We start from the raw sequence: 52,418 nt of genomic DNA, 5'->3' as shown, positions 1-52,418 counted from the left end.
GTGCGAAATATTGCTCTATTCGTCAACAGCTTTTTTAAAACACTCGTTTTGGTCATGATGTTAACTATATGTTTTAAATGAGTTTGTTTGATTAGCGCAAAAACTCTATGCAGATGGTTATGCTCTTGTTTTCCACCCCTTCGCGGTGGCCCCATATCAGGGGGAGAGCAGTCGATGGGATGTAACTTATTACGTAATAAAATTACAAATGCAAAAACAAATCCCGACCTCACTCCAAGCTTTTAAAAAACGCCCGTATGAAATGCGTTTGAGCAACCCAGCAATCGCTTGGTGCCCTCTGGCATTGGATGAAGAACGGTTGTTTAAAACTTAAATTGCCCAATGGGGCCAAATGGGGTCCGGTGGCAGCCGAGTGAGAAAGTGATGGGCAATAACGTAGGTTTGTATCACCTCAGGGGATGGCGTGTGCAGGCGAGGGGAGGGATGCTGGTAGCAGATATGACTGCCGCTATTTCGTTACGCAGGATATTGTTGTTATTTGTATCAGCGGGCCATCCTGGCCCTCGAAGGAGGTATCAAGGAGAGATGATCCCGAGTGTCGCGACCCTGATCTCCCGTGACAGAAACGGGTTGACGCCAGGGCTGACGGTTCAGTAGTCATCGTCCGGCGCCGCCAGATCGACGATGTCGAGCCGTACGACGGGGCCATGTTCGGCCACATACTGGTTGACATCGGTTTCGGTGGCCGGCTGGGGCAGGGGAGAGTGTTCGGGTTGTGCTTCAACTGCTTGCGTCATGGGTGCTTGCCTCACTGGATTGCAAGCCGGTTGGTGACTCCATCACCCGGGTTTCCACCTCCCTGTACGAAATGCCGGCGGAAAAGTCGCGTATCCTAGCGATACTCGTGAAAGGTTTCAAGCGGTTCTGAATAAAATCCGTACCGCAACTGACTGGTGACTCTTTGCCGGAGAGGACGTGACACGAGAGGCTAACGGCGAGCGGCGGGTTGAAGGTCGATATGACGGGCAAAAAAATAGCCCAGTCGCTGGACTGGGCTATTTTCGGGGAATGATGGTCGGCGTGAGAGGATTTGAACCTCCGACCCCTGACACCCCATGACAGTGCGCTACCTGGCTGCGCTACACGCCGACAATGTCAGTCTGTGCTGACGGGGAGGAAGTCTAATGTTCCGCACCTTTGGACGCAACTCCTTTTTTATCATAGAGATGCTGACTGCTTCTTTATTGCTCAGCGCAGATGGAACTTGGGGGCGCCAGGGGGATTTGGCATAATCGCCGCCCCGCCGCGGGCATGGATGGCGGGATCCCTGCCACAGAGATCGGCGGCACGGGGCCGTAATACCGTCTTTCGCCGACAGCATGATCTGTCGTCATCAACCAGTCAGAGAGGAGCAGGGCGTGAAACCATCGGACGTTGCAGCACAGGCGAGCCAGCACGAGCAGGACGAACGCTGGATGCGCCATGCCATGGCGCTGGCCGCCAGGGCCGAGGGGATCGGCGAGATCCCGGTGGGCGCCGTGCTGGTGCTGGGGGAGGAGATCGTCGCAGAGGGTTGGAACCGCTCCATCAGCGAACACGACGCCTGCGCCCATGCCGAGGTGATGGCGCTCCGGGCGGCCGGCGAGCGGCTGCAAAACTACCGTCTGCTCGACACCACCCTCTATGTGACCCTGGAGCCCTGTTGCATGTGTGCCGGTGCCCTGATCCACAGCCGGGTCAAGCGGGTGGTCTATGGCGCGCGGGACTTGAAGACCGGCGCGGCCGGCTCAGTGTTCGAGATCCTGCAGGACCCGCGTCACAATCACAGGGTCGAGCTGACCGGTGGCGTGCTGGCAGAGGCCTGCTCGGCCCAGCTGTCGGATTTCTTCAGGCGTCGCCGCGCCGAGAAAAAGGCCGCCAGATTGGCACTGCAACAAACCCCGGCCGCCGACGATTGAGGTGCATTGGTGCAAACGGTGCGCTCTAGCGGCGTTTTCACTACATTTTTAACCTTATAAAACAGTTGCTTGTCATCTTCTTCATGGCATCTTTGATGCCGCTTTCTTGTCTGCAAATAAGCCCGGTTCACGGGACCTTCATGTAACAAAACTGTCATGCAACCGCCATATAATGCCGCCAAGCCTAGCTCACATTGAGGTTTTGCATGTCATCGGAATCGTTGCACCTGGTTATGGCGGGGAGCAGAAAGCGCCGTATCAAGGATAAGTTGGCCAAGTACGGGGTGACCACGGGCGGAGCCCTGGTACTGGTCGCCCTGTTGCTTATTTTCTTCTATCTGCTTTATGTGGTGAAACCCATCTTCAATGGCGCCTCCATGGAGCCGACCGCATCGTTTACCCTGCCCATTCAGGGCAAGACCGCCTGGCTCGGGGTGGAGGAGCAGAACGAGATCGGCTATCGCTTCAGCGACCAGGGCCAGGTCAACTTCTTTGCCGTCCAGAATGATGGCAAGGTCAAGGTGGGCCAGTCGCTCGGTCAGGCACAGGTAAAGGGTGACATCACCGCCGTCGCGCCGCCGTCGCCGGGCCAGAAGCTGATGGCCTACGGTTTTGCCGACGGCAAGGCCCAGGTGGTGCAGCCCGCTTTCAAGGTCTCCTATCCCAATGACGTGCGGGTCATCGAACCCAGTCTGCAGTACCCCTTCGGCGAAGAGCCTGTCGTGGTGGACCCTGCGGGCAAGGCGCTGTCGCTGATGGTATTTGAAGCCACCAAGGACAAGATGGCCACCGCGGCCGTGACCGCCGATGGTCGCGGCGTCATGATGGTGATGAGCGGCGAGGAGAACTTCCTCTCCGGCGAAGTCGAGTGGAGCGCCCAGAACTACACGATCCCATCCCTGCCGCGTCATGTGGATCAGATGTTGCTGACCCCCAACCTGCGCATCCTGTTCGTGCGTGAGGGCAATCGCCTCTCGGTCTACGACATTCACAACCTCAATGACATCTCCCTGCGCAACGTGCTGGAGATCAATGCCCCCAACGCCAACGTGACCCGGGTCGAGCTGCTCTCCGGCGCCTCTTCCCTGTTGGTGGGCAACGACAATGGCGTCATCTCCCAGTGGTTCGAAGTGGCCCGGGACGGCAAGCGCCAGTTCACCCAGATCCGCGATTTCAAGGGTGATGGCGCCGTGGCGCTGCTGACCCCGGAACATTTTCGCAAGGGTTTCATCAGTGCCGACAAGAGTGGCACCATCAGCTTCTTCCACGCCACCGGCGAAACCAAGCTGCTGAGCGAGAAGGTGGAGGGCGGTCCGCTGGCGGCGCTGGCCATCTCCCCCCGTCACAACGTGCTGCTGATGCAGCAGGGGGATGCCTTCAAGCTGTTTGCGGTGGAGAACGAGCACCCCGAGGTAACCTGGTCGGCGCTCTGGCAACAGGTGTGGTATGAAGGCTATCCCGAGCCCCAGTACGTGTGGCAGTCCACCTCCGCCAGCAACGACTTCGAAGCCAAGCTGAGCCTAGTGCCGCTGGTGTTCGGCACCCTCAAGGCCTCCTTCTATGCCATGGTGTTTGCGGTGCCGCTCGGCGTCGCCGGCGCCATCTACACCGCCTACTTCATGTCGGCGGGGCTGCGCAAATACGTCAAGCCGACGGTGGAGATCATGGCGGCCCTGCCGACCGTTATCCTCGGTTTCCTGGCCGGTCTGTGGCTCGCACCCATCATCGAGGGGGCGCTGCCCGGCGTGGTGCTGCTGCTGATCCTGCTGCCGATGGGGATGCTGCTGACCGCCTTGATCTGGAACTACCTGCCGGAGCGTGGCAAATCCTGGCTGCCAGAAGGGTGGCACGCCATCCTGCTGATCCCGGTACTGCTGCTGATTGGCTGGGGCGCCTTCGCGGTGAGCCCGCTCATCGAGAACGCCTTCATGCACGGTGACTCGCGCATCTGGCTGACCCACGACATGGGCATCAAGTTCGACCAGCGCAACTCCCTGGTGGTCGGCATCGCCATGGGCTTTGCGGTCATTCCCACCATCTTCTCCATCGCCGAGGACGCCGTCTTCTCGGTGCCCAAGCACCTCACCCAGGGCTCCCTGGCCCTCGGTGCCACGCCATGGCAGACCCTGAGCCGGGTGGTGATCCTAACCGCCAGCCCGGGCATCTTCTCTGCGGTGATGATGGGCCTTGGCCGCGCCGTGGGCGAGACCATGATAGTGCTGATGGCCACCGGCAATACCCCCATCATGGACTTCTCCATGTTTCAGGGGCTGCGCACCCTGGCCGCCAACATCGCGGTGGAGATGCCGGAATCGGAAGTGGGCAGCTCTCACTATCGGGTACTGTTCCTCGCCGCCTTCGTGCTGTTCGTGTTCACCTTCTTGTTCAATACCCTGGCCGAGTTCATCCGTCAGCGGTTGCGTGAAAAATACAGCTCCCTGTGATGGGCTGCTCTGTAAGGATCGAGGAATCGACAATGGGTAAGTGGTTTAAATCGGGGGCCCCCTGGATCTGGATGACCGGCGGCGCCGTCAGCCTGAGTCTGGTAGCGGTACTGGGTCTGCTGCTGCTGATCGGCTGGCGTGGTCTGGTCTACTTCTGGCCCCACCCCATCTATGAGTGGCAACTGGAAGACGCCCAGGGCAACAAGAGCGTGCTGATCGGCGAAATCAACGACCGTGAGCTGGTGCCGGTCGAGCGGCTGCGGGCCGCCGGCCTGCCGCTGGCAGGCGAAGAGCGCGAGCTGCTGACCCGCTATCTGGTCAAGACCGGCAACCGCGAGTTCGTCGACCTGGACTTCCGCTGGGTGCTGGAGACCGACATCAAGTCCCAGAGCCTGCCGGCGGAGCTGGCCATGGTGGAACGCGCTACCAACGGCAACTTCTACGGCTATATCGTCGCGGTGAAAGAGGATGGCCGCGAGCTCACCTCGGATCTGCATCCTGCCCTGCAGCGGATGTTGGCGCGGGCCAACGGCCTCTCAAGCCAAGCCGACGATCTGCAAAAAGGGGACATCGGCAGCATCAACTATCAGCTGGAGCGGCTGCGCCTCAAAGAGCGCAAGGCCGAGCTGGACGACAAGCTGACCGATCAGCTTAAAGCCGAGCTGGCGAGCGAGCGTCAGGCCCTCAACGATCGTTATCAGGTGCTGGAAAAAGAGCTCTTCTCCCTGCGTGCCCAGGCAGACAGAGACAGCATCACGGTCAAGGACATGCGTGGCGAGCTGGTGACCATGCCCATGTCCAAGGTGCTGGACGTGGTGTGGCCCAACGACATGAGCCTGCCGGCCAAGGTGGGTTACTGGTTCCACCAGATCGGCAAGTTCGTCTCCGACGATCCGCGCGAGGCCAACACCGAGGGCGGGGTGTTCCCGGCCATCTTCGGCACCGTCTTCATGGTGTTCCTGATGGCGATCATAGTGACTCCGCTGGGGGTCATCGCAGCGGTCTACCTGCACGAGTACGCGGGCAAGAACAGCCTGACCAAGATCATCCGCATCGCGGTGATCAACCTGGCGGGCGTGCCCTCCATCGTGTACGGCGTGTTTGGTCTGGGCTTCTTCGTCTATACCCTGGGTGGCAGCATAGACCGCCTCTTCTATCCGGAAGCGCTGCCGAGCCCGACTTTTGGCTCCCCTGGCGTCATCTGGTCGGCGCTGACCCTGGCCATCCTGACCCTGCCGGTGGTGATCGTCTCCACCGAAGAGGGGCTGGCCCGGATCCCGAGCACCATCCGTCAGGGGTCCCTCGCACTGGGGGCCACCCAGGCCGAGACCCTGTGGCGCATCGTGCTGCCCATGGCGAGCCCGGCCATCATGACCGGCCTCATTCTGGCGATAGCGCGTGCGGCCGGTGAGGTGGCGCCGCTGATGCTGGTAGGGGTGGTGAAACTGGCGCCGACCCTGCCGATGGACGGCAACTTCCCGTATCTGCACGTGGAGCGCAAGTTCATGCACCTGGGCTTCCACATCTATGACGTCGGCTTCCAGAGCCCCAACGTCGAGGCGGCGCGTCCCCTGGTCTACGCCACCTCTTTCCTGCTGGTGACGGTGATCGTCGGCCTCAACCTGACGGCCATCGGTATCCGCAACCACCTGCGTGAGAAGTTCCGTTCTTTGGAACATTGATGACGATGAGCCTGATGGGCATCCGCAACCATTTGCGGGAGAAATTCCGGTCGCTGGAGCATTGATAGGCCAGCCACTACAGAGACGGGCAGGGAACAGGGTTTCCTGCCAGCCAAGCGTTCCGGCCGCGGGCAATGAGAATGCCCGCCGCCACCGACAGATTTTGAGGTAACAGATGATCAACGTAACGACCGCAGCGACCCAGCACACCGCGACCGACCTGCTCAACCTGAGCCCGGAGCAGACCGCGCTGGAGGTGAAGGATCTCAACCTGTACTACGGCAGCAAGCAGGCGCTGTTCAACGTCAACATGAAGATCCCCAAGGGCCAGGTCACCGCCTTTATCGGCCCCTCCGGCTGCGGCAAGTCCACCCTGCTGCGCTGCATCAACCGGATGAACGACCTGGTGGAGATCTGCCGCATCGAGGGCGAGATCCAGCTGCACGGCCACAACATCTACGACAAGAGCGTCGATGTCTCCGCCCTGCGCCGTCAGGTGGGCATGGTGTTCCAGCGCCCGAACCCCTTCCCCAAGTCCATCTACGAGAACGTGGTCTACGGCCTGCGCCTGCAGGGCATCAACGACAGACGCACTCTGGACGAGGCGGCCGAGCGCTCCCTGCGCGGCGCGGCCCTGTGGGACGAGGTGAAGGATCGCCTGCACGACAACGCCTTCGGCCTCTCCGGTGGTCAGCAGCAGCGTCTGGTGATTGCCCGCGCTATCGCCATCGAGCCGGAAGTGTTGCTGCTCGATGAACCGACCTCGGCGCTCGACCCCATCTCCACCCTCACCATCGAGGAGCTGATCAACGAGCTCAAGAGCCAGTTCACCGTGGTGATCGTCACCCACAACATGCAGCAGGCGGCGCGGGTCTCGGATCAGACCGCCTTCATGTACATGGGCGAGCTCATCGAGTACTCGGACACCAACACCATCTTCACCACCCCGGCCAAGAAGAAGACCGAAGACTACATCACCGGTCGTTACGGCTAAGGGATGCTGGCGATGGAGATGAGCAAGATGAGCATCAACAAACAGATTACCGGTCAGTTCAACGACTAGGGCGTGTTGGTGCAACAAGGGTTATGGGGATGAGCAAGATGAGCATCAACAAACAGATTACCCGTCAGTTCAACGACTAAGGCATACTCGGAGCATCAAGGATTATTGGTATGGACAATATGAACCTCAACAAACACATCTCCGGTCAGTTCAATGCCGAGCTCGAGAGCGTGCGCAACCAGGTGCTGGTGATGGGCGGGCTGGTGGAGCAGCAGCTGACCGACGCCATCGCGGCGATCCACGATCAGGATCTGGAGGCGGCGCGCAAGATCGTGGCCAACGACCATAACGTCAACGCCATGGAAGTGGCGATCGACGAGGAGTGCACCCGTATCATCGCCAAGCGCCAGCCTACTGCCTCCGACCTGCGGCTGGTGATGGCCATCATCAAGACCATCACCGACCTTGAGCGCATCGGCGATGTGGCGGACAAGATCGCCCGCATGCTGACCGACAACGCCAACAAACCGCAGCCGCCGCTGGTGTCGCTGGAGAACATGGGCCGCCGCACCATCAAGATGCTGCACGACGTGCTGGACGCCTTCGCCCGCATGGATCTCGATGCTGCGCTGGCGGTCTACAAGGAAGATGACAAGGTGGACCGGGAGTACGAATCCATCATCCGCGAGCTGATGACCTACATGATGGAAGATCCGCGCACCATACCGCAGGTGCTCAACGTGCTGTGGGCGGCGCGGGCCATCGAGCGGGTCGGCGATCGTTGCCAGCACATCTGCGAATACATCGTCTACTACGTGAAAGGCAAGGACGTGCGCCACACCAAGGCAGACGACCTGGGCACCCTGCTGGGGAAAGGGTGAGTCTGAAATGAATAAAAAGGCGCTTTGAGCGCCTTTTTTGTTGCCTTTTCAGTCAGTGCAAGATATCGCCACCCGACTGGCGCTTTTCTGCTAGAATATGCCCCCTGTGTGAGTCCCGGATCGACTCACGGTCCGGTCTCCCGGACCCAGTTTGCCGTCTTGTGCTAAGACGGGTGTAGCAATAGGTTAATCATGAGTTTTGCCGATAGTTTATTTTTCCTGATGCTGCTGGTTGCCGGCAGCGTGTTCTTCTCCCTCTCCGAGATATCCCTCGCCGCCTCCCGCAAGATCAAGTTGCAGGTGATGGCCGATGAGGGCAACCGCCATGCCGAAAAGGTACTGGCACTGCAGGCCCAGCCGGGCAACTTCTTTACCGTGGTGCAGATCGGGCTCAATACCGTCGCCATCCTGGGCGGTATCCTGGGCGAATCCGCCCTGAACCCGGCCATCAAGGAGCTGGTCTCCGAGTTCTATCAGGGGCCCTGGCTGAGTGAAATCAGCTCGGCGACCTCTTTCGTGTTCGTCACCGGTATGTTCATTCTCATCGCCGATCTGATGCCCAAGCGCCTCGCCATGACCATGCCGGAGCGGATCGCCGTGGTGGTGGTGCGCCCCATGCTGCTGTGCGTCACCCTGCTGATGCCGCTGGTGTGGCTGTTCAACGGCATGGCCAACGGCCTGTTCCGCCTGCTGCGCATCTCCATGGTGCGCAACGACGAGATCACCTCCGACGACATCTATGCGGTGATGGATGCGGGCGCCGAAGCGGGCGTCATCCAGCGCGAGGAGCACCAGCTCATCGAGAACGTGTTCGAGCTGCAGTCCCTCGGCGTCACGTCCGCCATGACCGCGCGCGAGAGCCTCATCTACTTCACCCTGCAAGAGGGGGAGGAGAGCATCAAGGCCAAGATCGCCGAGCACCCCCACAACAAGTTCCTGGTGTGCGACCACAACCTCGACAGCATCAAGGGCTTCGTCGACTCCAAGGAGCTGCTGATCCGGGTCATCAGCGGCCAGAGCATCGATCTCAACAGCGGCTCCTTGGTACAGAACGTCATCATCATCCCCGACACCCTGAACCTCTACGAGGCGATGGAGTACTTCAAGAACCATCGCGGCGACTTCGCGGTGGTGATGAACGAGTACGCCCTGGTGGTGGGGATCGTCACCATGAACGACCTGATGAGCACCGTCATGGGCGAGTGGGCCACCCACGTGGTGGAAGAGCAGATAGTGCAGCGGGACGAGAACTCCTGGCTGGTGGACGGGGTTACCCCCATCTCCGACGTGATGCGTGCCTTCGACATCGAGGAGTTCCCGGAAAACCAGAATTATGAAACCATCGCCGGCTTCATCATGTACATGCTGCGCAAGATCCCCAAGCGAACCGACTCGGTCAAATACGCCGGTTACAAGTTTGAAGTGGTGGACATCGACAGCTACAAGATTGACCAGCTGCTGGTCACCCGGGTAGAGGCCACGGCGGCCGACAAGCCCGCTCAGGAATCGTAAAAGGAGCTCGTTAGCAATCATGAAGATGCAGTCTCATTCCCGTGCGCTGGGCTGTGTGGCGCTCGCCTTGGCACTCGGTGCCTGCAGCCAGAGCGCACCGCGCAAGGCGACCACGGTAGCCAAACCGGCCGCTCCCAAGGCAGCCGTGGTCATGCCGCAGCCGGATCCCGATGCGGTGGTGCAAAGCGCCGTGGCGGAGCCGAGTCCGGTGTTCGACGAGGAGTATCACGGCCCGGATCAGGGGTCGCTCGAGTCGGTGACCGCCCTGTTTGCCCGCGGCTACATCGAGTCGGCCATGCGCGAGACCATGCTGGCGGCGGTGCACAGCGACTATCCGCTGCTTGGCATGCGGGACGTGCGCCTGACCGACCCGGTGGCCAAGTTCCTCACCTCTGCCCAGGCCCGTACCACGGCCCACGACTACCTCTATGCCGGGGTGCAGCGCCGGTTGGGTCGCCCGCTCAGCCCCGCCCAGTGGGAGCAGATCTGGCAGGGGTATCCCCAGCAGGGTCGGGTCTCCGATTGGGTCAAACAGACCAAGCGGGTACTGGCCGGGCGTTGAGCCGCCAGTTCATCTGTTGTCACAAGAGGCCACCTTAGGGTGGCCTCTTGTTTTTCTGCCTTTTGTGGTTTTGCGGTGATGCCGGTTGCCGTCGGGCGGGCTTTGCTTTATCTTGTTTTGGCCATCTAAACATCCATATGTTTTTATGGCTAATTTGTTCGGGGTGACGATGGCGACGGGTTGCCGCGCCGCCGGGGCAGGCGCAACGGATAAAGCGCACAGACCCGCACAACAAGACAACAACACAACAAGAGACGTGACAGATGGATACGCAGGCATTGTGGATACTGGATGGCGGCATGGGGCGGGAGCTGGCACGGCGGGGCGCGCCGTTTCGCCAGCCGGAGTGGTCGGCGCTGGCCCTGATGGAGGCCCCCGAGACGGTGCGCGAGGTGCACCGGGCCTATGTGGCGAGCGGGGCCCGGGTCATCACCACCAACAGCTATGCGCTGGTGCCGTTTCATATCGGTGAGGCGCGCTTTGCGGCAGAGGGGGAGCGGCTGGCGGCGCTGGCCGGTCAGCTGGCCCGCGAGGTGGCTGACGAACAGGCAGGCAGCGTGCAGGTGGCCGGCTCCTTGCCGCCGCTGTTTGGTTCCTACCGCGCCGACCTGTTCGACGCGGGCCGGGTGAGCGAGCTGGCGACCCCGCTTGTCCGGGCGCTCTCCCCCCGAGTGGATCTCTGGCTGGCGGAGACCATGAGCCTCATCGCCGAGCCGCTGGCCATCCGGGCCCTGCTGCCCGAGGATGGCAAGCCGTTCTGGGTCTCCTTCACCCTGGAAGACGAGGCGCCGGGCAGTGAGCCGACCCTGCGCTCCGGCGAGCGGGTGGCGGATGCCGTCGCCGCCTTGGCCGAGGCCGGGGTGGATGCCATCCTGTTCAATTGCTGCCAGCCCGAGGTGATCGACGCCGCGCTCAAGGTGGCCAGGGTCGGCTTGCAGGCGCAGGATCGCACCGACATTCGTCTCGGCGCCTATGCTAACGCCTTCCCGCCCCAGCCCAAGGAGGCGACCGCCAACGACGGGCTGGACGAGATCCGCACCGATCTGGGGCCGCTGGATTATCTGGGCTGGGCGGAGCGCTGGCGCGCGGCCGGGGCAAACCTCATCGGCGGCTGCTGCGGCATCGGTCCGGAACACATTGAGGCGCTGGCCAGCCGGCTGCGCTAAGGAGCGCCCATGAAAGAGAGCAAGATCGGGCTCTGGTCCCTCACCGCACTGGTGTTCAGCTCCATGGTGGGGGCGGGGATCTTCAGTCTGCCGCAGAACATGGCCGAGGTGGCCGGCGCGCGCGCCGTGCTGATCGGCTGGGCCGTCACCGGGGTCGGCATCCTGGCGCTCGCCATGAGTTTTCTCTATCTGTCGCGCTTAAGGCCGGAGCTCGATGGCGGCATCTACAGCTATGCCCGCGCCGGTTTCGGCGATCTGGTGGGCTTCTTCTCCGCCTGGGGCTATTGGCTCTGTGCCACCATCGGCGTGGTGGGCTATCTGGTGATCGCCTTCGCGGCGCTGGGCAGCTTCGTCGACACGCCGGAGCGGGTCTGGTTTGGCGAGGGCAACACCTTGGCGGCTTTTGTCGGCGAGTCCTGCATCCTCTGGGCAGTGCACCTGCTGGTGGCCCGCGGCGTGCAGCAGGCGGCCCTGTTCAACCTGGTGGCGACCCTGGCCAAGAGCCTGCCGCTGCTGCTGTTCATCCTGTTCGCCTGCTACTGGTTTGATCCGGTCACCTTCGCGGCGGATCAGCAGGGTAGCTCCCTGGCGACGCCGGTCTCCGAGCAGGTGCGCAACACCATGCTGATCACCCTCTGGGTCTTCACCGGCATCGAGGGGGCGGCGGTGCTGTCGGCCCGGGCCAGAAACCGGCGGGACGTGGGCACGGCCACCGTGCTCGGGGTGGTGCTGGCGCTGCTGCTCTATGTGCTCATCTCGGTGCTGGCGCTCGGGATATTGAGCCGCCCCGAGCTCGCGGCCCTGCCCAACCCCTCCATGGCGGGACTGATGGCCCAGATGACCGGCTCCTGGGGCAAGCTGCTCATCAGCGCCGGCCTTATCGTGTCGGTGCTGGCCTCCTACGTGAGCTGGACCCTCTTCTCGGCCGAGGTGCCGTTCAGCGCGGCGGGCCATGGCGCCTTCCCGGCCATCTTCCGGCGCCAGAATCGCAACGGCACCCCCATCGCCTCGCTCTGGCTCACCAGCCTGACGGTGCAGGGCTGCCTGCTGCTGGTGTGGCTGCTCGGCAAGGGCTACACCAACCTGCTGCTCGTCTCCACCTCCATGATCCTGGTGCCCTATCTGCTGATCGGCCTGTTCCTGCTCAAGCTCTCCTTGCGTAGGGAGGGCAATGGTCTGATGCGAGCGGTGGCGCTGGTGTCGAGCGGTTACGGCCTCTGGCTGCTCTACGCCGCCGGGGTGGAGTATCTGCTGCTCTCCTTGCTGCTCTATGGGCCGGGTCTGCTGCTGTTCCTCTACAGCCGGCGCCAGCTGGGGGCCGAACTGCGACTCAGCGGACGCGAGCGGTTGCTGGCCGGGGTGACGCTGCTGAGCCTCATTCCCGCCGTCTGGTCCTTTGCCCACGTCTGACCGGGTTGTGACCGGCAATGCAAGAGAGCGCCTTTGGGCGCTCTCTTTTTGTCTGTGCGGGTTACTTGCAGTGAGTGCGTGCTCAGTGGCTGGCGGGGCCGACCGGCTTGCCGAACAGCACCGCGAGCTTCTGGCGCCAGGGGAGGCCCTGGGCGTCCCGCAGCATGTCGCGCCACTCATGGAAGGTGAGGGTGAGCGGGTTGAAGCTGTGAATGGGCTTGGTGATGCCGAAGCGGCACGGCTCGGTCGGGTCTTCTTCCACGAAGGTGCCAAACAGCCTGTCCCAGATGATGAGCACCCCGGCGAAGTTGCGATCGATGTATTTGGCGTTGCTGGCGTGGTGCACCCTGTGGTGGGAGGGGGTGTTGAAGATCCACTCCAGCCAGCCAAGCTTGCCCACCACCTGGGTGTGGACGAAGAACTGGAAGCCCAGGCTCAAGAGCACGGTGGCCACCACCGCCTCGGGCGGGAAGCCGATGAGGATCATGGGGATCCAGAACAGCCACATGCCGGAGACCGGGTACATCAGGCTCTGGCGAAAGGCGGTGGAGAGGTTGAGCCGCTCCGAGCTGTGGTGCACCACGTGGGAGGCCCAGAGCCAGCGCACATGGTGGCTCGCGAAGTGGAACAGCCAGTAGCAGAGATCCTGCAGCAGGAAGAGCAGCAACAGGCTCCAGACGTTCAGCTCTATGTTGAGCAGCCGCCAGCCCCAGAGGGCGTCGTAGAGGTAGGCGATGGCGATGGCCGCCAGCGCGTCGCCCCCCTGATGCATCAGCGCCAGGGTGGCGTTGGCGAAGAGATCCCTCCACTGATATCCGGCGCTGGGAAAGGCGGCGCCATGCTTGCGCAGGTAGAGCATCTCCCAGCCGATAAAGGCCACAAAGATCGGCGAGAGGTAGAGCAGGAGCAGTTGCACATCCATGTCGGGCATCCAGTCAGAGCAATTGCTCTCCAGCATAAAGGATGAATGCAAACTTTCATTAACATTTTGCTGCAGTGGGTGTGTTCATCTGGAGCTGGATGTGGCATGTGGCCAGCGGCGGCCCATCAATTGGTATGACGACCCCCTGAGCGGCGGGTGCAGTGACTATGCTTGATGAAGCTTTCTACCTCTGGAGTGGCAGATGATGTGGCTGTGGTGTTGCTTGTTGATGGGGGTCTGCCTGCTGGCGCAGGCCAAGACCCGGGTCGAGATCCTGGCCGATGCCAACTATCCCCCCTACTCCTGGCAGGAGGGAGAGGAGGTCAAGGGGATCTATGCCGACATAGTGCGCAGCGTGGCGGCCTCCATGGATGGCTACGAGGTGGTGATCAAGGCCATGCCCTGGCGACGGGGTCTGAGCATGGTGGAGCAGGGCAGTGCCTTCGCCATCTTCCCGCCCTACTACCAGCCCGATGGTCGTCCCTGGATGTGGCCCTACTCCCAGCCCCTGCTCGACGAGGAGCTGGTGGTGATGTGCGGCGCCGGGGTGGCCGTCAATACCCCGCAGGCGCAGTTCCCGACCGACTACTATGGCCTGCGCTTTGGCATGAATGCCGGTTTTACCATCGGCGGCGCCCCCTTCTGGCAGGCCATCAAAGAGCAGAAGATCGGGTTGGAAGAGGTGAAGAGCAACCGGGAGAACCTGCTCAAGATCGTGCGCGGCCGGGTGGACTGCACCGTCAACGACCGGCTCTCGCTGCTCTATGAGCTGCTCAGCATGATCAAGGGCAACCAGCTGGCGGTGGCCGACATGTCCCAGCTCAAGCAGGGGCCCGTGCTCAGCCGGGAGCAGGGGTTTCTCGGCTACAGCCGCAAGGGGGAGTTCGACTTCAAGGAGGACTTTGTCGAGCAGTTCGACAAGCATCTCTACGAACTCAAGAAGCGGGACGGGATCCGGACCATAGTGGAGCAATACCTGGGAAAGTCCCCGCGCTGAACTGATGGTGGAGCCGGTCAGATTCAGCCTTCCTGTCGTGTCGGCCAAGCAACAGAGGGACTATGAGTCCCTCTGTTGCTTTTATGGCCAGCTTGATCTTGCCCATATGACAACCGCATTCCCTCATGCCTCACCACCATCTGGCGACTGGTCTGTTTGAAAATTCAATGTAACCTGTTGTTTTCAAATGGCTGATGAGGCAGTTATGCAGTGGGTGAAAAGAGGGGCTGTGATCGCCCTGTTGTGGAGTGGCGGAGTGTGGGCCGATCCCGCTCAGGAGCTGGTCAGTCTGCTCAACAGCGAGCAGCAGGCGGAGCAGCTGCAGGCCCAGATGCAGGCACAGATGATCCCGCTGATCATTCGGGGCGCCGGTGAACATGCACAGGAGCTGGCCCAGCACCGTGATGTACTGGAGGCCTGGTTTGCCCGTTATCTCTCCTGGCCGGCCATGAGTGCCGAGGTGGCCGCCATCTATCGCAAGCATTTCACCGAGGCCGAGCTCAAGGAGCTGATCGCCTTCTATCAGAGCCCGGTCGGAAAAAAATCCCTGGATACCATGCCGGCCATCTTTCAGGAGAGCTCGCTGGTGGGTAAATCCCTGGCCGAGCGCAACATGCCGGCACTGCAAACCATGCTGGATGAAGCAAAACGCAACGCGACAAAATAGATGCTGTCGCCAGGGTATCAACGCAAAGAGGGAGCCATGGGCTCCCTCTTTCTTTTTGAGCGTTATCCCTTAGAGCACCTGGCTCAGGAACTGGCGCAGGCGCGGGGAGGGGGGATTGTCGAAGAAATCCGCCGGCTTCTCGTCCACCAGCAGCTCGCCGCTCTCCATGAACAGCACCCGATCCGCCACTTCCCGGGCAAAGCCCATCTCGTGGGTGACCACCACCATGGTCATCCCCTCGCGGGCCAGCCCCTTCATCACGTCCAGCACCTCGCCCACCATCTCGGGGTCGAGTGCGCTGGTGGGCTCGTCAAACAGCATGATGCGCGGCTGCATGGCGAGTGCCCGGGCGATGGCCACCCGCTGCTGCTGGCCGCCGGAGAGCTGGGAGGGGTAGCTCTGGGCCTTGTTGGAGAGCCCCACCTTGAGCAGCAGGGCCTTGGCTCTGTCCTCGGCATCCTTGCGCGACAGCCCGCGCACCTTTTGCGGCGCGAGGCAGATGTTGTCCAGCACGCTCAGATGGGGGAAGAGGTTGAAGGACTGGAACACCATGCCCACCTCTTCTCGCAGCTTGTTGACGTCGCCAGGCTCGGTCAGGCTGATGCCATCCACCACGATCTGGCCGTCGTTGATAGTCTCCAGCTGGTTGAGGGTGCGCAGGAAGGTGGATTTGCCCGAGCCACTGGGGCCCACGATCACCACCACTTCCCCTTCGGCCACCTGGGTGCTGACGTTCTTGAGGGCGTGCACCTCGCTGCCGTAGAACTTCTCCACTGAGCTTGCCTTGATAATCGGATCAGTTGCTGCGCGCATATTTCACCTCCAGACGGCGTACAAGGAAGGAGAGAGTGCCGGTCAGCACCAGATAGAGCAGGGCCACGGTGAACCACACCTCGAACGGGCTGAAGGTGGAGCTCACCACCTCGCGCCCCGCCTTGGTGAGATCGGTGATGGAGATGACCGAGACCAGGGAGGAGTCCTTGATAAGGTTGATGAACTGGCCCGCCAGCGGCGGCAATACCCGCTTGAAGGCCTGCGGCAGGATGACGTAGCGCATGGTCTGGGCCGAGGTCATGCCAAGGCTGCGACCCGCCTCCATCTGCCCCTTGTGGATGGAGCTGATGCCGGCCCGGACGATTTCCGCTACGTAGGCGCCGGTGAAGACCGCCAGTGCCGCCACCCCGGCGGTAAATCGGTCGAGGTTCAGCACTGTGCCGATGAAGAAGTAGACGATGAAGATCTGCACCAGCAGCGGGGTGCCGCGGATCAGCTCCACATAGGTGACCGCTAGGTTGCGCAAGGCCGGATTGGGGGAGAGCCGGGCCAGCCCCGCCAGGGTGCCGAGCAGGATGGCAAAGATGCCCGCCACCAGCGAGAGCTTGATGGTCATCCAGACGCCCCAGGCGATGGGGCCGGCGGTCCAGCTCAGCTGGGTGTCAAGGGTGTCGCCGCGAAAGACGGTATCCCCTTGCGCCACCTGACCACCGCTGGCGGCGATGGGTTGGCGCTGGTTGGGATCGAGATCGTTTTGCAGGAACAGCTTGCCCTTGTCGGCCGCGGTGGTGCCGGCAACCACGGTGCCGTCGAACTCGGCGTAATTTTTCTGCTCCGCCTGATAGGCGATGTATTGGGGGATCCGTTCCCAGCGCCAGGTGTAATCCACCGATTGCACGGCCTTGTAGATGCCGAACAGGGCGGCCAGCACGATCAGCAGGAAGACGCCGTGCCAGAGCAGTTGATTGGGTTGTTTTTCCATCTGTCTTGTTGGGTTGTGCACTGTCGCAACCTCGTTGTAGTTATTGTGTGGGGATCTGCGTGAAGGGGCGGCGGGCCGCCCCTTGCGAGGTTACTTGAGCTGATCAAGCCAGGCGGTGGATTCGAACCACTTCTTGTAGAGGCGGTCGTAGCTGCCGTCGCCCTTGATCTGGCGCAGGTAGTTGTTGAACCAGTTGAGGGTGTCCTGATCCCCCTTGCGGATGGCCCAGGCCAGCGGCTCGAAGGTGAACGGCTTGTCCAGATGCACCACGGCGCCCTTGTTCTGGGAGGCGAAGATGGCGTTGTAGGGCAGGTCGTAGACGAAGGCGTCTACCTTGCCGTTGATCACTTCCAGCTTGGCGTCATCCTGGGTTTCAAACTGCAGCAGGGTGGCTTTCGGGATCAGGCGTTTGACCGCCTGCTCGCCGGTGGTGCCGAGCTTGACCGCGATCTTGTACTTGGGGTCATTGAGGTCGGTGAAGGATTTGATCTCGCCGGCCTTGTCCTTGCGCACGACTATGGTCTGCCCGACCACGATGTAGGGGTCGGCAAAGTTGACGCGCAGGTTGCGCTGGGGGGTGACGGTCATGCCGCCCATGATGACGTCGAACTTGTCGGTCAAGAGCGCCGGGATGATGCCATCCCAGGCGGTGTTGACGAACTCCACCTTGACGCCCATCTCCTTGGCGACCAGCTTGGCCAGATCCACGTCAAAGCCGATGTACTGGCCCTGCTTGTTGGTCATCTCGAAGGGTTGATAGCCGGCGTCGAAACCGACCCGCAGCACGCCGCGCTCCAGCACGGCATCCAGGGTGGAACTGGGGGCCGCGTTGGCCAGCCCGCACAGCAGCAGGGTAGAGAGAATGAGTTTTTTGATCATAAGTGACGTCTCTGTCAAAAGTGTGTTCAGCCTTGAACCTGATCCCGTGCGACTCCGTGGCACAAGAGACTGCTGCATCCGGCAACAGGGCAAGACAGGATTATTGTCTTGATCGAGGCGAAAGCCCCATATGGGATTCTATTCGCCGCCAGCTGAGTGAAAAATGTACCAAATGCCGATTGTGCCAGATGACTCAATAGGTTAGTGGCGCATTTTCCCCGTGGCGACACTCATAAAATCACACGAAAACAACATATCTATCTAATGGGGCGGGTTCAAGCCCAAAATGTATTCAGCACATTTTGTTACAAGGAGACCCGCCGTCAGCGGTGCCAATTGCTGCTCAGCCGGCTGGCGAGCGCCAACAATCAGCTTCATATGAGTGGTAAAGGAGATAGGCAAAGAGGTGTGGGTGGCAGGCGCAGACCGGCTGCGCCGCGATCAAATCAAGAGACGGGTCTGCCGGCCGGAGTGAGTCAGGCCGCCTCGCGAGGGCGGGGGGCCTGCGCCTTGAGGAAGGGGAGCAGCAACAGGGCGGAGACGCCGGCCGCCACCGAGATGACCACGAAGAAGCCCTGCCAGTGCCAGATCTCCATCACCTTGGCCAGCGGATAGCCAGAGAGCGCCGCCCCCATGTAGGCGAACAGGCCGACGAAGCCGGTGGCGGCCCCCGCAGAGTTCTTGTGGGAGCACTCCGCCGCCGCCATGCCGATCAGCATCTGGGGGCCGAACACGAAGAAGCCGATGGTGAAGAAGCAGGCCGCCTGCATCACGTAGCTGAAGAAGGGCATCAGCCAGAGCGACCCCACCGAGAGCAATATCCCCACCGCGAAGATGAGGTTCATGGGCCCGCGGTTGCCGTTGAACAGCTTGTCCGATCCCCAGCCCGCCACCAGGGCACCGATAAAGCCCCCCACCTCGAACATGGAGATGGCCGAGTTGGCACTCATCAGATTGAAGCCGCGCTGCTCGGTCATGTAGAGGTTGCCCCAGTCGTTGATGGCGGTGCGCACCACGTAGACCAGCACGTAGCAGCAGGCCAGCAGCCAGATATAGGGGTTGCCGAGCACGTATTTGCGCAGGATCTGGCGATGGGAGAGCCCCGCATCCTGAGTCTGCTGGGCCAGCTCCAGCGCATCGCTGCGCCACTCGCCCACCGTGGGCAGCCCCATGGCGCTCGGGGTATCCCGCAGCCGCCAGCAGAGAAACAGCCCGGCAAGGATGGCGATAAGACCGGGTACTATCATGCCGTAGCGCCAGCCGTGCTGCAGGGCGAGGGTGCTGACGATGAGGGGGATGAGTGCGCCGCCCACGTTGTGGGCCGTGTTCCAGGCCGACCACCAGAAGCCGCGCTCGCTGCGCGAGTACCAGCTGGTGAGCAGCTTGGAGCAAGGTGGCCAGCCCCAGCCCTGGAAGAAGGCGTTGGCCACCCAGAGGGCGGCAAACAGCCACAGCGACGACGAGAGCCCGAACAGGATATTGATGACCCCGGTCGCCATCAGGCCGAGGCCCATGAAGTAGCGCGGATTGGCGCGGTCGCTGATGATGCCGGAGAAGAACTTGGAGCAGCCGTAGGTGATGTAGAACAGGGTCCACAGCATTCCGATGTCGGCCTTGGCCAGCATGCCGCTGGCCAGCATGTCCGGCATGGCGAAGTTGAAGCTCTTGCGGGTGAAGTAGAAGACCGCGTAGCCCTGGTACATGGTCAGCAGTATGTGCAGTCGCCAGTGGCGATAACAGGCGTCGATCTCGGCCTGATCGCGGAGGAGGGGCTGGGGCGGCGTACTGCGCATAAAGCTCAGCATGGAAGCGCTCCCGGCCGGAGAGTGGGCTTATGCATGGTTCTCCTCCCGTTTGCGATCGGGCAGGGTCACGGTCAGCTGGGTGCCGTGTACGCAGGAGAGCTGCAGCGAGCCCCCCAGCGCCTGCACCCGCTCGCGAATGCCGAGCAGGCCGTAGCCCTGGGGGGGGCGGTGCTCGGGCAGGCCGCAGCCATCGTCTTCCAGCAGCAGGGTCAATCGCTCGCCCTGACGCTGGGCCCGGATGGTGACCGAGCTGGCGTTGGCGTGTTTGACCACGTTGTTGAGCCCCTCCTGACAGACCCGAAACAGGGTGACCCGCTGGGCATCGGAGAGCCCGGCGTCCGCCAGCTGCCACTCCAGCCGGGTGACGATACCGCGGCGCTCCAGCTCCAGCTCGCGCAGCAGGGCGCGCACCGCCTGCTCCAGGCTCATGTCGTCGAGCTGGCGGGGACGCAGCCGGCCGAGCAGGCCGCGCACCGCGTCGTAGATGCCAAGCGACAGGGTCTCGATAAGGGCGCTGCTCTGGCCCACCCCGGCGTTGTCAGGCGCCAACCGGCGTACGATGCCGGCCTGGGTGCGGATGGCGGTGATGGTCTGGCCGATGTCATCGTGCAGCTCGCGCGCCACCTCCTTGCGGATGCTCTCTTCGCTCTCCAGCAGCCGCTCGGTGAGCTGGCGGTTGTGGGCGAGCTGGCGGGTCAGCGCCTGGTTGAGTTCGCGCTGGCGCTGGATGCCGGCGCCGAGCAGCAGGCCGGTGAGGCTCTGGGCCAGCAGGGAGAGCAGCAGATCGAGGGGGTGATCGTGCCAGGCCTGACCGGCCATCAGCGCCACCGTGTTCATCAGGGTGGCGAGGAGGGCCCCTTGCCAGCCGTAGCGCCAGGCCATGGCCATGATGGGAATGGCCAGGCAAAACGGGGTGAAGCGCACCAGCGAGGCCGGCAGGCCGAGCTGCAGCCAGAGGCTCAGCACGAACAGCAGCAGATACCAAACCAGGTGACGAAAGCGCCAGTCCACCGGCTGATCCACCAGCGCAGGACCGAGCGGCACCCAGGTGGCGCGGGTGAGGTAGTGCCAGATCAGCATGCAGGTGGAGGTGAGGGTCAGCCCGCCGGTGAGGGTGAGCAGCAGGGCGGTGAGGCCATCCTCGCCGGCCAGGTGCCAGAGCAGCGACTGCAGCCCGGCCGCCACCGTGACGGTGGCCAGCAGCACCAGCAGCTGCTGCCAGTCGTTGCGCACCGGCTGGCGGCGGGCGATGAGCAGCGGCAGCAGGGTGAGCAGGCTGCCCGCCTGAATGAGCGGCCACAGCGGCAGTCCCACCTCCTGGTTGAGCCAGTAGAGCAGCAGGGATTCGCACAGCAGCAGCGGCGGCCAGTAGGCGAGCGGGCTTTGCAAGAGTAGCCCAAGACGCAGGCCGAAGGGGAACAGCAGGGCCGCCAGCATGGGGGAGCCCGCCAGGTGCAGGCCTATGCTCCAGAGGCAAAACCAGCCGGCGGCAAAGATGAAGCAGGCCGCCAGCGAGATGGCGACATAGCTGGCCAGACGAGCGATCACCAGCTGTCCAGCATGCGGTGGGCCAGCTCCACGTTGTTGCTGACCTTGAGTTTGTCCATCAGGTTGGCGCGGTGCACGTGCACCGTCTTGGGGGAGAGGCCGAGCTGCTCGGCGATGGCCTTCACCTCCAGCCCTCGCGCCAGCAGCTGGGCCACCTCCCGCTCCCGATTGGTGAGGGGATCCTGGCTGTTGCAGGCGAGCTTTTGGGCGATGTCAGGGGTGAGGTAACAGCCGCCGTGGGCGGCGGTGCGCACCGCGGCGATCAGCTCGTCCGGGCTGCAGCGCTTGGAGAGAAATCCCTTGGCGCCGGCCTGCAGGGCCTGCTCGATGAGGGCCGGGCTGTCGTGCACCGAGAGCATCACCACGGCCAGCCCCGAGGGGAGGCGCTTGAGCAGATCCAGCCCGGATTGATCCGGCATGGAGATGTCGCACACGCACAGCTGCACCCCGCTGCCGGGCAGTCCCGCCAGCGCTTCGGCGGCGGAGCCGAATTCGGCCACCACCCGCAGGTCGGGTTCGAGATTGAGCAGTTGGGCAAAACCGGAGCGGACGATCTGGTGATCGTCGATGAGGGCAATCTTAATCATGATGTCAGCCTGAAATCTGCGGCCAGGGTGCTGGCGCGGCCAACAAGATACCTGCCCCCTCGTCCCGGCTCAAGTGAAAGCGGGGTCGGAAGGCAGGATTGGCGCCACTTCTGTGGCAAAGCTTGATCGGGATCAGCTGCAGGGGCACGCCCGGCGCCGTCATGCAGGCCGGCGCGTGCCCTGGGGGTTAGCGGTGCAGCTCGCCGGCACGCTCCGGCTGATAGACCACCTCCAGGATCTCCACCTGGATGGTGCGACCGGCCGGGCCCGGCCAGGCGATGCTGTCACCCACCTTGAGCCCGAGCAGGGCACTGCCGACCGGCGCCAGCACGGAGATCTTCGACTCGTCCCCCTGCACGTCCCGCGGGTAGACCAGGGTCAGGCAGAATTCGTTGCCGCTGCTCTGCATCTTGAAGCGCACCGTACTGTTCATGGTCACCACGTCCGGCGGCATGTCGGCCGGTTCGCGGATCTCGGCGCGGTCCAGCTCCTCCTGCAGGGCCAGGTGCTGGGGGTGGTTGCCGAGCAGTTGCTCGATGCGGTCGAGATCCAGGCTGGAAATCACGAGATGTGGCTGTTTCATAAGATATTCCTTATCAATGGGTCAGATGGCCAAGATGACGGACAAGCTGGCCGAAAAAAGAGAGTGCGATACGAAAAAACAGATCGGGAATGCGATGCCCCCAACGACTCGCTGTCAGGGGCGAGGGCGGGGGCTCAACGGGGTGTGAGCTGACTTGACAAAATCATGAGCGCTTTCATGGGGATACCATAACCATTCTGAACTGCTTTGGCAATTCTCCTGACAAGCTTGTCAGGGCGCCTGGTAATCGTACTGCTTGATGATGCGCGCCAGGCTGCCGTCGTCGCGCATGGCGGTGATGGTCTGGTACCAGCGGGTTGCCTCGGCGGTTGGAAAATGGGGGCTGGCAGCCAGGTACAGGGGAGACTGTTGCAGGGTTTCGCCGCGCACCAGATCCGCCACCGGCAGGCCGGCCTGCTGCTGGTTGTAGCGGGCGCTGTTCCAGGCCACCGCCCAGCCCTGGATGCGGCCCAGTGCCAGCTTGTCGGCGTTGTGGATCTCCTCGGCCACCAGTGCCTGTTTCACCTGCGGATAGGGTCGCAGCAGGCTCTGGCCAAAGGAGCCGCGCATTACGCCGACGGTGAGGCCGGGCAGGGCGTTGATGGTGAGGGGGGTCGGGTGGTACTGGCGATGGCTGACCAGCACGAAGGCCTCGTCCATCAGGGGGACAATCCAGAGAAACTGAGGGGCGCGCTGGGGGCTGCGCACCGGCGGCACCAGCAAGACATTCCGGCGATAGCGGGCCTGGCTGAGGGCGCGGGCCAGCGGCATCAGTTCGATGGTCAGCGGCTCCTTGAGCCGGCGGGCGGCCTCTTCCAGCACTTCGATGACCATGCCGCTCGGGGCCCCCTGATTGGAGCGGATCACATAAGGCGGGATCTCGGCGGCGATGACCACCACGGCCCGGGCCGGCAGGGCGGAAAAAAGCAGGGAGCAAAACAGCAGCAGGAGAGCGGAAATTCGCATGGCAGACCTGATCCGGGATGAGTACACAGAGTGTACCACCCCGTCGGCACAAGTCAGCCCACCCTGTTCGGGGTGTCGCGTCAGTCGAAGAAATCTCGCAGATCCAGAGTCTGGTAGCCCTCCAGTTGCTGCCAGGGCAGAGCTTTGGGCAGGGATTTGAGGGTCACCTCCATCCGGTAGCTGCGATAGCCGTCGAGGCTGGCCGACTCCACCACCAGCGGCAACTGCCAGCGGCTCGACCAGAGGATGCGGGTGCGCTGCTTGCCCTCGCGCTTCTCATACCAGCGGGCCTGCTCGGGGGCCGGCTCGTCGAGGGGGGTCATCTCCTGCAGCAGGGCCGGATTGATGAGGTGGCGGATCCTGGGCCAGTCGGGCTTGAAGGCCACCTGGCCATACTCCTCCTCCGGTACCTCCACCAGCTGGTTGTGCCAGTTGTCGGCGTAGCGCAGTTGCAACTCATCCTGCTGGTTGTGGGTCACCCAGCGCGCTGCCATCTGGTGGGTAAAGTGCTTGTGGCCCGGGGTGGCATCGTGGGCGGCGTGGTAGGCACGGGCCAGGGGGAGGGGAATGAGCCGCTGGCTCCACACCTGGTCGCCGACCCGCAACCACTTCTCCTGCCACTGGCTCTCCTTGCTGATGCCGTCGCTGCTGGTCACCCTGTCCTGATAGTGGATGCGGGCGGCCAGATCGGGGACCTCCTCGGCCAGGAGGGGAAAAGAGAGGCTGCTGGTGAGCAGCCACAAGGGTAATAAGTATCGCATCATACCGTCTCGCTCGAGCGAGCAGGGCCCGGCACCTTGCCGGGCCCTGCCGTTTACAGACCGAGCGCCTCCTTGAGCTTGCCGAACACCTTGGTGTTGTCGAGGGTGCCCTTGAAGCGGCTGCTGCCGGCGCCGTCGGCAAACAGCATCACATCGCCGCCGCCGTGGGTCTCGGAGCCCAGCTTGACCCCGGTCTCTTGCAGGTAGTCGTCCGCCATCACCTGATCGCTGGTGAGGGTGGGGCGCACGTCGGCGCGGTTGGGGCCGTTGCCGAACACCAGGGTGGTGAAGGGTTTGCCATCCACGTCGTTCTGGGTCGAGCCGTCGCCGTTTTTCACCAGATCCAGCACCTTGTTGCCCTTGGCGGAGTAGCCGTTGATGGTCATGGTGTGGTCATGGTCGGCGGTGACCACGATCAGGGTATCTTTCAAGTCCACCTTGCCGAGCGCCGTCTTGACCGCCTCGTCGAGCGCCACCGCGTCGGTGAGCGAGCGCTTGGCATTGGTGCCGTGCAGGGCGTGATCGATGCGACCCCCTTCCACCATCAGGAAGTAACCCTGACTGTTCTGGCTGAGCAGATCGATTGCCTTGGCAGTCATCTCCGAGAGGGAGGGCTGGGTGCTTGCCGCCCCCTTGGCGACCCGGTCCAGCTCGTAGTCGAGGTGGGACTTGGCGCTGAACAGTCCAAGCACCTTGCCCGAGTTGACCCCAGAGAGCTCCTCTTTGGTGGTGACATAGTGGTAGCCCTGGGCAGTCAGCTCGGCGGTGAGATCCCGCCCGTCGGCGCGGCCACCCTTGTTGCTGGTGCTGTTGTAGGGCGTCCAGTGGTTGGCGCCGCCCCCCATCAGCACGTCGACCCCGTCACCCAGCGCGGTGTTGAAGCCGGCGCCGCCCGGTACCGCCTGCTCGGCGATGGCGTAGGCGGCATCCCGATGGCAGATGTGGGAATAGGTGGCGGCCGGGGTGGCATGGGTCAGCTCCGTGGTGGTGACGGCCCCCACCGACTTGCCGGCTGCCTTGGCCAGCTCGAGAATGGTGGGCACCGGCTTGCCGTTGTCGCTGGTGCAGTTGTTGATGCCCTTGTTGCCGTTGACGTCCTTGCCGGGCGCGACGGCCTTGGTGTCGCTGCTCATGGCGATCACCTCGTTGTTCATCTTGACCCCGGTGGTGTAGGCCGCCATGGAGGGGGCCGAGTCGGTGGTCTGGGCATCGTTGGAGAAGGTCTTGATGCGGGCGCTGCGGGCCAGCTTCATTATCTCCAGATTGCCCTCTTCCCCCACCTTGTAGAGGCGGGTGGCGGTGAGCACGGTGGGGCCCATGCCGTCACCGATAAACAGGATGACGTTCTTGGCGTCGCTGGCCTGTGCCTGGGCCGCGCCGCCGAGGGCGGCCAGCAGGGCCGTGCTGATCAGGGTTTTATGCAGTTTTTGTTTCATGACGCTTTTCATGGGAATGCTCCTTACAGCCCGGCCGCAGCCTTGACCTTGCCGAACACGGCGGTGTTGTCGAGTGAGCCGTGGAAGCTCTCCGCTCCCTGGCCGATGGCGCCGAGGAAGACGTCGGTGCCGCCGTGGGTCTCGTTGCCTATCTCGCCTACCTTGACCACCACCTCCTGGTGATAGTCATTGGCGGAGACGGTGGCGTCGTCCAGCGGCGCCACACTGCTGCGCGGACCATCCACCCGGTTATAGCCGTTGCCAAAGCCGATGATGGTGTAGGGCATGCCGTCGGCATCCTTGCTCGGCTCACCGGTTTCATAGTTCTTCACCAGCCCGAGCACGCCCGGATTGTCGGCGGTGGTCTTGCCGGTCCGCTTGGCGTAGCCGTTCAGCACCAGCGTGTGGTCATGGTCGGCGGTGACCACGATCAGGGTGTTTTTCAGCTCGGGATCGGTTTTCTTCACCTCGTCGATGGTCGCCTTGATGGCGTTGTCGAAGGCGAGGGTGTCCTGCAGGGCACGCTTGGCGTTGGTGTCGTGCAGGGCATGGTCGATGCGACCCCCTTCCACCATCAGGAAGTAGCCCTGTTTCTTGTCCTTGAGCTGCTTGATGGCGGCCAGGGTCATCTGGGTCAGGGAGGGCTCGCTGGCGGGTCGGTCCAGGTCATATTTCATGTGGCTTGAGCCAAACAGCCCCAGCAGCGGCTTGCTCGCATCGGCCTGGTTCAGCTCGTCCAGGGTTGCGGCAAACTGGTAGCCCTTGGCCTTCATCTCGTCGATGAGGTTGCGGCCATCCTCGCGCTTGCCCTTGTCGGCCAAGGGCCGGAAGAAGCTGCTGCCGCCGCCGAGTACCACGTCCACTCCCTCTTTGAGGGCGCTGTTGTAACCGGCGCCGCCGGGTACCAGCTGGGCGGCGATGTCCGCTTCCAGATCCCGGTTGCAGAGGTGGGCGTAGGTGGCGGCCGGGGTGGCGTGGGTCACCCGGGTGGTGGTAACCACGCCGGTGCCGCGACCGGCGGCCTTGGCCAGCTCCAGCAAGGTGGTGACCGGCTTGCCGGCGCTCTTGCTGCAGTCGTTCTCCTGGGTGGCATCGCCGTCCATGCTGATGACACCGTTGTTGCTCTTGACCCCGGTCATGTAGGCGGACATGGAGGGGGCCGAGTCGGTCACCTGAGAGTCGTGGGAGAAGGTCTTGATGAAGGCCGTCTCCGGCAGGGTATCGATGGTGAGGCTGCCCTCTTCACCGACGCCGTAGATGCGGGCGGCGGTCAGGGTGTTGAGACCCATGCCGTCGCCGAGGAAGAAGATCACGTTCTTGGCACCGGGCTCGGGCGTACTGCTGTCGTTGTTGGAGTTGCAGCCGGCGGCCAGGGCGGCGCCGATCATCAATGCAAGTCCTGCCATCTTTCTCATTGGGGTTCGCTCCTTGTAAAACCTGAGCGCAGCCTAGAGGTCGCAGATGACACTTTTAGTGAAACTGGATGACAATCCGGTGAAGGTGTTGCGTGAATGTTATGTTGTATCAATCACTTATCTATCAATAGCCGGGGCTGGCCAGATCGGCTGACGAGGGGAGGGGGCGGGCGAAAATCTGGCCGGTTTGCCGGCTGGCGGCTAGAATGGCCTGTCAAATCGGGGCGGGTGCAGGTAAAATGCGCCCCCTTGCGACGCCCTGCGTCCGCCATCGCCCGCCGCTCGCGCCACCGCAAGCCCGCGCCCGCAGTCCCTAGATGAGAGTAACGGATATGTCCATCAACTGGTTCCCCGGCCACATGCACAAGGCCCGCAAAGAGATTGCCGAGGTCATGCCCCAGGTCGATGTCATCATAGAGATGCTCGACGCCCGCATTCCCTTCTCCAGCGAAAACCCGCTGGTGCCCGAGCTGCGCGGCGATACTCCGGTGATCAAGGTGCTCAACAAGGCGGATCTCGCCGACCCCGAGATCACTGCGCTGTGGGTGGCCCACATGGAACAGGAGAAGGGGATCAAGGCGCTGCCCCTGACCCAGCAGGAGCCGGAGAAGATCAAGCAGCTGCTGACCCTCTGCCACGAGATGCTGCCGGAGCGCAATCTGGAGCTGCGCGGCGTGCGCGCCATGATCATGGGCATTCCCAACGTGGGCAAATCCACCCTGATCAACACCCTGGCGGGGCGCATCATCGCCCGCACCGGCAACGAGGCGGGGGTAACCAAGTCCCAGCAGCGGATCAAGCTCGACAACAACGTCATCCTGACCGATACCCCGGGCTTCTTGTGGCCCAAACTCAACCCGCCCTCCTGCGGTTATCGGCTGGCCATCACGGCCGCCATCAAGGATACCGTCTATGACTATGCGGACATCGCCATGTTCGCCGCTGACTACTTCCTCAAGGCCTATCCGGAGCGGATCCAGGCGCGCTATCAGATTGACGTGCTGCCCGAGACCGAGATCGAACTGCTGGATCTGATTGCCCGTCAGCGCGGCTTCATGCGCAAGGGGGGGCTGTCGGATCTGCACAAGGCGTCCGAGATCCTGGTCAACGAGTTCCGCTCTGGCCTGCTGGGCCGCATCTCGCTGGAGACCCCGCAGATGGTGAGCAGCGAAATCGTGGAAGCCGATGCCGAGGCCGAACAGAAGGCCAAGGAGAAGGCGGAGCGGGAAGAGGAGCGCCAGGCGCGGGCCCGCCGCAAGTACGCCAAGAAGCGTCAGCGCTGACCGGCTTTTTGCTAGGTATAAAGAAGAGGCGACCCGGGGTCGCCTCTTCTCGTGATGGCCCCCAGGATTGAGAAGAGGCCGACAGGCAACCGGCATCTGCCCGTCATCATGGCCAAAGAGTCCGTGAATCAAGGGGATAAGCCAGGCGCCGAACGGTGCCGTGCTGCACCGCACCAGCAGCATTCGATAAAACCTTGCGATCCTGCTTTCAGTGCCGATTGACAATGGCATTGGCGGTGGCATGATGCGCTCGCATTTTTGACTCTCTCACGGTTTTACCCATGACCATATACACCCGGCCAGTGCTGTTATTGCTCTGTGGCCTGTTGCTGCTGACCCTCTCCATCGCGGTGCTCAATACCCTGGTACCGCTCTGGCTTGCCCATGAACAGCTGCCGACCTGGCAGGTGGGCATGGTCGGCTCCTCCTATTTCAGCGGCAACCTGCTGGGCACCCTGCTGGCGGGCACCCTGATCAGGCGCTGCGGCTTCAACCGCAGCTATTACCTGGCCTCCGCCCTCTTTGCCGCCGGTTGTGTCGGGCTCGGTATCACCCTTGATTTCTGGAGCTGGCTCGGCTGGCGATTTATCGCCGGCATCGGCTGCGCCAGGGTGGTGGTGGAGAGCGCGCTGATGTGCAGCGGCAACGCGCACAATCGGGGCCGCCTGCTGGCCGCCTACATGATGGTCTACTACCTGGGCACAGTGCTCGGCCAGCTCTTGGTCAGCAAGTTGCCGACCGGCTTGATGGAGGTACTGCCCTGGGCGAGTGGGCTGATCCTGGCGGCTATCCTGCCGCTGTTGTTCACCCGCATCGTCAGTGAGCGTCGCGAAGCGCAGGGTTCAACCCGGGTCTGGCCCATGTTGCGGCTGCGTCAGGCACGGCTCGGGGTCGATGGCTGCATCATCTCCGGCATCGTGCTGGGCTCCCTCTACGGCCTGATGCCGCTCTACCTGAACCATCAGGGGGTGAGCGATGCCGGTATTGGTTACTGGATGGCGGTGATGGTGAGTGCCGGCATCCTGGGGCAGTGGCCGGTGGGCCGGCTGGCGGACAGGTTCGGCCGCCTGCCGGTGCTGCGGGCGCAGGTGCTGGTGGTGATCCTGGGGTGCGGGGCCATGCTCGGCGGTGTGGCGATGGGGCCGGCGCTGTTCATCCTGGGCGCCGCCGGTTTCACCCTCTATCCGGTGGCCATGGCGTGGGCTTGCGAGAAGGTCGAGCACCATCAGCTGGTGGCCATGAACCAGGCGCTGCTGCTGAGCTACACCATCGGCAGTCTGCTCGGCCCGGCCTATACCGCGCTCCTGATGCAGCACCTTTCGGACAACCTGCTGTTCATCATGATCGCCGGCGTGTCGTGCGTTTATCTGCTGATGTTGCTGCGCCCCATGGGGAAACACTCGACACCGGTGGCCCACGCCTGAACTGTGGTCGGCGGCAGGGCACCATCCTCGCTTCCCGATAGGAGGCTGGATGGCACGCCATATAAAGCAGAGGCGGCCAAGGGGCCGCCTTGTTGTCTGCAACGGTGGCCAGGCAGAGCTCAACGGCTAGCCGTAACGCTTTTTCGCTTCTTCAAACAAGGACATATGCAGCGGGATTAGCTGTTGCCAGTCACGGCGGTAGCCGCCGCCCGGTACGGCGGCAATGGGCAGCCCGTGCCGTTGTGCGCAGTCAAAGACCATGGCATCGCGCTGGCGCACCCCCTCATCACTTAATGCGAGATAGCCAAGCTCGTCGGCATGATGCACGTCCACCCCGGCCTGATAGAGGATGAGATCGGGGGCGTAGAGCCGCAGCGCCAGATTGAGCGCCTCTGCCAGCGTGGTGAGGTAGGCATCGTCCTCCATGCCGCTTGGCAGGGGGAAATCCATGTGGGAGGCGGGCTTGTGGCGGGGAAAGTTGTGCTCCCCGTGCAGGGAGAGGGTGATGATGTCGCGTCGACCCTGGCACAGGGCGGCGCTGCCATCCCCCTGATGAACATCGAGATCGACGATCAATACCTGTTCGCAGCGCCCTTCGTCCAGACAGGTCTGGGCGGCGATCACCAGATCGTTGAACAGGCAAAAGCCGCTGCCAAAGTCCCGGTGGGCGTGGTGATAGCCACCGGAGATCTGCAGGCCGCAGCCTTGCGCGAGGGCGTGGCGGCTGGCGGCAAGGGTGGCGCCCACCGAGCGCAGGGTGCGCTCAATCAGCACGGGTGACCAGGGAAACCCCAGCTGGCGAATGGCACCCGCATCCAGGGTGCCGGTGAGGGCCGCCTCCACATAGCCCGTATCGTGCACTCTCTCTATCTGGGCGCGACTGGCGGGCGCGGCCTCTGCCAGCGGATAACCCAGGTTTCCCAGGTGTTCGAACAGCGCCTGGTATTTGGCCAGCGGAAAGCGATGGCGCGCTGGCAGGGTCAGGGCGGAGTAGAGGGGATGATGGAAGATGCGCAGTGACATGACGCCGGGGCCTTGTGAGCAGATATGAAAAAGGGGAGCCAGGCTCCCCTTGTCATGCCCGATAACTCGGGACGAACAGATGCAATTACTGCTGCTGGATCACCCAGATCTGGAAGGCTTTGCGGGTCTCCGCATCGGCCTTGTTGTACCAGTTTTGCAGCTGGGTCAGGGCTTCCGGGTTGCTCTGGGCCTTGCTCGGGGCTACCTGAACCGGGGCGCTGTTGGCGGCCATGACGGCAGCGGTGGAGACGGCGACAGTCTTGGGCTGGTTGAACGCCTTGCCCATGTTGATCAGCTCCTGCTGATAGTCACGGGTCAGCTGGAAGCCTTCCACCTTCGGCAGCACGAACTGCTCGGTGGTGACGACCTGGCCGCTGCTCTTGTCTTTGAGCGCGACTTTCTGTTCCTTGACGAACTGTTTGGCTTCGGATTCGTTGCGCGGCTTCTTGTAGTCCAGCACCAGCTTCTGGTGGTCGGCGGCGGTGAAGTTGATCACCAGCGGCTCGGCGGTGACCAGCTTGGTGTCGCTGCGGCTGGAGTAGTTGCCTTCGAAGGCGACGACCAGTTGGTGCTTGCCGGCCTTGATAGGATAGGTACTCGTCTTGTCGAGCAGTTTGGGATTGATGGATTGACCATCGATCAGCTGCACCACATAGGGGTTGTTCACTTCCAGTTGGGCATCGGCCAGGGCACTACCTGCCCACAACAGACCAGCCAGGGCTGGCACCAGAACAGTCAGTTTCATTTCATCTCCTTGAACAGTCAGGCGAGTGCCCACTGAAAAACAGGGGCTCATTTTTGCAGGTTTGCCAGAGGGCGGCAATAGGCGTTGATGGCGCCCTTGCTGCGCTAGGGCTCTCGCTTTCCCGATGTAAACTCATCGGGCCAGTGGTGTTGGCTACCTTGGTCGACCCCGGCTCTACTCAATCCGGCGTCGAAATGGCGGCAGGGCATCGAGCAGTCCCTTGCCGTAGCGTTTGGTCAGCAGACGGCGATCGAGAATGGTGACCCGGCCCCTGTCTGCCTCTTTGCGAATGAGACGACCGCAGGCCTGAATGAGCTTGCGCGACGCCTCCGGTACCGTCAGTTGCAGGAAGGGATTTCCCCCCCGCTTTTCGACCCACTCGGCGGTGGCCTCTTCCACCGGCGAGTTGGGGACCGCGAATGGCAGCTTGGTTATCACCAGGTTGGTGAGGTAGTGACCGGGCAGATCCAGCCCTTCCGAGAAGCTGCCGGTGCCAAACAGTATGCTGGCCTGGCCGCCATCGCATTTTTGTTTGTGCAGGGTGAGCAGGGCGTTGCGGGAGGCTTCCCCTTGCACCAGCAGGGAGAGTCCCTTGGCCCGCAGACCCACCGCCACCTCGTTCATCTGCCGGTAGGAGGAGAACAGCACCAGGCTCGCCTCCTTGCCGGCCAGCAGACGGGGCAGGATGCTGACGAGCTCCTGGGTGAAGGCGGGGGCGCTGGGCTCGTGTTCCATCCTGGGCAGATAGAGTTCGGCCTTCTGGTAATCGAAGGGGGAGCGCAGGCGCAGATAGCGGGTACCGTCGTGCTCTTTGAGCCCCACCTGGTGGCGGAAATAGCTGAAGGAGGAGAGGGCTGTCAGGGTCGCCGACACCAGCACGGCGCCAAGACACCTGGACCAGAGCCACTCCTCCAGCAGGTAGCCCACCTCGATGGGGGAGGCGTGCAGCCAGATGTCGCCGTCATCGCTCTTGACCATCCAGCGGGCCAGCGGCGTCTTGCCTTCTGCCACGTGCCGCCCCAGCATCTCCCACAGGGCGCAGAAACCCTCCAGCCGCTGCAGATAGAAGCCGCTCTCCGCCAGCAGGGGTTCGGCATCCTTGCGACGGATCTCGCCATCCTTCAGCGCCTCGCCGATGGCCCCCTGCATTCTGTCCAGCGCCCGCAGTGCCTTCTTGCTCGCCTCCTTGAGGTTCTCCGCCAGCATGGGCAGGGGGTCGGGCAAGACACCATCGGCGAAGCGGCACTGTTTTTCTTCATTGAACAAGCGGTCGTTGGCGGCGAGCCACTGCTCCAGCGCCTTCAGATCCGGCTGCAGGGAGGCCAGCGCGTCTTGCAGCTTGAGCTGGGGATCGAGCAGGCTCTCCTTGTTGAGGGTTCTGGCCAGCTTGCCCGCTCCCTGCGCCAGCTTCTCCAGCCAGCGGCGCGAGCCCTTGACGCTGGCCGAGGCGGCGCCGTGATCGCGGGCTATGGTGGGCAGGTGATGGGCCTCGTCCAGCACATAAAGACACTCGTCCGGCGGCGGCAGTATGATGCCGCCCCCCATGGTGAGGTCGGAGAGCAGCAGGGCGTGGTTGACCACCAGCACATCGGCCGCATCCATGTCGTTGCGGGCGCGGTGGAAGGGGCAGTGCTGATGATGAGTCAGCGCCTTGTTGCAGGTGTGGCGGTCGGCGGCGATGCGATCCCAGCAGTTATCGTTGATGGGTTTGGGCCAGTTGTCCCGATCACCGTCCCACTTGCCTTCCGTGTAGGCCTGCCACAACGCCTGATAGCAATCCTTGTCGGCGTCTGACGGCTTGTGTTTGCTGAGGGCTCCGAAGTCAAACTCGAAGTTGGCCATCTCGCTGCCGCTGGCGGCCTGCTCCAGCAGGTGTTCGCAGCAGTAGCGCTGGCGCCCCTTGACCAGCATGAAACGAAACGGCAACTCGCTGTGGCGGTGATAGAAGGGGAGGTCCTTGTGGATCAGCTGCTCCTGCAGCGCCACGGTGGCGGTGGAGATCACCAGCTTCTTCTGGGTGAGCCGTGCCACCGGGATGGCCCCCTGAGCATAAGAGAGGGACTTGCCGATACCGGTGCCGGCTTCGGCCACCAGGATGCGACGCTGTTTGTCATACTCCCCGGTCAACGTCTTGGCTATTTCGGCCACCAGAAAATTCTGCTCCTTGCGCGGCACAAAACCGGGTAAACCATCGGCAAGCTGCCGATAGGTATTGCGAATGGTGGTTTTGAGACGGGTAGACAGCATGAAGAAAATGACCGTTGCACTGGGTGGAGGAAGACAGGATACCTGCAACCGGCAACCCGGGTCGAGGCGTGTGGCAACGCACAGATCCGACCTCTTCTTCTATTTATAAGGCGAGTCGTCGTTATTGTGTGATAAATCACCAATTCGGGTGAATTTTGCCAGCGATTATCGCTGTAAACGTTTTCCCATGGCGTGCAAACAATGTGGGATTTAGATCACAATTTTTTCGCTGAGACTATGCTTTTCGTAAAAAGTTCCAAGTTTTTTCATTGCGGATTGGAAAACCCGGTGCTAGTCTCGGCGCCATAGTGATGCAAAGAACATCGCTAACACAGGGAATAACAACGACTTAGTGTTTAATTACAGTAGGCATTGGAAACTATGAAAAAGACAATTCTGGCTATTGCCATTCCGGCTCTGTTTGCATCCGCCGCTAACGCTGCAGTGGTTTATGACAAAGACGGTACCACCTTCGACGTATATGGCCGCGTACAGGCTAACTACTACGGTGAGCACGATGACACCAAAGGCGAGGTCGTTGGTGCATCCCGTCTGGGTTGGTCCGGCAAAGTTGCCCTGAACAACACCTGGTCCGGTATCGCCAAGACTGAATGGCAAGTTGCTGCTGAAAACAGCGACAACACAGTGCGCGATGTTGTTGATGCTAACGGTAACAAAATTGGTACCGTTGAAGATTCTGGCGGTAAATTCCAAGCTCGTCACGTCTATGTTGGTTTTGATGGTTCCCAATACGGTAAGATCATCTTCGGCCAGACCGATACCGCGTTCTACGACGTACTGGAACCGACCGATATCTTCAACGAGTGGGGCGACGTAGGTAACTTCTATGACGGTCGTCAAGAAGGTCAGGTTATTTACTCCAACTCCTTCGGTGGTTTCAAAGGCAAACTGTCCTATCAAACCAACGATGACCAAGCTGTAAAAGTCACCGACGTCGGTGGTTCTATCAAGAAGACCGTGTTTACTGACGTCAAGCGTAAAAATGCTTACGCTGCTGCTGCCGGTTATGACTTCGACTTCGGTCTGGGCCTGAACGCTGGTTACGCTTACTCCGACCTGGCAGGCAAAACCTCTAACGAGAGCGGCGATAAGTCCGAGTGGGCACTGGGTGCACACTACGCTATCAACGGTTTCTACTTTGCCGGTATGTACACTCAGGGTGACTTGAAGAACGACACCACTGGTTACAAAGACAAAGGCCGTGGTTACGAACTGGCTGCTTCCTACAACGTTGATGCCTGGACCTTCCTGGCTGGCTACAACTTTACCGAAGCTAAGCAAGACTCCAACGTGAGTGGTTCTTCTTACAAAGACACTCTGGACGAGGCCCTGCTGGGCGTACAGTACTCCTTCACTTCCAAGCTGAAAGCCTACACCGAGTACAAGATCCAGAATATGGATAACAAGGACGACGAGTGGACCGTTGCCCTGCAATACAACTTCTAATCTAGCCTCTGCGCTGATTTAGTTGATAAACGGCCAAGCTTGCTTGGCCGTTTTGTTTTATCTGCTTTCCACCGGATTGCTTCTCTTCTCCTCTGCTGCTCAACCTCTCCTTGCCCTCTTTGACTTGCGTCAGTTCACGTTGTCTCTTTTCTGTACTTGGCTCCTGGGCAGCGAATCGCTAGATTGTTCAGCTCGTTGCAGGATATTCGGCAGACAGGGAAGGATGACGCTTGATTGACTTTAGTCACCCGCAGTGGCGGGAGCTGGCTCGCCAGCTGCTGGACAAACCCCCCCCTCGGTGGTCCGCGCCCGCCAGTGGCAACCCCTGCTGGGCCTGCTCAAGGACAACCAGCTGCTGCTGGCGCTGGGCAATCACCACTATGAGCTCACCCCCGCCGGTCGCCGCTACCTGACCCGTGAACTGACGCTGGCCGAGATCGCCACGGCGCCGCCCACCCCGGAGGAGTGGCTCCATGGGCAGGGCTGGCAACTGGCGGAGCAGGTCAACGAGCGGGTACTGGCCGCGCTCTATCGCAAGAGCGAGGTGAGCTTTACCCCCAACGAGCAGATCGACTTCGAAGACAAGGGGATCCGGCTCTGTTCGGATCAACAGGTGCGCCTGCGCGCCCCCGAGCCGTTCAGCCTATTTTTCAGCGGTGGCACCCTGCTCGATGCGGCACCCTGGCTGCAGGCGCTCGGTGAGGTGGCGTTGCCGGAACGTACCCTGGCCAGCCTCGGCAAGATCCTGTGGGGGGAGGGGGAGCTGCTGCGGGTGATCACTACCGACAGCGTCGGCGCCTTTGCTGAGCTGGTACTGCCGGCAGGGACCTTGCTGATCTGGGCTCCAGCCTCGGCGCAGCAGGCGCTGCAGCAAGTGATCGCCGCGCTGCCACCCCAGGTGCAATGGAGTCATCTCACCTCCCTCGATCCGAGCGGGGTGGATCGGGTGCTGACTCTGGCCCAGCGCCTGGGTCGGCCGGCCAGCTGGTGGCTGCCCACCGTGCTGGCTCCCATCATGACGGCCTATGCCCTGCCGCTGGCCGACTCCCGCCCCTGGGAGCCGAGCCGGATCCCTCGCTCTTTGTTAGCGGTTTGTAGCGGTTTGGTTGAGTCCAATGGTGGCTTGTCTGCCGAGGTGTGTGCGTTGGCGCCACAGTGGCATGCCATCGGTTGAGATTGCCGCAGATCCGGCTGAAAAAGCGGTTTTCCCCCATCCTGCACGGTGATATAAAGAGTTGACGAAGCGCTCGCCAGTGGGCGCTTTTGTTTGCCACGTGTTTTGCGTGTCACGGACGGTGTGCCAACACGCTTTGCCAGCCAACGAACTCAACGGAATACAGGGAATACCATGTTTGAAAAGGTTGTTGCCGCCCCAGCGGATCCGATCCTGGGCCTGACCGAAGCCTTCCGCGCCGATTCTCGCAGCCACAAGATCAACCTGGGGGTCGGGATCTACAAGGACGAGACCGGCGCTACCCCCATTCTTCACTGCGTCAAGAAGGCCGAACAGAAGCTCTTGACCGACGAGAAGACCAAGAACTATCTCGGCATCGAAGGCAATATCGAATACGGCCGCATCGTGCAGCAACTGCTGTTCGGACAGGATTCCGCTCTGGTCAACAGCGGCCGCGCCAAGACGGCGCAAGCCCCGGGTGGTACCGGAGCCCTGCGCATCGCCGCCGAGTTCGTGGTGCGCAACAACCTTGCCAAGACCGTCTGGATCTCCGATCCCACCTGGGCCAACCACGTCAGCGTGTTCTAGGCCGCGGGTCTGACCGTCAAGTGGTACAAGTACTACGATGCGGCGACCAAGGGGCTCGACTTTGCCGCCATGCAGGCTTCGCTGGCCGAGGCGCAGGCTGGCGATCTGGTGCTGCTGCACGGCTGCTGCCACAACCCGACCGGTATCGATCCGACCGCTGAGCAGTGGCGTGCACTGGCCAGGCAGAGTGCCGCTGCCGGCTGGCTGCCGCTGTTTGACTTCGCCTATCAGGGCTTTGCTCGCGGTATCGAAGAGGATGCAGAAGGTCTGCGCATCTTCGCCGAGTGCCATGACGAGCTGCTGGTGGCGAGCTCCTTCTCCAAGAACTTCGGCCTCTACAACGAGCGGGTCGGTGCCTTTACCCTGGTCAGTGCGACCAAGGCGATCGCCGATGTCGCCTTCACCCAGGTCAAGACTGTCATTCGTGCCAACTACTCCAACCCGCCGTCACACGGCGCTGCCGTCGTCACCGCAGTGGTGAGCGATCCGGCCCTCTATGCCGAGTGGGTGGAAGAGGTGGCGGCCATGCGGGTGCGCATTCGCGAGATGCGCGAGCTGCTGGTGGAAAAACTGGCCGCGCGCGGCGTGAACCAGGACTTCAGCTTCATCCGCGAGCAGAACGGCATGTTCTCCTTCTCCGGTCTCTCCAAGGATCAGGTGGAGCGCCTCAAGAGCGAGTTTGCCATCTACATCGTCGGCTCGGGCCGGATCAGCGTGGCCGGTATCACCCGCGCCAATATCGATCCGCTGTGTGATGCGATCGCCAAGGTGCTGTAAGCGAGCCATCGCCATCCGCTAAGTAACAAGCCCGCCGGGGAGACCCGGCGGGCTTTTTCATTTTTCGGCTCAGGCCTTAGCTGCGGCGCTTGCCGCCCCCCAGCAGGGAGCCGAGGACGCCGCGCACCAGCTGGCGACCCACCTCGCTGCCGATGGTGCGGGCCACGCTCTTGGCGGCGGTCTGTACCACGCCGTCGTGCTGGCCGCCACGGGGGCCGGTGCGGCCAAACAGGATGCCATTGAGGGCATCGAGCAGGCGGCCTTCCCCGTTGGATGGCTGTTTGCTGCCTTGCTCGCCAGTGGTTGTCACCTTGCCGCCGTTGAGCAGCTCGAAGGCTGACTCGCGATCCTCCGGCGTCTCGTAGCGGCCGTGCAGCAATGAGCACTGAATGAGTGCCTGCCGCTCGGCGTCGCTCAAGGGGCCGATGCGGCTGGCCGGCGGGGCGATGAAGGCGCGCTCCACCATGCTGGGCCGTCCCTTCTCGTCGAGCAGAGAGACCAGCGCCTCGCCGACCCCGAGCTCGGTGATGACGCCGGCGGCATCGAAGGTCGGGTTGGCGCGCAGGGTGTTGGCGGCGATCCGCACCGCCTTCTGATCGCTCGGGGTAAAGGCACGCAGGGCGTGTTGCACCCGGTTGCCAAGCTGCCCCAGCACGCTGTCGGGGATATCGGCCGGGCTCTGGGTCACGAAGTAGACACCCACCCCCTTTGAGCGGATGAGGCGCACCACCAGTTCAATCTTCTCCAGCAGCGCCTTGGGGGCGTCGTTGAACAGCAGGTGCGCCTCGTCGAAGAAGAACACCAGCACAGGTTTGTCGGGATCCCCCACCTCCGGCAACTGCTCGAACAGCTCGGAGAGCAGCCAGAGCAGGAAGCAGGCATAGAGCCGGCTGGATTGGGTCAGCTTGCTGGCGGCCAGCACATTGATATGGCCGTGGCCGGCCTCATCGGTCTGCAGCAGATCCTGGATGTCCAGCATGGGCTCGCCAAAGAAGTGATCGCCGCCCGCGCTCTCCAGGGTGAGCAGGTTGCGCAGGATGGCGCCGATGGAGGCGGTGGAGACGTTGCCGTAACGGGTGGTGAGGGACTTGGCGTTGTCACCGGCAAACTGCACCATGGCGCGCAGGTCTTTGAGATCGAGCAGCAGCAGCCCCTCGTCGTCCGCCACCTTGAACACCAGCTCCAGCACCCCGCTCTGGGTGTCATTTAGGCCGAGCAGGCGGGCGAGCAGCAGGGGCCCCATGTCGGAGATGGTGGCCCGCACCGGGTGACCCTGCTCGGCAAACAGATCCCAGAACAGGGTGGGGCTGGCAGCAAAGGCGGGGGCCGGAATGCTGAGCTGGGCCAGCCTGGTATCCAGCTTGGCCGAGCCAGCTCCGGCGGCGCCAAGGCCGCTCAGATCCCCCTTCACGTCGGCCAGAAAGACCGGCACGCCGAGGCGAGAGAACCCCTCCGCCAGCACCTGCAGGGTGGCTGTCTTGCCGGTGCCGGTGGCCCCAGTGATGAGGCCGTGGCGATTGGCCATGGCTGGCAGCAGGGCGAGGGGATGACCATTGGCATAGGCCAGCGTGAGCGGTTCGGCCATGGTGGGCTCCTTGTGGCAAATGGGGGGCTAAAAACAACGGGTTACAAGGAGTGTGGTGGCAGGAGCTGGGGATGGCAAGGGAGCGCCTCGTCAGCGCGCCAGAGGCTGACGAGGCGGGTGAGATCAGCGGGGGCGGACCAGCTTGCCGAGGCGCAGCAACAGCAGGGTGAGGAGGCCGCCGGTGGCGGCGGTCAGTACCGCCAGCAGCAGGCTGCCGAGCAGGAAGGGGGGCACCAGGGTCGCCGCCTCGTGCTCCAGCCAGTGCAGGGTCCAGGTGAGGTGAAATGGCTCCGGCGTCTTGTGCAGCACCAGACAACCGGTGCGATAGGCGTAGAGGTACATGAAGGGCAGGGTCAGCGGGTTGTTGAACCAGACCGCCAGCAGCGCCATCGGCAGGTTGAGACTGAACGCCAGCGCCAGCCCGACCGCGATGAGTGAATGCATGGGGACGGGAAACCAGCAGGCGAAGATGCCGGCCGCCACCGCCCCGCTCAGGGCGCGCGGCCCCCCTTGCCAGAGGGCGGGGGCGAGCAGGCGCTCGCCAAACAGGGCGAACCACTTCTGCTGGCGCAGGGTATCGGGGTCAATCTTGAAGCGGGCAAACCAGCGATTCAGCATGCGCGTGCCACCTTGCGTTTCTGCCACTGACGCACGGTACTGATGCGCCAGCAGGTGCGAATGAGGGCGTAGCCGATGAGGGAGCTGAGCAGGGCGAGCACCAGCGAACCCAGCAGCAGTGGCGGGGCCACGGTCTCGAACACCGACACCAGCCAGGCCCAGGTGAACTCGATCTCGATGTGCTGGGAGGATTGCCCCAGCAGCTGACAGCCGGTCAGGTAGGCACCGTAGAACAGTGGCGGCATGGTGAAGGGGTTGGAGAGCCAGACCAGGGCTACCGAGAGCGGCAGATTGACCCGACAGGCGATGGCGCCGCCGGCCGCCAGCAACATCTGGCAGGGGAGTGGTACCCAGGCCATGAACAGTCCCACCGCGAAGGCACCGGCCGCCGAGCGGCGATTGAGGTGCCACAGGTTGGCGTCCAGCAGCAGCTTGCCAAACAGCCGCAAGTGCTTGTGTTCCTTGAATGTCGCCGGATCAGGCAGCCAGCGTTGTATGAGTCGTTTGGGCATATTGAAACCTTGCTAAATACTTGCACCATGGATCTGCGCCTGCTGTCGTTTGCCCTCGGGGCAAGCTCCTCACTGCTTTGGCCATGGTTGCCTTCATGGGAATGGGGTGGCCTGATGCTGCTGCTCGCGCTCCCCCTCGCCGGTTGCCGCTGCTGGCGGCTGCTGTTTCTGCTGGGCGGCCTCCTCTGGATGCAGGGGAGTTTGCACTATCGGCTTGCCTGGCTGGATCAGCTTGGCAAAAAAACGAGCCACATCATAACCGCACAACTGCAAAGTGCAGAACCCGAGGGCGATAAATTTGTCCGGCTGGTGCTGCGGGTGAACCGGCTCGATGAGCAGGCGCTCACCCCGGCGCCCCTGGTGCGCATCAACGCCTACCAGGCGCTGCCCGCCCTGACGGCAGGCAGTCGCCTGACCCTGGAGGTCTCTCTCAAGCCGGCTCACGGCCTGGCCAACGAGGCAGGGATGGACGGGCGGCGCCTGCTGCTCGGCAAGGGGATCACCGCCACCGGCAACTTGCGCCGGGTGATCCAGATTGAAGCGGTGCCGGCGGGGCTGCGCAAACGCTGGCTGGCCCGGGCCGCCGCCAGCTGGCAGGATCTGAGCCAGGGTCCGTTGCTGGCGGCGCTGACCTTCGGCGAGCAAGCGGGCATTACGACTGAGCAGTGGAGCCTGTTTCGCGGCAGCGGGCTGACCCACATCATCGCCATCTCGGGGCAGCACATCGCGCTGGTGGCGGTGCTCGGCTGGTGGCTGGGACGCCTGTTCGGACTGCGGGGGGCGATTCTGCTCGCCCTGCTGTTTGCCGCCCTCTACAGCTGGCTGGCCGGGTTTGCAGTGGCCACCGAACGGGCCCTCATCATGGTGCTGGTGTGGAGCCTGTTGCGCTGGCGACGGCGGGAGTGGCCGGCCCATCGCGTCTGGTTGTGGGCCTTCGTGGTGCTGACGCTCTGGGATCCCTTCGCCCTCTATTCGGCCGGGTTCTGGCTCTCCTTCCTGGCGGTGGCTCTGTTGCTGGTGGCTCTGTTGCTGGTGGCGAGCCTGCTGGAGGCCAAGCCCGGGCTCGTCCGCCTGCAGGGGTTGTTGCTGCTGGGGCTGCTGCCGCTGCAACTGGCGCTGTTCGAGGGGATAGCGCCGCTGTCGCTGCTGCTCAATCTGCTGGCATTGCCGCTCTTTTGCATCGGCATCATACCGCTGGCGCTGGTCGGAGTGCTGCTGGCACCGCTTTCGGGGGAGCTGGCCCACCTGCTGTTCTGGCTGGCCGATGTCGGCCTGCAGTGGGTGTTGTGGGCGCTGGAGAGGTTGGCCAGCCAGTGGCAGCTCTGGTGGCCGGTGCCGGGCTGGGTGCTGCCGTTCACGGCCCTGTTGACCCTGCTCTGGTGCGCCTGGCATGTGCCGGGTGGTCGCCCCTTGCTGTTGCCGGGGGGCGTGGCCTTGCTGCTGGCGGCCTGGCCGGCACCGTCCCACTGGCAACTGAGGGTACTGGACGTGGGACAGGGGCTGGCGGTGCTGATCACCCGGGGCGAGCGCGGCATCCTGTTTGACACCGGCGATCGCTACCCGGGCGGTTACAACATGGCGGATGCCGTGATCCTGCCGCTGCTCAACCGGCTCGATGTGCGGGTGCTGGATAATCTGGTCATCAGCCACAAGGACCGGGATCACGCCGGCAACCGGCGTGCCATTCTGCAGGCTCTGCCGGTACGCCACGAGCTCTCTTCCTTCGACTTCGGCCGGTTCACGACCCTGTGCCGGCGTGGCCAGCAGTGGCGCTGGCAGGGGCTCGAGATGGCAGTGCTCTGGCCACAGCAACCAGGGCCTGGCCACAACAACGACGGTTGCGTGCTGCAGATCCGCGACGGGGAGCGGCGCATCCTGCTCAGTGCCGACATCGAACGGCAGGCGGTGCAGCGCTTGCTGGCGCTGGAAGGGGAGGGGCTTGCCAGCACCCTGCTGGTGAGCCCCCATCACGGCAGCCGCACCTCCTCCACGCCGCCCTTCGTGGCGGCGGTGGCCCCCCGCTATGTGGTGCACAGCGCCGGCTTCATGAACCAGTGGGGCTTTCCCCGCCCCGAGGTGGTGGCCCGTTATCGGGAGGCGCAGCAATGGGTCACCGGACTGGACGGGGAGATCCTGGTCGAGCCTGCGGCGGACGGGCTGCGGACGGGCTGCGGATCCGCGCCGAGCGGGAGCAGGGCCCCTGGTTTCGCCGCAATGGTGACTGGTGGCGCCCTGCATTTTGGACTGCTCGCTGAGCGTAAACCCGGCTTTGGCGGGTCTAACGACCGTCATTTCCCGCGCTGGTGATGGGCACTGCTTGGTGTAATCCTGCGCTTTGGCTAGAATAGCGCGTCATTTCCCTTATAAACGGCTATTCATGCAACAAGAAACCTCACAAGACAGCTGGCCTGTCTTCAAGCGTCTGCTCGGCTATGTCCGTGACCGCAAGCTTGGCCTGATTGGCGGCATCATCGGCATGCTGGGCTACGCCGCCGTGGATACCACCTTCGTCTATTCCATCAAGCCGCTGATCGATCAGGGGATCAACGGCAGTGACCCGAGCGTGCTCAAGTGGATGCCTTTCTTCGTGCTGGGTATCGTGGCCCTGCGCGGCGTCGCCAACTTCCTCTCCAACTACTGCATGGCCTGGGTCGGCAACCACGTGGTGATGCGCCTGCAGCAGCAGGTGTTCAATCACATGGTGGCGATGCCGATGAGCTTCTTCGACCGCCAGAATACCGGCCACCTGCTCTCCAAGGTGACTTATGACGCGAGTCAGGTCTCCTCGGCCGCCAGCACCACCTTGGTCACCCTGGTACGGGAAGGGGCTACGGTCATCGGCCTGCTCGGCCTGATGTTCTGGCACTCCTGGCAGCTGTCGGTGATCTTCCTGGTGGTGGGGCCCGTGGTGGGCATCATCATCGGTCTCATCAGCCGCCGTTTCCGTCAGATCAGCCGCCACATCCAGCAGGCGGTGGGGGACATCACCACCTCCACCGAGCAGATGCTCAAGGGGCACAAAGAGGTGCTGATGTTCGGTGGCCAGAAGGTGGAAGAGAAACGCTTCTTCAAGGTCAGCAACAACATGCGTCAGCAGACCATGAAGATGGTCGCCGCCGATGCCATCGGCAGCCCGGTGGTGCAGATGGTTGCCTCCATCGCGCTGGCGGCCTTCCTCTATGTGGCCACCATCGACAGCGTGCGCAGCGAGCTGACTGCCGGTACCTTCACCGTCATGATCACCTCCATGATGATGTTGCTCAAGCCGCTGAAAAGCCTGACCGACGTCAACAACCAGTTCCAGCGTGCCATCACTGCGTGCCACAGCCTGTTCGGCCTGCTCGACACCGAGCCGGAGCAGGATACCGGCACCCGTACCCTGGAGCGCGCCCGCGGCGAGATCGAATTTCGCAACGTCACCTTCACCTACCCGACCAAGGACACCCCGGCGCTGCACAACGTCAGCTTCAAGGTGGAGGCGGGCAAATCGGTGGCCCTGGTGGGGCGCTCCGGCTCTGGCAAGAGCACCATCGCCAGCCTGTTGACCCGCTTCTATGACATCGAGCAGGGTGAGATCCTGCTGGACGGCGTCAACATCCGTGAATACCGCCTGAGCGAGCTGCGCAAGCAGTACGCCCTGGTCTCCCAGCACGTGCACCTGTTCAACGACACGGTGGCGAACAACATCGCCTACGCCGCGGAAGAGCAATACAGCCTCGACGAGATCAAGCAGGCGGCCCGTATCGCCCACGCCGACGAGTTCGTCAGCAAGATGAGCAACGGTTATGACACCGTGGTCGGCGAGAACGGCGCGTCGCTCTCCGGCGGCCAGCGCCAGCGTATCGCCATCGCCCGCGCCCTGCTGCGCGATGCCCCCGTACTGCTGCTGGACGAGGCTACCTCGGCGCTGGATACCGAGTCCGAGCGCCATATTCAGGCGGCCATCGATGAGCTGTGCAAGGCGCGCACCTCGCTGGTGATCGCTCACCGCCTCTCCACCATCGAGAAGGCGGACGAGATCCTGGTGATCGACGAAGGCCATATCGTCGAGCGCGGCAACCACGCGGCGCTGATGGCCCAGCAGGGGACCTATGCCCAGCTGCGCGCCATCCAGTTTGGCCATGCCGCCGGTGGCAACGCCTGATGCTGGAGCGGCTCTGGTATGCAAAGAGTGGCTGGCGCTGGTTGCTGGCCCCCTTTGCCCTGCTGTTTGCCGTCATCAGCGGCACCCGCCGCTACGCCTATCGCCACGGCTGGCGCAAGGGCTATCGTGCCTCCTTGCCAGTCATAGTGGTGGGCAATATTTCGGTGGGTGGCAACGGCAAGACCCCGGTAGTGGTCTGGCTGGTGGAGCAGTTGCAGGCTCGCGGCTATCGCCCCGGGGTGGTGAGCCGCGGTTATGGCGGCAAGGCGCCCCATTACCCGTACCGGCTCGATGCCGCCAGCACCACGGCGCAGGCGGGGGATGAACCGGTACTGATTGCCCGGCGCTGTGGCTGCCCTGTGGTGGTGGCGCCCAGGCGGGCCGATGCGGTGCGTCTGCTGGAGCAGAGCGGCGAGGTGGATATCATCATCACCGACGACGGCTTGCAGCACTATGCGCTGGCTCGTGACATCGAGCTGGTGGTGGTGGACGGGGCGCGCCGTTTCGGCAACGCCTGCCTGCTGCCCATGGGGCCGCTGCGCGAGCCTATCACCCGGCTCAAGCGGGTGGACGCCATCATCTGCAACGGCGGCGAGCCGGGGCGAGGGGAGTACCCCATGCAACTGGTGGCCGACGCCCCCCGCCGGGTGTGCGACGATACGCCGCTGGCTGCTCCCCTGTCGGGGTCGGTCGACGCGCTGGCGGGCATTGGTCATCCGCCCCGTTTCTTCGCCACCCTCGAGGGGCTTGGTTATCAGCTGGATCAGCGGGTGGCCTACGGGGATCACCACCCCTTCGATCGGGACGAGCTGGTGGGCCGCTTTGCCGGCAAGCCGCTGCTGATGACCGAGAAGGATGCGGTCAAGTGCCGCGCCTTTGCCCTCGACAACTGGTGGTATCTGCCGGTCAGCGCCGAGTTGCCCGCCTCTCTGCTCGATACCCTGCTGCACAAGCTGGGCGCGAGCGGGAAGGGGCAGGGTGCAACCAAGGCACAAGGTTGATCTCGCTCGCCAGCGCGGGAGAGAAGGGGGGTTGTTATGCCCCGCATGGAATATCTGGTTGGTTCGACACCCATCGCCGGCGTGATTAAGCCGCCGGCGCGACATCGTTGAAGGAGTATCGTTTTGGCTTTGGACATCAAGTTGCTCGACATCATTGCCTGCCCGGTCTGCAAGGGCAAGCTGCACTACAACAAGGCCGTGCATGAGCTGGTCTGCCGTTTCGACAAGCTGGCTTATCCGCTGGAGGAGGGGATCCCGGTGCTGCTGGAGAACCGTGCCCGGCAGCTCAATAGCGACGAGCTGTCGTCATGAGCTTCGTCGTTGTCATTCCGGCCCGCTACGCTTCCACCCGGCTGCCGGGCAAGCCGCTGGCCGACATCCACGGCAAGCCCATGGTGCAGCACGTGGTGGAGAAGGCCCTGCAGTCGGGCGCCGATCGGGTGATCGTCGCCACCGATGACGCACGGGTGCAGCAGGCGCTGGCCGGCCAGACCGGGTTCGAGGTGTGCATGACCTCGAAGGATCACCAGTCAGGCACCGAGCGGCTGGCCGAGGTGTGCCGTCACTACGGTTTTGCCGCCGACACCATAGTGGTCAACGTGCAGGGGGATGAGCCGCTCATTCCGCCGGTCATCATCCGTCAGGTGGCGGACAACCTGGCCGCCGCCAGCGCGCCCATGGCCACCCTGTCGGTGCCGATCCAGGACGCCGAAGAGGCGTTCAACCCGAATGCCGTGAAGGTGGTGACCGACCAGGAGGGCTACGCCCTCTACTTCAGTCGCGCCTCCATTCCGTGGGATCGTGATCGTTTTGCCGCAAGCCGCGAGCAGATTGGCGATCACTACCAGCGTCACATCGGCATCTATGCCTATCGCGCCGGTTTCATCCAGCGTTATGTGGACTGGGCGCCGAGCGCGCTTGAGCAGGTCGAGGCGCTGGAGCAGCTGCGGGTGCTCTGGTACGGGGAGAAGATCCACGTGGCCCAGGCGCTCGAGGCGCCGCCGGTCGGGGTGGACACCCAGGCCGATCTGGACAAGGTGCGCGCACTGCTGGCGAACTGATGCCGACAACAGCAAAGATGACTCTGAACGGTGCCTGCGGGCACCGTTTTTTGTGTTTAATCTTTACATAATTATTTGATTACAAACGTCATTTATGAGCGCTTTCAAACTTTTCCCGGCCATGGTTTGCCAAATCAGCGAGTTTGGTTATGATGCAAGACGCCGTGTTAACCCTAACTGGCATATAACGAGATAAAAAACGGGGTGTTTGGGTGATTAATGTATTCCTGGTCGATGATCATGAGTTGGTGCGTACAGGGATAAGACGCATTCTGGAAGATGTCCGCGGGATCAAGGTGGTGGGCGAGGCGCAGAGCGGGGAAACCGCAGTCACTTTCTGTCGTCAGAACCATCCCGACGTGATCCTGATGGACATGAACATGCCTGGCATCGGCGGCCTGGAGGCAACCCGCAAGATCCTGCGGATCCGGCCCGATGTGCGCATCATAGTGCTGACCATTCATTCAGAAAATCCGTTCCCGACCAAGGTGATGCAGGCGGGGGCCGCCGGCTATCTCACCAAGGGGGCCGCACCGGACGAGATGATCCACGCCATTCGCCTGGTCCACTCCGGTCAGCGTTACATCTCCCCGGAGATCGCCCAGCAGATGGCCCTGAGCCAGTTTGCCTCGGCCGACGAGAATCCCTTCAAGTCCCTCTCAGAGCGCGAGCTGCAGATCATGATGATGATCACCAAGGGGCAGAAGGTGACCGATATTTCCGAGCAGCTCAACCTGAGCCCGAAGACGGTCAACAGCTATCGCTACCGGTTGTTCAGCAAGCTCAACATCAATGGCGATGTGGAGCTGACCCATCTGGCCATTCGCTATGGCATGCTGGATGCCGATACCCTGTAACGGGCGGCGTGTAGCCATCAAAGGCGGCCTGTGCCGCCTTTTTGCTTTTTGCAGACCTGGCGCAGTATGCTCTGTGCCGTCTTCTGCTTTCATCCGTTGAGCCGAGTTGCCGATGAGCCTCTCTTTCGATCTTCCGTTTGCCGCGATCCCCCAGATCCAGCACCCCGATCCCCGTTGCCGGAGCCAGCATGACCTCGTCTGAACCTCTCTTCGACAGCAAGGCGTTTCTCAGTGCCGTCACCCACCAGAGCGGTGTCTATCGCATGTATGACAGCGGTGGTACCGTCATCTACGTGGGCAAGGCCAAGGATCTGAAGAAGCGGCTCGCCTCCTACTTTCGCGCCAACGTCGACAGCATCAAGACCCGCACCCTGGTGCGCCAGATAGCCGATGTGCAGGTGACGGTCACCCACACCGAGACCGAGGCGTTGATCCTCGAGCACAATCTGATCAAGCAGTACCAGCCCCGCTACAACGTGCTGCTGCGAGATGACAAGTCCTACCCCTGGATCATCATCACCGCCCATCAGCACCCGCGTATCGGCGTCCATCGCGGCGCCCGCAAGGTGAAGGGGGAGTACTTCGGCCCGTACCCCTCCGGCGGCGCGGTGCGCGAGAGCCTGCACCTGATGCAGAAGATTTTTCCGGTGCGCCAGTGCGAGGATGCAGTCTATGCCAACCGCACCCGCCCCTGCCTGCTCTACCAGCTCAAGCGCTGTGCCGGCCCCTGCGTGGCGGGGCTGGTGAGCGAGGCCGAATATGCCCAGCAGGTGGAGCTGGCCAAGCTGTTTCTGGCGGGCAAGAACCAGCAGGTGATCGGGGAACTGGTGGGCAAGATGGAGTCCGCCAGCGGCGATCTGCGCTTCGAGGAGGCGGCCCGCTACCGGGATCAGATCCAGGCGCTGCGCCGGGTGACCGAGCAGCAGTCGGTAAGCGGCAACGTGCTGGACGAGCTCGACGTGGTGGGGGTGTCCTTCGAGCAGGGGACCGCCTGCATTCACGTGCTCTTCATCCGCCAGGGCAAGGTGCTGGGCTCGCGCAGCTACTTCCCGAAAGTGCCGGCCGATACCCAGCTCGACGAGGTGGTGCAATCCTTCCTGCTGCAGTTCTATCTGTCGGGGCAGGGGGGGCGGCAGATCCCGAGCGAGGTGCTGCTCGACGTGGCGCTCGAAGACGAGGACGTGATCGCGCAGACCCTGAGCCAGACCGCGGGCTACAAGGTGCGGGTGGTGAGCCGTACCCGCGCCGAGCGGGCCCGCTTCATCAAGCTCGCCTCCATCAATGCCCAGACCGCGCTGCGCTCGCGGCTCGCCCACAAGAGCACCACCACCGCCCGCTACGACCAGCTGGAGGAGCTGCTGGAGCTGGAGCGCCCCATCGCCCGCATGGAGTGCTTCGATATCTCCCACACCATGGGGGAGCGCACCGTGGCCTCCTGCGTGGTGTTCAACCGGGAGGGGCCGCTCTCATCGGAGTATCGCCGCTTCAACATCGACGGCATCACCGGCGGCGATGACTATGCCGCCATGGAGCAGGCGCTGGAGCGGCGCTTTGGCAAGCAGCAGGAGCCGGACAAGGTGCCGGACGTGCTGTTTATCGACGGCGGACTCGGCCAGCTGCGCCGCGCCGAGGAGATCCTGGCCCGTCAGTTGGAGTTTTTAGGGGGCAAATATCCGCTGCTGGTGGGCATTGCCAAGGGGGTGACCCGCAAGGCGGGGCTGGAGACCCTGATCCTGGGTGAGAGTCACGAAGAGCTGCATTTGCCGGCGGACATGCCCGCCCTGCACCTTATCCAGCACATCCGTGATGAGTCCCACCGTTTTGCCATCACAGGCCACCGCGCCAGACGGGCGAAGGCCCGCACCACCAGTACCCTGGAGGATATTCCGGGGGTGGGGCCGAAACGGCGGCAGGCGCTGCTCAAGTACCTGGGTGGCCTGCAGGAGGTGAAAAAAGCCGGGGTGGAGGAGCTTGCCAAGGTGCCAGGCATCAGCCAGGAGCTGGCCCAGTCCATCCACGACGCCCTGCATTCTCTCTAGCCATTGGTAGCCGAGAAGGGGGCATGCGCCTCCATGTTGCCCCTGTTTGCCCAGACGACGAACAGGGGCTGTCGCCTGGGATATCGGCAAGGGGCGAGTTGGAGCACATCATTCACCCTGGGTTCATTCCCTGCAGGATCCAGACACACAAGAGCCGTGACGCCGGGGGGCCGCAAATGCCATAATGGCCCGCATCCTGAGGTTGTTGATGGATTAATAGACCAAGGCGGGCGCCTGTCCGGTTGCATCCGTGATCGGCTTGGGGCTACCATGTAGCGGCATACAAGAAGTGGCTGAAAATAATGACAAATATTCCTAATCTGCTGACGTTTTTTCGGATCTTGCTCATCCCCGTCTTCGTCATCCTGTTCTACCTTCCCTACCAGTGGTCTTACATGGCGGCGGCCATCGTCTTCATCCTGGCGGCGGCGACCGACTGGTTCGACGGCTACCTGGCCCGCAAGCTGAACCAGTCCACCGCCTTTGGCGCCTTCCTCGATCCGGTCGCCGACAAGATCATGGTGGCGGCGGCGCTGGTGGTGATCGTCGAGCACTACAACACCATCTGGGTCACCATTCCCGCCATGACCATGATTGGTCGCGAGATCATCATCTCCGCCCTGCGTGAATGGATGGCCGAACTTGGCAAGCGCTCCTCGGTGGCGGTCAGCTGGATCGGCAAGTGGAAGACCATGATCCAGATGGTCTCGCTCACCGGCCTCATCTGGCAGTACGATATCTGGATGGTGTGGCTCGCCTATGTGCTGCTCTACGTGGCCACCGTGCTCACCTTCTGGTCCATGTTCCAGTACATGAAGGCCGCCTGGGGCGATCTCAGCTATCACTCCCGGTTTTGACCTGCCCGGCACAAAGGGCCGTTTCTCCGTTCTTGGGGCAGGGAAACGGTCGTGAGCGCTGAAAAGGCAGGAAAAGGGCAAAAAACACTCGAACGATCAGGGTATTAAACATTTTTGGTTGACTGGGCGAGGAACATCGCTAGAATGCGTCCTCGTAGTCAGGCCGTCAGCCAGACCGATGCGGGAATAGCTCAGTTGGTAGAGCACGACCTTGCCAAGGTCGGGGTCGCGAGTTCGAGTCTCGTTTCCCGCTCCAAATTCAGACAATAGAGAGTTTCTCTCTTTTGCATGGCGCGTTAGCAAAGCGGTTATGCAGCGGATTGCAAATCCGTTTAGTCCGGTTCGACTCCGGAACGTGCCTCCATATTGACAAGCCCGCCACGCGAGCTTGATACCGATTGCGGTGCCCGAGTGGTGAAATCGGTAGACACAAGGGATTTAAAATCCCTCGACGTTCGCGTCGTGCCGGTTCGATTCCGGCCTCGGGCACCATTGATGAATATCACATAGTATCACCACATATCTGAAACCCGCATAGCGTAAGGCTTTGCGGGTTTTTTGTTATGTCTTGTCGTATCATATCGAGTCATAGCATACCCCCAGCTCTGGGGGTACATCTGGGGGTATCGGTTCTGATAGGGGAGAAAAGTACCCCCAATCGTGCCTAACCCACGCCATCTTTGGGCTGCGGTGTGGTGAGAGATACCCCCAGTGTATGCAAGTACCCCCAAGCAAACACGGGAGATACCCCCATATGCCGCTATCTGATATCACTGCCCGGCAGGCTAAGTTCAACGGTAAGCAGCAGAAGCTATCCGATGAGAAAGGCTTGTTCTTGTTGGTCAACCAGTCTGGAAAGTATTGGCGACTCAAGTATCGCTACGGTGGCAAAGAGAAGACGCTCTCCTTGGGGGTCTATCCCGAGGTGTCACTGAAAGAGGCAAGGGTGAAACGGGATGATGCTCGTCGGCAGCTTGCTGAAGGGGTGGATCCGGGCCTCGTCAAGAAACAAAGCAAGATCGCCAACAAGTTGGCCAGCGAGAATAACTTTGAGGCACTGGCGCGAGAGTGGCACCAAAGCCAGCTCGCTCGTTGGACGCCTGTTCATGCTGCCAGGGTGCTTAAGTCGCTTGAGGTGGATGTTTTCCCCGATCTTGGGGCTGTGCCCGTTGCCGAGCTGACTGCGCCCATGATGTTGGATGCTTTGCGCAAGGTCGAGAAGCGCGGGGTTACTGAAACAGCAGGCCGGATCTTGCAACGGATCGGCTCTGTCATGCGTTACGCCATTCAGACTGGGCGAGCCAGCTACAACCCAGCCCAAGACCTGAAAGGGGCACTCAAGGCCACCAAGCAGGAGCACAGACCCGCGTTACCCCGTTCTGAGCTGCCAGAGTTCTTCCGACGTCTGGAAGCCGAGCCACTTAATCCGGCGACTCGTCTTGCCCTCCATCTGCTGATGTTGACCATGACCCGCCCTGGTGAAGTGCGCTTTGCACGTTGGGATGAGTTCGATATGGAACGGGCAGAATGGCGGATCCCTGCTGCGCGGATGAAGATGCGAACCGAGCACCTTGTCCCCCTTTCTCGTCAGGCGTTAGCCGTGCTCGATGAGCTGCGCCAGCTGACAGGCCATTGTGAGTTGCTGTTCCCGAGCGAGCGCAAACTGACCAATCCCATGAGTGAGAACACCTTGAGCTATGCCATGGGGCGGATGGGCTACAAAGGGATTGCCTGTCCGCACGGATTCAGGGCGCTGGCCTCAACCACCTTGAACGAGGAAGGCTTTGATCCGGATGTGATCGAGCGCCAGCTTGCCCACGCCGAACGCAACAAGGTGCGGGCAGCCTATCACCGGGCTGAGTACCTGGACGACCGGCGCAAGCTGTTGCAGTGGCTGGCCGATTTCTATGACTCACAACGGGGTAGCAATGTGCTACCAGTGAATTTCAACCGGGCCGGTTAACGACTTTGTTGGATCTAGCGCGACAGCGCGAAATGCGAAGGGACTGCCATTTTGGTCCGGCAGTTTATTCAAGGCTAGTGTACAAAGGTAACGATATGACAAGGAATCTAATACAAGACCATTAATTCCACTTGAATATTGCAGTCCTAGGG

The 52,418-nt window shown here is 62.4% G+C and carries 41 protein-coding genes, 4 tRNA genes and 3 pseudogenes; 28 read left to right on the top strand and 20 right to left on the bottom strand.

Features of this window, described 5'->3' with window-relative positions; translation table 11 throughout:
• Positions 1–611: 611 nt before the first annotated feature.
• Positions 612–758, bottom strand: a complete 147-nt coding sequence (locus tag CAK78_RS22775; RefSeq protein ID WP_176452674.1) for a hypothetical protein — start codon at positions 756–758, stop codon at positions 612–614.
• 275 nt (positions 759–1,033) lie between these two features.
• Positions 1,034–1,110: transfer RNA gene (locus CAK78_RS04840), tRNA-Pro, on the bottom strand.
• A gap of 269 nt (positions 1,111–1,379) precedes the next feature.
• Here CAK78_RS04840 and tadA point away from each other — a divergent pair.
• From tadA to CAK78_RS04795, 9 genes are all read left to right on the top strand, one after another.
• Positions 1,380–1,919: a tRNA adenosine(34) deaminase TadA gene (gene tadA / locus CAK78_RS04835; RefSeq protein WP_017783968.1), complete on the top strand. Its 540-nt coding sequence runs from the start codon at positions 1,380–1,382 to the stop codon at positions 1,917–1,919.
• A 206-nt stretch (positions 1,920–2,125) separates the two neighbouring features.
• Complete coding sequence (locus tag CAK78_RS04830; RefSeq protein ID WP_094696544.1) at positions 2,126–4,363, top strand: ABC transporter permease subunit; 2,238 nt, start codon at positions 2,126–2,128, stop codon at positions 4,361–4,363.
• Between the two features lie 32 nt (positions 4,364–4,395).
• Complete coding sequence (gene pstA, locus CAK78_RS04825) at positions 4,396–6,045, top strand: phosphate ABC transporter permease PstA (RefSeq protein WP_094696543.1); 1,650 nt, start codon at positions 4,396–4,398, stop codon at positions 6,043–6,045.
• Between the two features lie 175 nt (positions 6,046–6,220).
• Positions 6,221–7,039 carry a phosphate ABC transporter ATP-binding protein PstB gene (gene pstB, locus CAK78_RS04820; RefSeq protein ID WP_094696542.1) on the top strand — a complete coding sequence of 273 codons (819 nt, stop codon included), beginning with the start codon at positions 6,221–6,223 and terminating at the stop codon, positions 7,037–7,039.
• Positions 7,040–7,218: 179 nt separating this feature from the next.
• The gene (gene phoU / locus CAK78_RS04815) at positions 7,219–7,929 is read left to right on the top strand and encodes a phosphate signaling complex protein PhoU (RefSeq protein WP_010633479.1); all 711 of its coding nucleotides are present in this window, start codon (positions 7,219–7,221) and stop codon (positions 7,927–7,929) included.
• A 192-nt stretch (positions 7,930–8,121) separates the two neighbouring features.
• A complete protein-coding gene (locus tag CAK78_RS04810; protein ID WP_094696541.1) occupies positions 8,122–9,441 on the top strand; it encodes a hemolysin family protein in 1,320 nt (439 codons plus the stop codon).
• A 19-nt stretch (positions 9,442–9,460) separates the two neighbouring features.
• A complete protein-coding gene (locus tag CAK78_RS04805; RefSeq protein WP_176452673.1) occupies positions 9,461–10,003 on the top strand; it encodes a hypothetical protein in 543 nt (180 codons plus the stop codon).
• 263 nt (positions 10,004–10,266) lie between these two features.
• A complete protein-coding gene (locus CAK78_RS04800) occupies positions 10,267–11,169 on the top strand; it encodes a homocysteine S-methyltransferase family protein (RefSeq protein WP_094696540.1) in 903 nt (300 codons plus the stop codon).
• Positions 11,170–11,178: 9 nt separating this feature from the next.
• Positions 11,179–12,579 carry a basic amino acid/polyamine antiporter gene (locus CAK78_RS04795; RefSeq protein WP_094696539.1) on the top strand — a complete coding sequence of 467 codons (1,401 nt, stop codon included), beginning with the start codon at positions 11,179–11,181 and terminating at the stop codon, positions 12,577–12,579.
• Positions 12,580–12,661: 82 nt separating this feature from the next.
• On the opposite strand, the gene CAK78_RS04790 is transcribed toward CAK78_RS04795, so the two are convergent.
• Positions 12,662–13,501, bottom strand: coding sequence for a sterol desaturase family protein (locus tag CAK78_RS04790; protein WP_176452672.1), 840 nt, complete (start codon positions 13,499–13,501; stop codon positions 12,662–12,664).
• Between the two features lie 229 nt (positions 13,502–13,730).
• Here CAK78_RS04790 and CAK78_RS04785 point away from each other — a divergent pair, with 229 nt between their 5' ends.
• Together CAK78_RS04785 and CAK78_RS04780 are read left to right on the top strand one after the other, a co-directional pair.
• Positions 13,731–14,498: a substrate-binding periplasmic protein gene (locus CAK78_RS04785; protein WP_094696537.1), complete on the top strand. Its 768-nt coding sequence runs from the start codon at positions 13,731–13,733 to the stop codon at positions 14,496–14,498.
• A 229-nt stretch (positions 14,499–14,727) separates the two neighbouring features.
• Positions 14,728–15,165, top strand: coding sequence for a DUF2059 domain-containing protein (locus CAK78_RS04780; protein WP_254924710.1), 438 nt, complete (start codon positions 14,728–14,730; stop codon positions 15,163–15,165).
• Positions 15,166–15,234: 69 nt separating this feature from the next.
• On the opposite strand, the gene CAK78_RS04775 is transcribed toward CAK78_RS04780, so the two are convergent.
• The 11 genes from CAK78_RS04775 to CAK78_RS04725 all read right to left on the bottom strand — a co-directional run bounded on the left by CAK78_RS04775 (position 15,235) and on the right by CAK78_RS04725 (position 26,901).
• Complete coding sequence (locus CAK78_RS04775) at positions 15,235–15,978, bottom strand: amino acid ABC transporter ATP-binding protein (protein ID WP_005302727.1); 744 nt, start codon at positions 15,976–15,978, stop codon at positions 15,235–15,237.
• Positions 15,962–16,921: an amino acid ABC transporter permease gene (locus tag CAK78_RS04770; protein WP_176452671.1), complete on the bottom strand. Its 960-nt coding sequence runs from the start codon at positions 16,919–16,921 to the stop codon at positions 15,962–15,964. Before CAK78_RS04770 ends, CAK78_RS04775 begins: the two co-directional genes overlap by 17 nt.
• A gap of 90 nt (positions 16,922–17,011) precedes the next feature.
• Positions 17,012–17,800 (bottom strand): transporter substrate-binding domain-containing protein, encoded by a 789-nt coding sequence (locus CAK78_RS04765; RefSeq protein ID WP_176452670.1) that lies wholly within the window; start codon positions 17,798–17,800, stop codon positions 17,012–17,014.
• 476 nt (positions 17,801–18,276) lie between these two features.
• Entirely contained in the window at positions 18,277–19,605 is a 1,329-nt protein-coding gene (locus CAK78_RS04760) for an MFS transporter (protein ID WP_094696533.1), read from the bottom strand.
• A gap of 27 nt (positions 19,606–19,632) precedes the next feature.
• Positions 19,633–21,153 carry a signal transduction histidine-protein kinase/phosphatase UhpB gene (gene uhpB, locus CAK78_RS04755; protein ID WP_094696532.1) on the bottom strand — a complete coding sequence of 507 codons (1,521 nt, stop codon included), beginning with the start codon at positions 21,151–21,153 and terminating at the stop codon, positions 19,633–19,635.
• Complete coding sequence (gene uhpA / locus CAK78_RS04750; protein WP_005302722.1) at positions 21,150–21,740, bottom strand: transcriptional regulator UhpA; 591 nt, start codon at positions 21,738–21,740, stop codon at positions 21,150–21,152. The genes uhpB and uhpA overlap by 4 nt, the downstream gene beginning before the upstream one ends.
• Positions 21,741–21,927: 187 nt before the next feature.
• Positions 21,928–22,323, bottom strand: a complete 396-nt coding sequence (gene rnk, locus CAK78_RS04745) for a nucleoside diphosphate kinase regulator (RefSeq protein WP_005302721.1) — start codon at positions 22,321–22,323, stop codon at positions 21,928–21,930.
• 231 nt (positions 22,324–22,554) lie between these two features.
• Positions 22,555–23,289: a substrate-binding periplasmic protein gene (locus tag CAK78_RS04740; protein ID WP_176452669.1), complete on the bottom strand. Its 735-nt coding sequence runs from the start codon at positions 23,287–23,289 to the stop codon at positions 22,555–22,557.
• Between the two features lie 80 nt (positions 23,290–23,369).
• Positions 23,370–24,053: a hypothetical protein gene (locus CAK78_RS04735; protein WP_094696530.1), complete on the bottom strand. Its 684-nt coding sequence runs from the start codon at positions 24,051–24,053 to the stop codon at positions 23,370–23,372.
• Positions 24,054–24,103: 50 nt separating this feature from the next.
• Complete coding sequence (locus CAK78_RS04730) at positions 24,104–25,498, bottom strand: alkaline phosphatase (protein ID WP_094696529.1); 1,395 nt, start codon at positions 25,496–25,498, stop codon at positions 24,104–24,106.
• 11 nt (positions 25,499–25,509) lie between these two features.
• Positions 25,510–26,901, bottom strand: coding sequence for an alkaline phosphatase (locus tag CAK78_RS04725; protein WP_094696528.1), 1,392 nt, complete (start codon positions 26,899–26,901; stop codon positions 25,510–25,512).
• A gap of 332 nt (positions 26,902–27,233) precedes the next feature.
• On the opposite strand from CAK78_RS04725, the gene ylqF reads away from it, so the two are divergent.
• Both ylqF and CAK78_RS04715 read left to right on the top strand, forming a co-directional pair.
• Complete coding sequence (ylqF, locus tag CAK78_RS04720) at positions 27,234–28,184, top strand: ribosome biogenesis GTPase YlqF (RefSeq protein WP_042071942.1); 951 nt, start codon at positions 27,234–27,236, stop codon at positions 28,182–28,184.
• A 281-nt stretch (positions 28,185–28,465) separates the two neighbouring features.
• The gene (locus CAK78_RS04715; protein WP_094696527.1) at positions 28,466–29,608 is read left to right on the top strand and encodes an MFS transporter; all 1,143 of its coding nucleotides are present in this window, start codon (positions 28,466–28,468) and stop codon (positions 29,606–29,608) included.
• A gap of 126 nt (positions 29,609–29,734) precedes the next feature.
• Here CAK78_RS04715 and CAK78_RS04710 read toward each other — a convergent pair whose 3' ends face one another.
• The 3 genes from CAK78_RS04710 to dinG form a co-directional block, all read right to left on the bottom strand.
• Positions 29,735–30,631: a histone deacetylase family protein gene (locus CAK78_RS04710; RefSeq protein WP_094696526.1), complete on the bottom strand. Its 897-nt coding sequence runs from the start codon at positions 30,629–30,631 to the stop codon at positions 29,735–29,737.
• 85 nt (positions 30,632–30,716) lie between these two features.
• Positions 30,717–31,376, bottom strand: coding sequence for a YccT family protein (locus CAK78_RS04705; protein ID WP_094696525.1), 660 nt, complete (start codon positions 31,374–31,376; stop codon positions 30,717–30,719).
• A gap of 174 nt (positions 31,377–31,550) precedes the next feature.
• Positions 31,551–33,623, bottom strand: coding sequence for an ATP-dependent DNA helicase DinG (gene dinG, locus CAK78_RS04700; RefSeq protein WP_176452668.1), 2,073 nt, complete (start codon positions 33,621–33,623; stop codon positions 31,551–31,553).
• A 381-nt stretch (positions 33,624–34,004) separates the two neighbouring features.
• On the opposite strand from dinG, the gene CAK78_RS04695 reads away from it, so the two are divergent.
• The 3 genes and pseudogenes from CAK78_RS04695 to CAK78_RS04685 all read left to right on the top strand — a co-directional run bounded on the left by CAK78_RS04695 (position 34,005) and on the right by CAK78_RS04685 (position 37,629).
• Positions 34,005–35,090, top strand: coding sequence for a porin (locus CAK78_RS04695; RefSeq protein WP_094696523.1), 1,086 nt, complete (start codon positions 34,005–34,007; stop codon positions 35,088–35,090).
• Positions 35,091–35,320: 230 nt separating this feature from the next.
• A pseudogene (locus CAK78_RS04690) lies at positions 35,321–36,264 on the top strand (hypothetical protein).
• 174 nt (positions 36,265–36,438) lie between these two features.
• Positions 36,439–37,629: pseudogene (locus tag CAK78_RS04685) on the top strand (amino acid aminotransferase).
• A 76-nt stretch (positions 37,630–37,705) separates the two neighbouring features.
• Here CAK78_RS04685 and CAK78_RS04680 read toward each other — a convergent pair.
• The 3 genes from CAK78_RS04680 to CAK78_RS04670 all read right to left on the bottom strand — a co-directional run bounded on the left by CAK78_RS04680 (position 37,706) and on the right by CAK78_RS04670 (position 40,344).
• On the bottom strand, positions 37,706–39,214 hold the full coding sequence (locus CAK78_RS04680; protein WP_094696521.1) for a helicase HerA-like domain-containing protein: 1,509 nt from the start codon (positions 39,212–39,214) through the stop codon (positions 37,706–37,708).
• Positions 39,215–39,337: 123 nt separating this feature from the next.
• The gene (locus tag CAK78_RS04675; protein ID WP_094696520.1) at positions 39,338–39,832 is read right to left on the bottom strand and encodes a DUF2062 domain-containing protein; all 495 of its coding nucleotides are present in this window, start codon (positions 39,830–39,832) and stop codon (positions 39,338–39,340) included.
• Positions 39,826–40,344, bottom strand: a complete 519-nt coding sequence (locus CAK78_RS04670; protein WP_094696545.1) for a DUF2062 domain-containing protein — start codon at positions 40,342–40,344, stop codon at positions 39,826–39,828. Before CAK78_RS04670 ends, CAK78_RS04675 begins: the two co-directional genes overlap by 7 nt.
• Here CAK78_RS04670 and CAK78_RS04665 point away from each other — a divergent pair.
• The 12 genes and pseudogenes from CAK78_RS04665 (at position 40,282) to CAK78_RS04610 (ending at position 52,266) form a co-directional block, all read left to right on the top strand.
• A pseudogene (locus tag CAK78_RS04665) lies at positions 40,282–42,599 on the top strand (DNA internalization-related competence protein ComEC/Rec2). The gene CAK78_RS04670 and the pseudogene CAK78_RS04665 overlap by 63 nt on opposite strands.
• Before the next feature lie 122 nt (positions 42,600–42,721).
• Positions 42,722–44,488 carry a lipid A ABC transporter ATP-binding protein/permease MsbA gene (gene msbA, locus CAK78_RS04660; protein WP_094696519.1) on the top strand — a complete coding sequence of 589 codons (1,767 nt, stop codon included), beginning with the start codon at positions 42,722–42,724 and terminating at the stop codon, positions 44,486–44,488.
• Positions 44,488–45,489 carry a tetraacyldisaccharide 4'-kinase gene (gene lpxK, locus CAK78_RS04655; RefSeq protein ID WP_094696518.1) on the top strand — a complete coding sequence of 334 codons (1,002 nt, stop codon included), beginning with the start codon at positions 44,488–44,490 and terminating at the stop codon, positions 45,487–45,489. Before msbA ends, lpxK begins: the two co-directional genes overlap by 1 nt.
• A 123-nt stretch (positions 45,490–45,612) precedes the next feature.
• Entirely contained in the window at positions 45,613–45,801 is a 189-nt protein-coding gene (locus CAK78_RS04650) for a Trm112 family protein (protein WP_094696517.1), read from the top strand.
• The gene (kdsB, locus tag CAK78_RS04645; protein ID WP_094696516.1) at positions 45,798–46,550 is read left to right on the top strand and encodes a 3-deoxy-manno-octulosonate cytidylyltransferase; all 753 of its coding nucleotides are present in this window, start codon (positions 45,798–45,800) and stop codon (positions 46,548–46,550) included. Before CAK78_RS04650 ends, kdsB begins: the two co-directional genes overlap by 4 nt.
• 212 nt (positions 46,551–46,762) lie before the next feature.
• Positions 46,763–47,407 carry a UvrY/SirA/GacA family response regulator transcription factor gene (uvrY, locus tag CAK78_RS04640; RefSeq protein ID WP_005302696.1) on the top strand — a complete coding sequence of 215 codons (645 nt, stop codon included), beginning with the start codon at positions 46,763–46,765 and terminating at the stop codon, positions 47,405–47,407.
• Between the two features lie 188 nt (positions 47,408–47,595).
• Positions 47,596–49,446: an excinuclease ABC subunit UvrC gene (gene uvrC / locus CAK78_RS04635; protein ID WP_094696515.1), complete on the top strand. Its 1,851-nt coding sequence runs from the start codon at positions 47,596–47,598 to the stop codon at positions 49,444–49,446.
• Positions 49,447–49,748: 302 nt separating this feature from the next.
• Positions 49,749–50,303, top strand: coding sequence for a CDP-diacylglycerol--glycerol-3-phosphate 3-phosphatidyltransferase (gene pgsA / locus CAK78_RS04630; RefSeq protein ID WP_005302692.1), 555 nt, complete (start codon positions 49,749–49,751; stop codon positions 50,301–50,303).
• A 180-nt stretch (positions 50,304–50,483) separates the two neighbouring features.
• Positions 50,484–50,559: transfer RNA gene (locus tag CAK78_RS04625), tRNA-Gly, on the top strand.
• Positions 50,560–50,593: 34 nt separating this feature from the next.
• Positions 50,594–50,667 (top strand) — tRNA-Cys (locus CAK78_RS04620).
• A 41-nt stretch (positions 50,668–50,708) separates the two neighbouring features.
• Positions 50,709–50,795: transfer RNA gene (locus CAK78_RS04615), tRNA-Leu, on the top strand.
• A 262-nt stretch (positions 50,796–51,057) separates the two neighbouring features.
• The gene (locus CAK78_RS04610; RefSeq protein WP_094696514.1) at positions 51,058–52,266 is read left to right on the top strand and encodes a tyrosine-type recombinase/integrase; all 1,209 of its coding nucleotides are present in this window, start codon (positions 51,058–51,060) and stop codon (positions 52,264–52,266) included.
• Positions 52,267–52,418: the final 152 nt, after the last annotated feature.

The sequence above is a fragment of the Aeromonas sp. A35_P genome (assembly GCF_002259925.1).
Taxonomy (GTDB): domain Bacteria; phylum Pseudomonadota; class Gammaproteobacteria; order Enterobacterales; family Aeromonadaceae; genus Aeromonas; species Aeromonas dhakensis.
Note: the sequence above shows the minus strand (reverse complement) of the source record. Positions and strands in the feature narration are given on the sequence as shown.

Bases quoted from the DNA above. Each gene is read 5' to 3' on its own strand.
- CAK78_RS22775 (WP_176452674.1), bottom strand. From the start codon at position 758: ATGACGCAAGCAGTTGAAGCACAACCCGAACACTCTCCCCTGCCCCAG.
- CAK78_RS04830 (WP_094696544.1), top strand. From the start codon at position 2,126: ATGTCATCGGAATCGTTGCACCTGGTTATGGCGGGGAGCAGAAAGCGC.
- pstA (WP_094696543.1), top strand. From the start codon at position 4,396: ATGGGTAAGTGGTTTAAATCGGGGGCCCCCTGGATCTGGATGACCGGC.
- pstB (WP_094696542.1), top strand. From the start codon at position 6,221: ATGATCAACGTAACGACCGCAGCGACCCAGCACACCGCGACCGACCTG.
- phoU (WP_010633479.1), top strand. From the start codon at position 7,219: ATGGACAATATGAACCTCAACAAACACATCTCCGGTCAGTTCAATGCC.
- CAK78_RS04810 (WP_094696541.1), top strand. From the start codon at position 8,122: ATGAGTTTTGCCGATAGTTTATTTTTCCTGATGCTGCTGGTTGCCGGC.
- CAK78_RS04805 (WP_176452673.1), top strand. From the start codon at position 9,461: ATGAAGATGCAGTCTCATTCCCGTGCGCTGGGCTGTGTGGCGCTCGCC.
- CAK78_RS04800 (WP_094696540.1), top strand. From the start codon at position 10,267: ATGGATACGCAGGCATTGTGGATACTGGATGGCGGCATGGGGCGGGAG.
- CAK78_RS04795 (WP_094696539.1), top strand. From the start codon at position 11,179: ATGAAAGAGAGCAAGATCGGGCTCTGGTCCCTCACCGCACTGGTGTTC.
- CAK78_RS04790 (WP_176452672.1), bottom strand. From the start codon at position 13,501: ATGGATGTGCAACTGCTCCTGCTCTACCTCTCGCCGATCTTTGTGGCC.
- CAK78_RS04785 (WP_094696537.1), top strand. From the start codon at position 13,731: ATGGGGGTCTGCCTGCTGGCGCAGGCCAAGACCCGGGTCGAGATCCTG.
- CAK78_RS04775 (WP_005302727.1), bottom strand. From the start codon at position 15,978: ATGCGCGCAGCAACTGATCCGATTATCAAGGCAAGCTCAGTGGAGAAG.
- CAK78_RS04770 (WP_176452671.1), bottom strand. From the start codon at position 16,921: ATGGAAAAACAACCCAATCAACTGCTCTGGCACGGCGTCTTCCTGCTG.
- CAK78_RS04765 (WP_176452670.1), bottom strand. From the start codon at position 17,800: ATGATCAAAAAACTCATTCTCTCTACCCTGCTGCTGTGCGGGCTGGCC.
- CAK78_RS04760 (WP_094696533.1), bottom strand. From the start codon at position 19,605: ATGCTGAGCTTTATGCGCAGTACGCCGCCCCAGCCCCTCCTCCGCGAT.
- uhpA (WP_005302722.1), bottom strand. From the start codon at position 21,740: ATGATTAAGATTGCCCTCATCGACGATCACCAGATCGTCCGCTCCGGT.
- rnk (WP_005302721.1), bottom strand. From the start codon at position 22,323: ATGAAACAGCCACATCTCGTGATTTCCAGCCTGGATCTCGACCGCATC.
- CAK78_RS04740 (WP_176452669.1), bottom strand. From the start codon at position 23,289: ATGCGAATTTCCGCTCTCCTGCTGCTGTTTTGCTCCCTGCTTTTTTCC.
- CAK78_RS04735 (WP_094696530.1), bottom strand. From the start codon at position 24,053: ATGATGCGATACTTATTACCCTTGTGGCTGCTCACCAGCAGCCTCTCT.
- CAK78_RS04730 (WP_094696529.1), bottom strand. From the start codon at position 25,498: ATGAAAAGCGTCATGAAACAAAAACTGCATAAAACCCTGATCAGCACG.
- CAK78_RS04725 (WP_094696528.1), bottom strand. From the start codon at position 26,901: ATGAGAAAGATGGCAGGACTTGCATTGATGATCGGCGCCGCCCTGGCC.
- ylqF (WP_042071942.1), top strand. From the start codon at position 27,234: ATGTCCATCAACTGGTTCCCCGGCCACATGCACAAGGCCCGCAAAGAG.
- CAK78_RS04715 (WP_094696527.1), top strand. From the start codon at position 28,466: ATGACCATATACACCCGGCCAGTGCTGTTATTGCTCTGTGGCCTGTTG.
- CAK78_RS04710 (WP_094696526.1), bottom strand. From the start codon at position 30,631: ATGTCACTGCGCATCTTCCATCATCCCCTCTACTCCGCCCTGACCCTG.
- CAK78_RS04705 (WP_094696525.1), bottom strand. From the start codon at position 31,376: ATGAAACTGACTGTTCTGGTGCCAGCCCTGGCTGGTCTGTTGTGGGCA.
- dinG (WP_176452668.1), bottom strand. From the start codon at position 33,623: ATGCTGTCTACCCGTCTCAAAACCACCATTCGCAATACCTATCGGCAG.
- CAK78_RS04695 (WP_094696523.1), top strand. From the start codon at position 34,005: ATGAAAAAGACAATTCTGGCTATTGCCATTCCGGCTCTGTTTGCATCC.
- CAK78_RS04680 (WP_094696521.1), bottom strand. From the start codon at position 39,214: ATGGCCGAACCGCTCACGCTGGCCTATGCCAATGGTCATCCCCTCGCC.
- CAK78_RS04675 (WP_094696520.1), bottom strand. From the start codon at position 39,832: ATGCTGAATCGCTGGTTTGCCCGCTTCAAGATTGACCCCGATACCCTG.
- CAK78_RS04670 (WP_094696545.1), bottom strand. From the start codon at position 40,344: ATGCCCAAACGACTCATACAACGCTGGCTGCCTGATCCGGCGACATTC.
- msbA (WP_094696519.1), top strand. From the start codon at position 42,722: ATGCAACAAGAAACCTCACAAGACAGCTGGCCTGTCTTCAAGCGTCTG.
- lpxK (WP_094696518.1), top strand. From the start codon at position 44,488: ATGCTGGAGCGGCTCTGGTATGCAAAGAGTGGCTGGCGCTGGTTGCTG.
- kdsB (WP_094696516.1), top strand. From the start codon at position 45,798: ATGAGCTTCGTCGTTGTCATTCCGGCCCGCTACGCTTCCACCCGGCTG.
- uvrC (WP_094696515.1), top strand. From the start codon at position 47,596: ATGACCTCGTCTGAACCTCTCTTCGACAGCAAGGCGTTTCTCAGTGCC.
- pgsA (WP_005302692.1), top strand. From the start codon at position 49,749: ATGACAAATATTCCTAATCTGCTGACGTTTTTTCGGATCTTGCTCATC.
- CAK78_RS04610 (WP_094696514.1), top strand. From the start codon at position 51,058: ATGCCGCTATCTGATATCACTGCCCGGCAGGCTAAGTTCAACGGTAAG.